Raw genomic sequence first — 56937 nt, 5'->3', positions numbered from 1 at the left:
ACGACGCAGCCGTTCGGGCGGAGCAGCCGCCGGTCGTCGGCGGTGCCGAGGCGGGCGGTGACCACGCCGTCGGAGGAGATCCGGACCAGTTCCGCCCGGGCCACGTCGCACCCGACGAGACCGTCTCCGGCGCGGGCGAGCCCGAGTATCCGTCCGCCCGTGTCGGTGAACCACTGCGCGGAGCCGTCGTCGGGGTCGATCCGGACGATCGGGCCGCGCCCCTGCGGGCTGCCCAGGGCGAGTCCGGCGTAGAGGTGCCCGTCCGCGCCGACGCAGACCGTCTCCGGGTGCGGCAGCATCCGGGCCAGCGTGGCGATCCGCATCAGTCGTCCCCGGCGTCGAGGGTGGCGGCGACGCCGGGTTCCTCCACCGGGCTGTACGCCTGGGCGCCCAGACCGCCGTCGACCGGCAGCACCACCCCGGTGATGTAGCCGGACTCCGGTCCGGCGAGGAAACCCACCGCGGCGGCGATCTCCGTGAGGGTGCCCGGGCGGCCGAGGGGGACGAGGCCGGTACGCCGGGCGACCTCCTCCGGTCCGGCGTCGTCCCAACCCGGGGTACGCACCATCGCCGGGGCCACCGCGTTGACCCGGATGCCGCGTCCGGCCAGGTCCAGCGCCAGGGCGCGGGTCATCGCCTCAAGGCCGCCCTTGCTGGCCACGTACGCCGCGTTGCCCCGGAAAGCCCGGGAGCCGCCGATCGAGGAGAGTTGCACGACGGCGGGCGCGTCCCCGACGGCGAGCAGCGGCAGCGTGGCCTGGACCAGGGCGAGCGGGGCGACGAGGTTCACCTCCAACACGCCGCGCAGGTGTGCGGCCGTCTCCCGGCCCACCGGTGCCCGGGGCGGACCGACGGCGGCGTTGTTGACCAGGACGTCGAGTCCACCCCAGTCGGCGCGGAGCCGGTCGACGGCGGCCTCGACGGCCGCCGCGTCGGTCACGTCGGCGGCCAGCCAGGTCAACCTGGTCGGGGACTCGGCCACCGGTGCTCCGGGCTCCGCAGCGACCGCCGGCTCCGGCTGCCGCCGGTCCAGCGCGGCGACCCGCCACCCCCGGGCCAGGAAGGCGGCGACCAGGGCGGTGCCGATCGCACCGGCCGCGCCGGTGACCAGGACCCGTCGGCTCACCGGGAGACCGCCGGAGCGGACACGACCGGACAGGCCCACCGGTGTCGCTCCCCGACCAGCGGCGGCCGGTGCTCGGCACACTCCGGGCGGGCCAACCAGCAGCGGGTACGGAACGGGCAGCCCGACGGCGGGTCCGCCGGGGAGGGCAGGTCACCGGCGAGCACGATCGGCTCCGGACCCTGCTGCCGCCACGGGAACGGGTCGGGCGCCGCGGAGAGCAGCGCCTGGGTGTACGGGTGGGTCGGCGACTCGAAGACCTCCCGGGCCGGGCCCTGCTCGACGACGGTGCCGAGGTACATCACCGCGACCTGATCGCTGACGTGGCGCACCACGTGCAGGTCGTGCGAGATGAACAGGTAGGACAGACCCATCTCGGCGCGCAGGTCGGCGAGGAGGTTGAGGATCTGCGCCTGGATCGACACGTCCAGCGCGGAGACCGGCTCGTCACAGATGATCAGGGCGGGTCGCATCGACAGCGCGCGGGCGATGCCGATGCGTTGCCGTTGGCCGCCGGAGAACTGGTGCGGGTACCGGTCGGCGTGGGCGGCGGTCAGCCCCACCTGTTCCAGCAACCGGACCACCTCGTCGGCCTGCTCGCGGCGCGGCACCAGGTCACGGTGGATCAACCAGCCCTCGCGGAGGATCTCCCGGACGGTCAGCCGTGGATTCAGCGAGGCGTACGGGTCCTGGAAGACGTACTGCACCCGGCGGGTGAGTTGGCGACGTTCGGCCGCGCTGAGGCGGGTCAGGTCCCGGCCGTCGAAGCGGATGGTGCCCCCGGTGGCGCGTTCCAGACCGATCAGGGCGCGGGCCGTGGAGGTCTTGCCGCAGCCCGACTCGCCGACCAGTGCCAGGGTCTCGCCGGCCCCGATCCGGAAGGAGACACCGTCGACGGCGCGGACGTGACCGACCGTGCGACGCAGCACGCTGGACCGGATCGGGTAGTGCACCCGCAGGTCCTCGACCTCCAACAGGGCCGGCTCGGTGGGGTCAGGCATCGTCGCGTACCTCCTCGGAGCGATGGCAGGCCGCGGCGCGTCCCGGGCCGTCGGCGGTGGGCAGCAGTTCCAGCGTGGGCCGCTGCTGCGTGCACAGGTCGACCCGCCACGCGCACCGGGGGTGGAACGGGCAGCCGGGTGGCAGGGCCTCCGGCGACGGCGGCGCACCCGGGATCGGAGTGAGCCGTTCGGTGGGCGCGGTGAGCGTCGGCACCGACTGGAGCAGGCTGCGGGTGTACGGGTGGGCCGGGTTCTCGTACACCTGGCGCAGTGGGCCGGTCTCGACGATGCGCCCGGCGTACATGACCGCGATGCGGCTGGCGTGCGCGGCCACCACGCCGAGGTCATGGCTGATCAGGATGAGCGCCATCCGGTAGTCGCGTTGCAGGTCGGCGAGCAGTTGCAGGATCTGCGCCTGGACGGTGACGTCGAGCGCGGTGGTCGGCTCGTCGGCGATGATCAGGCGCGGGCGCAGGGCGATCGCGATGGCGATCATGATGCGTTGCCGCATCCCGCCGGAGAGCTGGTGCGGGTAGTCGTCGATCCGGCGCGCCGGGTCGGGGATGCCGACCCGGCGCATCAGATCGAGCGCCTCGGCGCGGGCCTTGGCCTTGGACAGGCCCCGGTGCACCCGCAGCGTCTCGCCGATCTGCCGACCGATCGGGTGCACCGGGTTGAGCGAGGAGAGCGGATCCTGGAAGACCATGCTGATCTCGCCACCGCGGACGGCGCGCATCCGCCGTGCCGAGGCCGTGGTCAGCTCCGTACCGTCGAAGGTGATCCGGCCTGCGGCGATCCGGCCGGCGGGCCGGGGCAGCAGGCCGAGGATGGCCTGCGCGGTGACGCTCTTGCCGCTGCCGGACTCGCCCAGCAGGGCGAGGGTCTCCCCTTCGGCGACGTCCAGGCTGACCCCGTCCAGAGCCCGCACCGGTCCCACCCGGGAGTCGAACTCGACGACGACGTCGTGCAGGGACAGCAGGGACATCAGGTCCTCCTCGTCGGCCGGTGCACCCGGCCGGTGCGGTCAGTTCAGCGAGACACCACGGAAGTCGGGCACGTTGGTCGGCGGCGGACCGAAGCCGCTGACCCGGTCGCGCCAGGCGGCCGAGGCGGTCAGCTCGAACGGCCAGGCACCGGGCGCGTCGGCCCAGAGGATCTCCTGGGCCCGCTGGAGCTTGCGTTGCCGTTCCTGCGGGTCGAGTTCCTGGGAGGCGTCGGCGATGACCCGGTCGTACTCCTCGTTGCAGTAGCCGAGTCGCTTGGCGGCGCAGGTGTAGAGCCGACCGAGCACGAACTCCGCGTCCTGGGTGACCACGACGCCGTCCTGGATGTTCATGTCCCACTCCAGGGCCAGCAGGTCGTCGAGCCACTGCCCGGCTTCCTTCTCCTGCATCTCCACCGTCACCCCGACCTCCTTCCAGGCGCTGAGGATCGACTGGACCAGCGGCCGGATGTTGGCGCAGCAGTTCGCGCTCCACTGGATGCTGGTGGTGAAGCCGTTCGGGTAGCCCGCCTCCGCCAGCAGTTGCCGGGCCCGCTGCTGGTCGTAGGTGTAGCCGGGCAACTGCGCCGCGCCGAACACCGACTGCGGCACCGGCGCCTTGGCCAGTACGGCGCTCTCGCCGAACAGGTTCTCCTGGATGGAGGAGAAGTCGACCGCGTGCCACAGCGCCTGCCGGACCTTCGGGTCGTCCAACGGCTTGCGCGCGTTGTTCAACCAGATCACGTAGAACGTCGCGCTCGGCCCGCTCTCCACGGTCACCTGGTCGAACCCGCGTACCTGGTCGAGCTGGTCCGGCGGCAGGGAGTACGTCACGTCGATCTCACCGGTACGCAGCGCGGTGAGCCGGGCGGCGTCCTCGGAGATCTCCTGGAACTCCAACCGCTCGTACTTGGGCGCGCCGTCCCAGTACGACTCGTTGGCGACCATGTGGGCCCGCTCGCCGGAGCGGAAGTCCTCCAGCTTGAAGGCGCCGGTGCCGACCGGACGGCTCTCGATCTCACCCGACTCGATCTGGGCCTTGCTGCCGATGTACGCCATCGAGAGGTTGGTCAGCAGCGAGCCGGTGGCCCGGCTGGTGATGACCTCGACGGTCTGCTCGTCGGGAGCCTTGACCTCCTCGATGGTGGCGAACAGCGGGGCCAGGGCGGTGCTCGCCGCGAAGAGCCGGTCCAGCGACGCCTTGACGTCGGCGCTGGTCAGCGGCGACCCGTCGTGGAAGGTCACGCCCTGACGCAGGGTGAACCGGGTGGTGGTGTCGTCGACGTTCTCCCAGCTCTCGGCGAGCCGCCCGGTGATCTCGCCGCCCTCGGAGGCGACCAGCGGGTCGAACAGGTGCAGGGCCAGGGTCAGGGTGCTGCGGTCGGAGATGGCGGTGCCGTGCGGGTCGACCGAGAGCATCCGGATCGGCACCCCGACCCGCAGCGTCTGGTCCTGGTCGCCGTCACCGGAACCGCCGCCGCAGGCGGCGCCGACACCGACGAGGGTCATCGCGAGCAGGCCGGCCACCAGGGGCCGACGTGCTCTGCTTATCCATGTCATTGTCTCCTCCATCGTTCGCTCGTGAAGGGTCGGCCGCGACCTCACCGGTGCTTCAGGTGTGGATCGAGCCGGTCGCGGAGTTCGTCGCCGACCACCCCGCAGGCGACGACGAGCAGGGAGAGCGCGACACCGGGCAGGGTGGAGATCCACCACGCGTCGGCCACGTAGCCGCGGCCGTTGGCGATGGTCAGACCCCAGCTCGGGGTCGCGGTCGGAGTGCCGAGCCCGAGGAAGCTCAGGGCGGCCTCGGTGATGATCACCATGCCGAGTTCCACGGTGGCGACCACCAGCAGCGGCGCGGCACAGGCGGGCAGGATGCACCGCCAGATCAGGAAGAGCGGCCGGGCGCCGAGCACCCGGCTGGCGTCGACGTACTCGCGGTTGCGCACGGCCATGGTCTGCGCCCGGGCCACCCGGGCGAAGATCACCCAGATGGTCACCGCCAGCACCGCGATGACGTTGACCAGGCTGGGCCCGAGCAGGGCCGCGATCAGGATGGCCAACAGAATGGAGGGGAAGGCGAGCTGGATGTCGGCCAACCGCATGAGCAGGCCGTCCACCCATCCACCGACGAAACCGGCGACGATGCCGACCACGGTGCCGAACAGGCCGGAGATCAGCAGGGTCGCCACCCCCACCAGCAGGGACACCCGGGCGCCGATGAGGATCTGGCTGAGCATGCCGCGCCCGACGTCGTCGGTGCCGAACCAGGCACGGGAGCCGTCGGAGAGCACGGCACCGGGCGATTGCAGCCGGTCGGCGAGGTTGGTCTCGGTCACGTCGAACGGCACCAGCCAGGGGCCGATCACGCCGGCCAGCACGGCCAGGCCGATGATGCCCAGGCAGAGCCGGAACAGCAGCGCCGGTGGTCGGCGTCGGGACCGGGTCCGCAGGGCCGTGGTCGCAGTAGCGTCAGCCATCAGTTCACCACCCGCACGCGAGGATCGATGTACGCGTAGAGCAGGTCCACGACCAGGTTCACCAGGACGAACGCGGTGGTGACGAAGGCGATGGCGGCCTGGATCACGGTGTAGTCCCGGTTGCCGATCGCGTCCACGAGCAGCCGTCCCAGGCCGGGCCAGGAGAAGACCTCTTCGACCACGACCGTGCCGCCGAGCAGCGCGCCGAGTTGGAGCCCGGCGACGGTGACCACCGGGATCAACATGTTGCGCAGCGCGTGCCGGAAGAGCACCATGCTCTCCCGCAGGCCCTTGGACCGGGCGGTCTGGATGTAGCCCTCGCCGAGGACCTCCAGCAGCCCGGACCGGATCAACCGGACCAGGATGCTGGTGAAGGGAAGCGCCAGCGTGACCGCCGGCAGGATCAGGTGTTGCGGCGTGCTGTTGCCGGCGCTGGGCAGCCAACCGAGCTGCCGGGCGAAGATCAGCAGCAGGATGATGCCGACCCAGAAGCTCGGCAGCGACTGGCCGATCAGCGACAGCACCGAGATGGCCCGGTCGGCGACACCGCGCGGGCGCAGCGCCGCGGCGATACCGAGCAGGAAGCTGGCCACCAGCGCGATGCAGATCGCGGTCAGCGCCAGGGTGACGGTGGCGGGCAGCCGTTCGATGACCATCTCGAAGGCGTCCCGGTTGTGCCGGAACGACTGTCCGAAGTCGAGTTGGGTCACCCGGCCGAGGAAGGTGGCGTACTGGATCACGACGTTGCGTTCCAGGCCGAGTTCCCGGCGGGCGTCGGCGACCTCCTCGGCGGTGGCGTCGGGGCCGAGGATGACGCTGACCGGGTCACCGGGCACCAGCCGGACCACCGCGAAGACCAGGGTCAGCGCGCCCCACAGGATGACGACGGCGAGCAGGAGTCTCCGGATCGTGTAGTTGATCAAAGGTTCACCACCTTCCGGTTCTGCCGCTGGGGCGGGGTCACGGGCGGGACAGGGAGAGGGTCTGCTGCTGGCAGACCGCGCGGACGACGGCCGGGACACCCACCCGGCCGGTCCCGGAGTCCTTGCCCTCCCAGCCGCCGAAGGGCAGGTGCAGTTCCCAGTAGGTGGAGCGGTCGTTGACGACGACGCTGCCGAACTCCAGGTCGTCGAGGGCGTCCAGGGCCCGACCCAGGTCGGCGGTGAAGACGGCGGTGGACAACCCGTACCCGCTCCGGTTGGCCTCGGCGACCAGCTCCGACTCGGGCAGCGGGACGATCGGGGCGACCGGCGCGAAGGACTCCTGGCGGCTCAGTGCCGCGTCCACCGCGACGTCGCCGACCACGGTGGCCGGCAGGTACTGCCCGGTGGGGAAGCCGGACAGGTGCCGGCCGCCGGTGAGCACCCGGGCTCCGCCGCCGGCCGCCGCACCGACCTGCTCCTCGAACCGGGTGGCCAGCGCGGGCAGATGGACCGGCCCGAGCACGGTGGCGGGCTGGTAGGGGTCGCCGGTCGGGTAGTCCCCGGCGCGGGCGGCGACCGCCTCGGCCAGTGGACCGGCGATCCGCGCGTCGGCCAGCACCCGACCACCGGCACTGCAGATCTGGCCCGAGGCGGTGAAGCAGGAGACGGCGATCGCCTCGGCGGCGTGCGCCAGGTCGGCGTCGGCGAAGGCGATGATCGGGCCGTTGCCGCCGAGTTCGAGCAGGAGTCGTTTGCCGGCCGCCCGTCGGCCCACCGCCGTGCCGGTGGCGGTGCTGCCGGTCAGCCCGACGCCCACCACCTGCGGATGGCCCACCAGGTACTCGGCCACGCTCGTGTCGTCCGTGGCGACCAGGGTCACCTGCCCCTCGGGCAGGCCCGCCTCGACCATGCACCGCAGCACCAGGTCGGCGGAGGCCACCGTGGTCGGTGCCGGCTTCCAGACGGCGGCGTTGCCGGTGGCCACCAGCGGACCGAGGTACTCGACCGGGATGTTCACCGGGAAGTTCCAGGGGGTGACCACGGCCCACACGCCGGTCGGCCGCCATCGGGTCGTCACCAGCTTGTCGGTGGCGGCGACCGGTGGCGTACGCCCGGCCAGCCGGATCGCCTCCTCGCCGGCCAGCCGGAAGCCCTCGGCGGCCTTGTCCACCTCGGCCAGCGTGCCCTGGTAGGTACGCCCGGTCTCGGCGGTGACCAGGGCGGCGATCTCCTCGCGTCGGACGGTCAGCCGGTCGGCCACGGCCAGGCAGCGGTCCCGGCGCGCGTACGGGCTGCTGCGCCGGTCGGCGACGACCGCCGCCGACGCGGCCCGGACGGCTTCGTCCACCGTGTCCGGTCCGGCCCGGTGCACCTCGGCCACGACCTCGCCGTCGACCGGGCTACGCACCTGGTAGCGCCCGGCGGCCGGGTCGGTGTACCGGCCGCCCAGCCAGGATCGGACGTCGGCGGTCACCGGGTGTCTCCGGCCCCGACCGGCGCGCCGTCGGCGGCCAGCGAGGCGTGGATCATCTCGACCACCCGGACGGCGGCGAGGCCCTCCTCACCGGGCACCGGCGCGGGCGCGCCCTCCTCGGCGGCCCGGACGAACTCCTCCACCTCGGTGCGGATGTTGGACACGCCGCTGGCGCCGCGACTGGGCCAGTTGCGGGTGTCGCCGTTGACCGCCCCGTCCGCCGTGGCGTGCAGCAGGTCGACGTGCCCGAGGTCGATCTCGACTGAGCCGTGCTCACCGACCACCCGCAACCCGGCCAGCGCCCGGTTGGGTCGTCCGTCGGGCAGCGTCCAGTTGTTCTCCATCGAGCCGATGACGTCGCCCTCGTAGCGGACGGTGGCGTAGACCGCGTCGGCGTGGGCGGAGAGCACCGCCCGACCGAGGGCGGCCACCCGGACCGCGGTGAGCCCGGTGACGAAGCGGACCAGGTCGGCGTCGTGGATGCCGAGGAACCACGCGACGCTGGTGCGTTCGGAGGGTCGTACGGCCACCGTGCGGGTGGTGTCGCGCCAGACGTCGACGTGCCACAGGGGACCGAGCTCGCCGGAACGGACCAGCTCGCGGGCGCGGATCACCCGGGGGTCGAAGCGCAGGATGTGGCCGACCGAGAGGGCGTGCGGGTCGGGTCGGGCGTCGAGGATCCGCTGCGCGTCCGCGGAGCTGGTGGCCAGTGGCTTCTCGACCAGCACCCGGACGCCGGCCCGCAGGAACGGGATGGTGGTCTGCGGGTGCAGGTGGTCCGGGGTGCAGACGCTGACCACGTCCACCCGGTCGAGCAGTTCGGCGATGTCACGGTGCACCGGTACGCCGAACCGGTCGCGGAGCGGCTGTTCCGCGGCGGGATCCGGCTCGACCAGACCGACCAGGTCGACCCGTGGGTGCTGGTGGTAGATCCCGGCGTGGAGCTGACCCATCCAGCCCATCCCCACGACTGCCGCTCTCAACATCGTCTCTCCGTCTCTCGCGGTTCGGTCGGCCCGGATGCAGCCAGCGCAACCTGTTGCAGGGATTCCTACCAGCCCATTCCACAGGCTGCAAGGGATGTTCTGAGAATGGAACGTCATGTACTGTCCGTGCAACCACGTTCCAATCAATGAATGGAGTTCGATGGAAACCCCGCCGGTCGAGGAGATCTGCCGCCGTTTCGGCAAGCTCTACGTGGCGGCGATCGCCGACGCGCTGGACGATGCCGGGCTGTGGCACCAGGTGATGACCGATGTGCTGCCGCTGACCACCGACATGGCGGTGGCGGGCGTGGCCTTCACCGCGCTGGGCCGCCCCGAACGAAGCACCGACCGTTCCGTACGCCTGGGTGCCCGGATGATCGACGAGCTCTCCGCAGGCGAGGTCGCGGTCTTCGACTGCGCCGGTGACCGGACGGTCGGCCACTGGGGCGAGCTGCTGACCAACGGAGCGATGGCGCGCGGCGCCGTCGGCGCCGTCATCGACGGCGGTGTCCGCGACACCGGCGCGATCCTGCCGCTGAAGTTCCCGGTCTTCAACCGGTTCCGCAGCGCCCGCGACGCCAAGGGCCGCTGGAACGTCGTCGACATGCAGTCCCCGGTGGTCTGCGGCGGCGTCCCGGTGCACCCCGGCGACATCATCGTCGGCGACAGCGACGGAGTGGTCGTCGTGCCCCGCGCGATCGCGATGGACGTGCTCGTCGAGGCCGAGGCGACGGTCCGCACCGAGACGGAGATCCGGCAGCGGGTCCGGGCCGGCGAGTCGGTCGGTGCCCTCTACCAGCAGTACGAGCGGTTCTGACCATGGGTGGCAGTGCACCCTGGGGTCGCCCGGACCCCCGGCTGACCGACACCGTACGGGCCCTGCCCCGCGTCGGGATCCACCGCTGGCCGGTCACCTGCTGGCCGGCGCCCACCCTGCACCCGGCCGGCAACCCCGTCGTGATCGCCGAGGAGCACGGCGGATTCGCCTTCGGCGGCAACAAGGTCCGTCAGGTCGACGTCCTGCTCGGCCAGGCCCGCGAGGCCGGCGCCGACACCGTCGTCACCTCGGCCGGACCACAGTCCAACCTCTGCCGGGTGGTGGCCGCCGCCGCTCGCGCCGCCGGCCTCGGCGTCCATCTCGTGCTGCGCGGCGAACCACCGGCCGAACCCAGCCGCAACCAGGTGCTCTACGAGCTCACCGGCGCCCGCCTGCACTGGGTGCGGACCACCGACGCGTTCGATCCCGTCCAGGCACAGACCATGACCGCCATCGCCGAGCAGGGCCGGACGACCGGGGCGACGACGGCCGTCGTCGACGTCCGGACCGCACCCGGAAGCACCCTCTGCGCGCTGGCCACCACCGCCGTCGTCGACGAACTCGCCGACGCCCTCGCCGAGCGGCCACCGGAGCGGATCATGCTCGCCGGTGGCGCCGGCAACACCGCCGGTGGCGTCCTGGCGGCGTTGGCCGCCCGCCGCGCCACCGTCGGACTGGTGGTCGCCTCCGCGCTCGCCCCGGCGGCCCGGTTGCGGGCGCTGGTCCGCGACCGGGCCGCCGCCGCGCTCGACCGGGCCGGGCTGCCCGACACCCTGCTCGACGAGGTGTCCCTGGAGGTCACCGACGGCCAACTCGGGGGCGGCCACGGGGTGCCCACGGCGGCGGCCGTCGCCGCGCAACGGGCCACCGCGCGGGCCAGCGGCGCGTTCCTCGACCTGACCTACAACAGCAAGGCGATGGCCACGCTGCTCGCCGACGACCGTCCGGGCTCGTGGCTGTTCCTGCACACCGGCGGTTCACCCAACGTCTTCGCCCCGCATCCGTTCCCGGCCGACGTCCCGCACACCGACGAAGGAGCACCGTGACCAGCGACTACCGACTCCACCACATGACCTGGCCCCAGGTACGCGAGGCACTGACCACCGCCACCGTCGGAGTCATCCCGTTCGGTGCCACCGAACAGCACGGACCCGCCCTCAAGGCCGGCATCGACTACCGGATCGCGGAACGGCTGGCCGAGGAGGTGGTCGCCGCCGCCGACGGTACGGCCCTGATGACGCCACCGATCCCGGTCGGCTTCTCCCCACACCACATGGACTTCCCCGGCACCCTGACCGCCCGGGTGAGCACCCTCTGCTCGCTGCTGGAGGACTACCTGGCCAGCCTGGCCCGGCACGGCCTGGAACGGTTCGTCATCATGAACGGCCACGGCGGGAACCTGGCCTTCCTGCCCGCCTTCCTGACCGAGTACAAGCAGCGCACCGGGCACACCGTGGCGGTGGTCCACTGGTCGATGATGGGCCGCGACGTGGTGGTGGACATCGCCCAGTCCGAGATGTACGGCCACGCCTGCGAGGTGGAGACCAGCCTGGCGCTGCACCTGGTGCCGGACGTGGTGGTGACCGAGGAACTGGGCGGCCCCGCTCCCCTGCTGCCCTCGGCGCACGAGCTGCTGCGCGGTCAGGCCATCCCAGACCGGGCCGTCGGCGGGTTCACGCCCCGCTCACTGGCCGAGTTCAGCACCAACGGCGCACTCGGCGACCCAGCCAAGCACGACGTGGAGAAGGGCCGCAGACTCTTCGAGGCGGTGCGGGACCGCACGGTCACGCTGATCCGGCACCTCGCCGAGGCACCGACGGCGGGCGCGATCAGTGCCGAGCGGGCCGCCGCGATCAACGCGGACTGGGGCGTACGCGGGTGAGCGGCACCGACGGCACCTCCCCCGAGCGTCGCCTCGCCGACCTCGGCATCACGCTGCCACCGGCGCGGACCGCCTCCGGGGCGTACGACACCGTGGTGGTCAGCGGCGACCTGGCCGTGCTCTCCGGGCACGGCCCGGTCCGCCCGGGGCACCCGTTGCCCACCGGCAAGCTCGGCGCCGAGCTGAGCGTGCCCGACGGGCAGGCGGCGGTACGCCAGGCGACACTGAACCTGCTCGCCACCCTGCGCGCCGCCGCCGGCTCCCTCGACGACGTGGAGCAGTTGCTGACGCTCACCGTGGCGATCAACGCCACCCCCGGATTCACCGAACACGTCCCGGTCGCCGACACCGCCTCGGAGCTGCTGCGGGACGTCTTCGGTGACCGGGGACGACACGCCCGGTCGGCGCTGGGGCACTCCTCACTGCCCTTCGACGTCCCGGTGTCACTGTCGCTGACCGCCCGGATAAGGGTCCGAAATACCCAGGACTGAAACCGAGATCGACCCGGCCGGCCGCTACAGTGTCGATGCCGCAACCCGATATCAGAGGACGCACGTGACTTCCGACAACGGATCGAATCAGAGCATCCTGCGAGCAGTGGCGATCCTCGACGCCTTCCTGCTCGGACGCCCCGAGTTGCGGGTCACCGACGTGGCGCGGCAGGCCGGGCTCGGTGTCTCCACCGCGTCCCGGCTGCTGAGCACCCTGGAATCCCTCGGCCTGGTCGAACGCGACCCGATCTCCAACCTCTACCGGCTGGGTCCGAAGACGGTGACCCTCGGTGGCGTGGCGCTCAACCAGTCCCCCGTCTACCGCGCCGCCCGACAGACCGCCCAGAACCTCGCCGCCGAGCACGGTCTCGGGGTCAACCTCGCGATCCGCCGCGACGACCAGGGCTTCTACCTGGGCAACTTCGAGGGCCGCTCGGCACCCCGGGCGTTCTCGCTGATCGGCCAGTCGATTCCGCTGCACGCCACCGGTCTGGGCAAGGCACTGCTGCTCGGCCTCGACCCGGCACAGCGGCGGGTCCTGCTGGGCGAGAACCTGGTCGGGTTCACCCACCGCACCATCACCGACCACGACCGCCTCGACGCCGAACTGGCCACCAGCGGGGCGCGCGGCTACTCGACCGAGGAGGAGGAACTCGCCCTCGGCCGGGCCTGCCTCGCCGCGCCCATCCGCAACGCCTCGGGTGAGATCGTCGCCGCGCTGTCCATCTCCGGCCCGCTGTCGGCGATCAACCTGGCCGCCCGCGAGGCGGCCCTGGCGACCGCCGTGATCGAGGCCGCCGACGCGGTGAGCGTCGCCCTCGGCCACCACGGCCCCGCCCGGGTCATCGTCAGCCAACGCTGAACCACTGCCGGCGGATGTCCCCGGCGCACGGCCTCTACCGCACCGAGAGCTGGGTAGATCGGCCGGGCGCCTCGACGGCGTACCCGAAGAATGCATGGTTTTGTCCTGGGAAGCCGGGGAATGCCGGGCCCACCCTTCGCGGGGGTGAGCCCGACCGGAGAGGCGGACCAGGTGAGCGCAGACCACACCCTCGTACCGGCGGACCCGTGGCCACTGCCCCGGGACGCCACCGTCGCCGATCACATCGTGCAGCGGCTCGCCTGCTGGGGCGTACGGCGGTACTTCGGTTTCCCCGGTGACGGCATCAACGGCATGACCTCCGCCCTGCAACGCACGAGCGAGCAGGCGCAGTTCGTCCAGGTACGCCATGAGGAGACCGCCGGCTTCGCCGCGTCCGCCCACGTCAAGTACGGTGGCGGGTCGATCGGCTGCGTGCTGGTCACCAGCGGTCCGGGTGCCATCCACGCCCTCAACGGCCTCTACGACGCCAAGCTGGACCACCAGCCGGTGGTGGCGCTGGTCGGGCACACCGCCACCACCGCCGAGGGCGGCGGCTACTACCAGGAAGTGGACCTGCTCGCGCTCTACAAGGACGTCGCGGCGGCCTTCCTCGCCCAGCTCGACCACCCGTCCCAGGTACGGCACCTGGTCGACCGGGCCTGCCGGACCGCGCTGGCCCGGCGTACCGTCACCGCGCTGGTCCTGCCGCTCGACGTGCAGGATCTCGCCGCCGTGCCGAACCCGCCGCACGCGCACGGCTACTACCACACCAGCAGCGTGCCGAGCAGCGGCCCGACCGTGCCGCCGGAGGCCGACGTCCGGCACGCCGCCGAGGTGCTGGCCGGCGGCGAGCGGGTGGCCATGCTGGTCGGGCAGGGCGCCCTCGGCGCCGAGAACGAGGTACGCGAGATCGCCCACCGGCTCGGTGCCGGGGTGGCTACCGCGCTGCTCGGGTTCACCGCGGTGGACCACCGGGAACCCTGGGTCACCGGGGCCATCGGCCTGCTCGGCACCCGCCCGAGCTGGCAGCTCATGAAGGAGTGCGACCGACTGCTCATCGTCGGCAGCAACATGCCGTACTCGGAGTTCTATCCGGCACCCGGGCAGGCCCGGGCCGTACAGATCGACCGTGACGGCACCCAACTCGGCCTGCGCTACCCCACCGAGGTGAACCTGACCGGCGACGCCGCGCCCACCCTGCGCGCCCTGCTGCGCGAACTCGGCCCGGGGCCCGGACCGACCCGCTGGCGGCAGACCATCGCCGGCGCCACCGCCGCCTGGCGGCAGGCCCAGCGGGAACTGGCCGCCCAGCAGGCCGACCCGGTCAACCCGCAGATGCTCTTCGCCAGCCTCAGCGAACGGCTGCCCGACGACGCGATGCTCGCCGTCGACTGCGGCACCGCCACCGCCTGGTACGCCCGGCACGTCCAGGTCCGGCCCGGCATGCTGGCCAGCCTCTCCGGCACCCTGCTGTCCATGGGCGGCGCGATGCCGTACGCCCTGGCGGCGAAGTTCGCCCACCCGGACCGCCCGCTGGTCGCACTGATCGGCGACGGCGCGATGCAGATGAACGGCGTCAACGAACTGATCACCGTGGCCAAGTACTGGCGCGGCTGGGCCGATCCGCGCTTCGTGGTGCTGGTGCTCAACAACCGCGACCTGGCGTTCGTGAGCTGGGAGCAGCGCTCCACCGAGGGCACGCCGATGTTCCCGGACAGTCAGCAACTGCCCGACATCGCCTACCACCAGTGGGGCGAGGTGCTGGGGTTGCGCGGCGAACTCGTCGACCACCCCGACCAGGTGCCGCAGGCCTGGGACCGGGCGCTGCGCGCCGACCGCCCGACGGTGATCAACGCGCTGGTGGACCCGGCCGAGCTGATGATGCCGCCGCACTTCACCACCGAGCAGGCCCGCAAGACCGCGGCGGCGGTGCTGCGCGGCGACACCGACTGGGCGGGCATCATCCGTCGCGGCCTGCCCAGCGTCGTCAGCACGTACCGCCCGCGCCGCTGACGCTGCACGCGGTCGGCTGTAAGGAAGGGTCCCCTGCTATCGCCTGGTGCATAGCAGGGGACCCTTCCTTACAGCCGTCTTCCTTACAGCCGTCGTCAGCCTCGGCCCTGGAACCAGCGGCGCAGGTCGGACAGCGGGTTCTCGCTGGTTCGGCGATCCACGACCGGGTCCCGCTCGACCGGCCGTCGCGGCGTACCCACCAACTCCCGGCTGGGCGCGGTGAACGACTGCTCGGGCTCCCCCTCGACCGCGGTGGCGATGATCCGGGCCACCCCGGCGATCACCCGGGACTGCACGGTGGCACCGACCGAGTCGTTCGGGTCGTCCGGGTTCGCCGCGATGCCGGCCACCGCGACCTGCGGGGTGTACGCGACGAAGCTCTCCGTGGCGGCGCCGTCGGAGCTGCCGGTCTTGCCGGCCACCGGGCGCCCCGCCAGAATCCCGCTCACCGCCGTGGCGGTACCGCCGTTGCACTGCCCGAACGCGGACTGCTGACCCACCGGGCAGCGGGCCGCGTCGGTGGCGGCCCGGGCCACGTCGGCGTCGAGCACCTCCCGGCAGGAGGGGTCACCGACCGGAAGCCGCGCACCGTCCGGGCCGGTCGCCGACACCACCGGCAGGGGCGCGCAGTACGTTCCCTCCGCTGCCACCGTCGCGTACGCGTTGGCCACGTCGAGCGGGGTGGTGGCGGACACCCCGAGGGTGAACGCGCCCCAGTCGTCGGCACGCTGGGTGGCGAAGGTCGCGTCCGCCTCGGCCCGGAACGTGATGCCCAGGCGCTGCGCCATCTCCACCACCTTGGCCGGCCCGACCTGCTCGGCCAACCAGACGAAGTACGTGTTCACGGAGCGACCGAAGCCGTCCCACATCATCCGGTACCCGTCCATCCAGGCCGGGTTGGCGTTGGCCGGGCACCACCGGCCGTCGCAACTGCTGTCCCCCTCGGCCGGATACCGGGTGGGCAGCCGACTCGGCGCGTCGTACCCGGTGGACAGCGTCCGGCCGGACTCCAGCGCGGCGAGCATGGTGAACAGTTTGAACGTCGAGCCGGCCTGGTAACCGGTCACGCCGGGCCCACCGGAGATCAGCGGGTTCACCGTGTTCGGGTAGTTGGCCTGCCCGTCCGGGTTGTCCGCGAGGCTGTAGTGGCGGTTGACCGCCATGGCGAGCACCCGGCCGGTGCCGGGCTCGACCGCCGCGATCGGCAGAGCACGCGGGTTGCCGTACCCGTACACGCTGATGGCCTGCTCCTGCGCGGTGGCCTGGACCTCCGGGTCGAGCGAGGTGACCACCGAGTAGCCGCCCCGGCGCAACGCCTGCTCGCGCTCGGTGGGAGTGTCGCCGAACTGCGGCTGCTCCATCCACCACCGGCGCAGGTAGTCGCAGAAGAAGCCCCACCCGTCCCGCCCCCCGGCGGTGGCCGCGCAGCCGTTGGCCTGCTCGCTGGGGTCCAGGTCCAACTCCTCGGCCTTGGCCTCGGCCGCCTGGTCCGCGGTGATCGCGCCGGTCGCGACCATGGAGTCAAGCACGTACCCCCGACGGGCCAGCGCCGCGTCGGCGTCACCGTCGATCGGGCTGTACGCCTCGGGTGCCTGCACCAGACCGGCCAGCAGCGCCGCCTCGTCGAGGGTCAGATCCGCCGGCACCTTGGAGAAGTAGCGCTCACTGGCGGCGGCGATCCCGTACGCCCCGGAACCGAAGTACGCGATGTTGAGATAGCGGGTGAGGATCTCGTCCTTGCCGAGGCGCTGTTCCAGCGCGTTGGCGTACCGGATCTCCTGGAGCTTGCGCCCGACGGTCTGCTCGGTGGCCGCGGCCTGTTCCTCGCTGGTGCGGGTCGAGTCGGTCTTGAGCACGTTGCGCACGTACTGCATGGTCAGCGTCGAGCCACCCTGCTCGGTGCCGCCCTCGGTGACGTTGGTGACCAGGGCGCGTGCCATGCCGCGCAGGTCCACCCCGCTGTGCTCGTAGAAGCGCCGGTCCTCGGCGGCCACGATCGCCTGCCGCATCACCGGCGCGATCTCGTCCAGCGTCACGTCCGTCCGGTTGACGTCGTAGAACGTGGTGATCAGCGTCTTGCCGTCGTTGGCGTAGAGGTAGGAGCGCTGCGGGGTGGCCGGGGTACGCAGCACGTCCGGCAGGTCGGCGTAACTGCCCAGCGCCGCCTTCACGCCGAGTCCGGCGACCAGGTTCACCGGCAGCATGAGCCCCGCCACGACGAGGCCGACGAGCCCGCCGGCCAGCAGGACGGTGAGCAGTCGCGACAGTGGCGTAGGGGTGGCCATGGTCACCAGGATTGCCGCGAATGCCGCGATCCGACTACCGAATCGGGCCAGTTGTCAGCCAATTCACGGCCAGATGCCAGAGGTCTTTGCGCTGGCCAGCGACGGTGGCGAGGATAGACCAGGACATACAGGACGCCCGCCGCAGACGACCGGCGCAAGGAAGGGCGCCGTACTAACGCCTCGTGCATAGCAGGGGTCCCCTCCTTACATCCGGCCATACATCCGGCGGGCGTCACGCCGTACCCAGCGGGCCGGGCCCGCCGGGCCCTGTCGGCCCCAGAGCCGGCGGACCCGCCGTCGCGACGCTGGCGCTGGTGGCGTCGCGCAGGATCTCCCGGGGCAGCAGTCGACCGGACCGGTAGGCGATGCCGATGCCGGCGATCAACACGAAGATCGCCCCGAAGGTCTGCAACGAGCCGATCAGCGCCCCACCGAGGCCGAGCAGCGGACTGGCGATCATCAGCATGGTGCCGTCGCCCATGCTGAACATCCCTGACCGGGCCACCGCCCACCCGGTGAGCAGCCAACCCACGCTGTAGAAGGTCGCGCCGACCAGCACCAGCGACCGGGCGGTGGCCCCGAAGACCGGGGTGTCCTCGGCGAACCCGGCGAAGGGCAGCATCAGCACCGTGCCGGCGATGCTGACCAGCAGCCCGGCGACCGCGCTGCGGCGACTGCGGGTGGCGGCGAGCAGACCGGCCAGGCCGAGCAGGGCCAGCAGCCCGAGCCAGATCGCGGCGACCCAGCCGATCAGGTACACCGCGCGGCCGTCGGCCGGATACGGGTCGTTGCCCACCCCGCCGTCGCTGGCCATGGCCACCGCGCCGTAGAGGATCGCGTACGCGGGCAGCAGCCAGACCGCGGCGCGGGCGAGGCGGCGCAGCGACCAGGCCCAACTCGCGTTGGTCGCCACGCCGGGTGGTCCCGGATCGTCCACGAAGGGCAGGACGCCGAAGCCTCCACCGGTACGTCGGGTGCCGAGCGGCCCGGCGGGGTCGTGTGCCCCGGGCACCTCCGGCGGGGACCACAGCCGTTTCAGCGGATCCATCGGTCACCTCGCTCATCCCACGAGCGGTGCCGGGACACGCCGAGGCGCCCCGATGCCTGGTCACCACCCGCCTAGGACCGATGGTGGCAGGCACCGGGGCGCCTCATGAGCGTTTTTCGCATTTGTCCGGACGCCGGGCCGGACCGGATCACCCCGGCCCGACCCGACCTCGGATCAGCCCCGCTGGCGCTGGTCGGCCGGGTCGTTGAGCAGACTTCCCGGCGAGACCGGCTCGGGTGCGGGCAGACCCTGCGGCTCCTTGCCACCGCCGGTGGCCTGCGCCTCGGCGACGCGTACCTCGTTGTGGATCTCCTGGGCCGCCTTGGCGGCGGCCTGCGCGGCCTCGGCCGCCTCCCGCTCCACCGCGCTGGCGTCCTCGGACGCCTGGCGGGTCGGCGCGTCGCCGACCATCTGGTTCAAGCCGCCGAGCGCGCCCCCCATGCCCTCCAGGGCCTTGGTCAGCTCGGCCGGCACGATCCACACCTTGTTGGCCGTGCCGTTGGCGATCTGCGGCAGGGCCTGGAGGTACTGGTAGGCCAGCACCTTCTGGCTCGGGTTGGCCTGGTGGATGGCGTCGAACACGGTACGGACCGCCTTGGCCTGACCCTCGGCCTGCAGGATGCGGGCCTGCCGGTCACCGTCGGCGCGCAGCACCGCGGCCTGCTTCTCACCCTCGGCCGAGAGGATCTGCGACTGCTTGTGACCCTCGGCGTTCAGGATCGCGGCCCGGCGGTCCCGCTCGGCGCGCATCTGCTTCTCCATCGAGTCGCGGATGCTCGGCGGCGGCTCGATCGCCTTGATCTCCACCCGGGTCACCTTGATGCCCCACCGGCCGGTGGTCTCGTCCAGCACCCCGGAGAGGTGCCGGTTGATCTCCTCACGGCTGGTCAGCGCGCGCTCCAGGTCGAGCGAACCGATCACGTTCCGCAGCGTGGTGACGGTGAGCTGCTCGATCGCCTGGAGGAAGTTGGAGATCTCGTAGGTGGCTCGGACCGAGTCGACGACCTTGAAGTAGAGCACGGTGTCGATCGAGACGACGAGGTTGTCCGAGGTGATCACGGGCTGCGGTGGGAAGCTGACCACCTGCTCGCGCATGTCCACCTTCGTGCGCACCGCGTCGACGAAGGGCACCAGGATGTTCAGCCCGGGGTTGAGCGTCCGCTTGTACCGACCGAGCCGCTCGACCACGTCCTGACGCTGCTGCGGCACGATCCGCACCGACTTCGCCAGGGTGATCACCGAGATCAGGGCGACCGCTATCAACAGGACGGGTACGACAAGTTCCATCCGTTCACCTCTCCACTTCGGGTAGCTCACCGGGCGTCGAAACGTCCCGCCAGACCAGGGCTACCGCTCCCTTGACCTGAATGACCTGCACCCGTTCACCGGGTGCCAAAACCTGTGTGGCGTCGTACGCCCGCGCGCTCCACACCTCGCCGTCGATCTTCACCATGCCCGCGCCAGCGTCGACCTGCTCCAGAACCAGGGCCGACGACCCCTCGATCGCCTCCACCCCGAAGGCGGTCTCGCCGGTCTCCAACGCGGTCTGTCTGTGCCGCTGGATCACCGGCCTCGCCGCGAGCAAGGTCACCGCCGACACGGCGGCGAACACGACCGCCTGTATCGCCACCGGCGCCCCGAGCGCGGCGGCGCCCGCGGCGGCGAAGGCACCGACCGAAAACATGATCAAGAACAGGGTCGCCGTGAAGATCTCAGCGACCGCTAGTACCACACCCAGCACGATCCACAGCACGGCATCCACGTAACGATCGTGACATGACAATGCACGTGTCATCGAACTGTCATGATCGGAGACGCCCGACTACCGCCGTCGAAGGAGCCTTCGTGTCCCTGCGTCCGGAAACAGTACGGCACATCGACGCCCTGGTGGCCGACGCGCAGTCCGCCGGCCACGTGCCCTCACTCGTGGTCGGCGTGGTGCGCGACGGCACACTGGCACACCTGGCCGCCGCCGGTGGACATCCCCGACCGGACGCCGACCTGCAGTACCGCATCGGCTCGATCACCAAGACCATGACCGCCGTGCTGATCATGCAGGAGCGCGACGCCGGACGGCTGGCGCTCGACGATCCGCTGCGACGGCACCTGCCCGAGGCCGAGGCCGCCGGGTCGATCACCCTGCGCCAGTTGCTCGGGCACGCGGGCGGGCTGCAACGCGAACCGGACGGCCCCTGGTGGGAGCGGAGCGAGGGCGTCGACCTGCACACCCTGCTGGCCGACTTCGGCACTCCCAAGATCGCGCTGCCCGCGTACCGCACCCACCACTACTCGAACCTGGCGTTCGGTCTGCTCGGCGGCGCGCTGCAACGGATCACCGGCACCGGCTGGGCGCAGTTGGTGCGGGAACGGATCCTGGCGCCGCTGGGCATGCACCGCACCACCTACGCCGCCACCACGCCGTACGCCCCCGGGTACGTGGTGCACCCGTGGCACGACACGCTGCGCGAGGAGCCGCGTACCGACACCGGGGCGATGGCCCCCGCCGGACAGCTCTGGTCGACCGTGGCCGACCTGACGCGATGGGCCGCGTTCCTCGCCGACCCCGATCCCGCCGTCCTGGCCCGGGACACCCTCGACGAGATGTGCGCCCCGGTGTTCCTCACCGATCTCGACTCCTGGCGCGGCGGCTACGGGCTGGGCATCCAACTCACCCGCCAGGGCGACCGCGTCTACGTCGGACACGGCGGCTCGATGCCCGGCCACGTCGCCGTGCTGCTGGTGCACCGGTCCAGCCGTACCGGTCTGGTCGGCTTCGCCAACTCGTACGGCTTCCGCACCGGCGGCATCAGCCCGCTCGGCCTTCAGGTGCTCGACCGGGTGCTCGACGCCGAGCCGACACCGGTCCGGCCGTGGCGACCCGCCGACGCCCCGCCCCCGGCCGACGTGGCGGCGCTGACCGGCCGCTGGTGGTGGATGGGCACCGCACTCGACGTCACCTGGGACCACGCCACCGGCGACCTGGTGGGCACCCTGCGCGGCGACCGGGTCAGCCGCTACCGCCCGGACGGCCCGGACCGCTGGCGCGGGCACAGCGGCGCGGAGGTCGGCGAGGTCCTCCGGGTCCACCGCGACCCCGCCGGCCGCCCGGTCACCCTGGACATCGCCACGTTCCTGTTCACCCGCACCCCCGACGACGCCCCGTGACCCCCGCCCCGACCGCGATCACTCAGGCAGGCTCGGTGACGAAGTCGATCAGGCGTTCCATGGCGTTGATCAGCGGCGTCTCCACCTCGGCGAAGGTGTTCACCCGGGACAGGATGTGCCGCCACATGTCGGCCGGCTCAACCACCCCGAGAGTGGCGCAGACGCCCTCCTTCCAGGGACGTCCCGGCGGCACCACCGGCCACGCCGCGATGCCCAGCGCGGACGGCTTCACCGCCTGCCACACGTCGACGTAGGGATGCCCGGTGACCAGCACGTGCGGGGAGTTCACCCGGGCCACGATCCGGCTCTCCTTCGAGCCGGGCACCAGGTGGTCGACGAGGACACCGAGCCGACGGCCGGGTCCGGGCCCGAACTCCCGTACCCGGTCGTCGAGGGCGTCGACGCCCTCCAACGGCTCGACCACCACGCCCTCGATCCGCAGGTCGTCACCCCAGATCCGCTCCACCAGGGCGGCGTCGTGGACGCCCTCGACCCAGATCCGGCTGGCCCGGGCGACCCGGGCGCGGACCCCGTCCACCGCGACCGAACCGGACGCGGTACGCCGACGCGCGGCCGGCACCGGGGCGCGGGCCGGTCGACGCAGCGTCACCGGGCGACCGTCGAGCAGGAACGCGGCCGGCAGCAGCGGGAAGTTGCGCCGCTTGCCGTGCCGGTCCTCCAGCACGACCGCCCCGGAGTCGAAGCCGACCACCGCACCGCAGAAGCCCGAGTCGGCGTCCTCGACCACCAGATCCGGTTCGGCGTCGACCTCCGGGGTCACCTTCCGCCGCCGCCAGTCCCCCGCCAACACGTCGTCGCCATACCGCCGCCCCATCCGATCACGCTAACCGGCGGCCCCGCCCGCGCCGCCGCCGACTCGCCGCCGCCTTGCCCGGCCGAGACGGTACGCAGCGTTGCAAAAGCCGTATGAACAAACAAATCACGTGGCAGAGTCGCATGATCGACGCGCCGGGGAGGCGGGCGCGCGGCAGCCGAGACAGGGGTAGGCGTCAGCACGTACTCTTTCGGCATGTCCACCCCCGCTGCGGGTGCGGCCATCCTCGCGCCGCGCCGGTCGAGCCGGTTCGTTGCCTGGGTGCGCGCATGGCGCGCCGGGCTCGTCCCCTTCGACGAGGTCGCTGACGAAGTCGCCGGTGACGAGGAGCACCTCGTCGCCGACGCGCCCGGCACCTGGACCGACGTGCCGCTGCGGGACGCCCTGCCCACGCTCGCCAAGCTCTCCCCGGACGAGATCCGGCTGGTGCTGCCAGCCCCCGGCGACCCGCGCGGGCTGCCCGGCCCCGGCGACTTCGCCGGTGCCGCCCTGGTCGCCGGCGAAGCGATGATCGCCGGAGCGCTCGGCCTGATCCCCGAGGTACGGGTGCACACCTCCGGCTCCGGGGACACCTTCGAGACCGTGCTCTGGCGGGTCTACCCGCTCCCACCGAACGCCCCGGCGGCGTCCCTCACCCTGCCCGGTGCCGCCGAGGCGGAGGCCGAACTCGCCGCCGCACTGGCCGACACCACCGCCGCGCTCACCCGGCTCGACGTGGCCCAGTGGCGCCCCGAGTTGGCCGGCGCCCTGGAGGCACTGCGCCGTCCCGACGGCACCACCGACCTGCCGCCCGGATTCGACCCCCGTTCCCGTCGGCTGTTCGCCCGCGCCGCCGTACTCGACCGGGTGCTCGCGCTGGCCGGGCACGCGGCACCGGGCGGCGCGGTGAACAACCACGAGGCCCAGCAGCGCGACGCGGCGCTGCGGCCACTCACCACGGCCTGCCGACAGGCCCTGGTCGCCGCCTGCAACGCCCCGCTGCGGCCCTGAGACCGCCCACGCCGGCTCAGATCTCGTCGATCAGGTCGGCCACCGAGTCGACGATCCGGGACGGGCGGTACGGGTAGCGTTCCGCCTCGGTGCGGCTGCTGATCCCGGTCAGCACCAGGATCGTCTCCAGCCCGGCCTCCAGGCCGCAGAGGATGTCGGTGTCCATCCGGTCGCCGATCATGGCGGTGCTCTCCGAGTGCGCGTCGATCGTGTTCAACGCCGAGCGCATCATCATCGGGTTCGGCTTGCCGACGAAGTACGGCTCCACCCCGGTCGCCTTGGAGATCATCGCGGCCACCGATCCGGCCGCCGGCAACGCGCCCTCCACCGACGGGCCGGTGGCGTCCGGGTTGGTGCAGATGAACCGCGCCCCGGCGTCGATCAACCGGATCGCCTTGGTGATCGCCTCGAAGCTGTAGGTGCGGGTCTCCCCCAGCACCACGTAGTCGGGCGCGAAGTCGCTGAGCACGTAGCCCACCGCGTGCAGGGCGGTGGTCAGCCCGGCCTCCCCGATCACGTACGCCGTGCCGCCGGGCCGCTGGTCGGCCAGGAACTGGGCGGTGGCCAGGGCCGACGACCAGATCGCCTGCTCCGGCACGTCCAGTCCCATCCGGGCGAGCCGGGCCTGAAGATCGCGCGGGGTGTAGATCGAGTTGTTGGTCAGCACCAGGAACGGCTTGCCGGAGGCACGCAGCCGGTTGACGAACTCCGGCGCGCCCGGCACGGGCTGCCCCTCGTGCACCAGCACGCCGTCCATGTCGGTGAGCCAGCTCTGCACGGGCTTGCGGTCATGCATGATCGTGATCCCTGGGGTGTCGGGCCGTCGGTGCGGTCAGGACGGACGGCGCGGCGGGACGCAGCAGACGGTGGGACAGGTGTCCCACATCGGCAGCTCGCCGAGGCGACGACGCAGCCGTGCGCCGTCGGGGTCGGTCCGCTCCCGCACCAGTTCCCGCACCATGGCGACGTAGCGCGGGTCGGCGCCGGGGGTGGCGGCCCGGACGAAGTCCAGGCCGAGTTGCTTGGCGGTGTCCAGCGCCTCGGTGTCCAGGTCCCACACCACCTCCAGGTGGTCGGAGACGAACCCGATCGGGCTGACCACCACCCCGGTCACACCCTGCTCGGCGAGGCTGGTCAGGTGGTCGTTGACGTCCGGCTCCAGCCACGGCACGTGCGGCGGGCCGGAGCGGCTCTGCCAGACCAGGTCGTACGGCAGGTCCGGGGCTGCGGCGGCGTGCACCAGCCGCGCCGTCTCGGCGAGCTGGGCGGTGTACCGGCCGCCGTGCGGCCCGGCGCTGTCAGCCGCCGAGATCGGCACGGAGTGGGCGGTGAAGACCAGCCGGGTGCTCTCCCGCCGGGCCGGGTCGAGCCCGGCCAGCGCCTCGCGGACCGCGTCCACGTGCGGCTCGACGAAACCGGGGTGGTCCCAGAACTGGCGCAGCTTCTCGATCACCGGCGCGTCGGCACCGACCGCCGCCCGCGCGGCGGTGACGTCCTCCTGGTACTGCCGGCAGGAGGAGTACCCGCCGTAGGCGCTGGTGACGAACGCCAGCGCCCGCCGTACGCCGTCGTCGCGCATCTGCGCCACGGTGTCGGCGAGCATCGGGTGCCAGTTGCGGTTGCCCCAGTAGACCGGCAGGTCGAGATCGTGGGCGGCGAAGTCCGCGCGGATCGCGGCGAGCAGGTCCCGGCACTGCTGGTTGATCGGGGACACTCCCCCGAAGTGCTGGTAGTGCTCGGCCACCTCGGCCAGCCGCTCCGACGGCACACCCCGCCCCCGGGTCACGTTCTGCAGGAAGGGCAGCACGTCGTCCGGCCCCTCCGGGCCGCCGAAGGAGAGCAGGACCACCGCGTCGTACACCATGGACCCATTCTTGCCGGTGGCCGGCGGCGCCCCGGCAACGCCCCCGGGTCGCCGGGGTAACGCCCCCGGGTCCCGGACGTTAGGAAGGGCCCCCTGCTATACCGCAGGCGGTAGCAGGGGACCCTTCCTAACATCACTAGGCGCCGATGGCGTGATAGCCGCCGTCGACGTGCACGATCTCGCCGGTGGTCGCCGGGAACCAGTCGGACAGCAGCGCCAGGCAGGCGCGCGCGGCCGGTTCCTGGTCGGTCAGACTCCAGCCCAGCGGGGCCCGCTCGGACCAGGCGTCCTCGAACTGCTCGAAGCCGGGGATCGACTTGGCAGCCATGGTGCGCAGCGGCCCGGCGGAGACCAGGTTGCTGCGGATGCCCTGCTTGCCCAGGTGCATGGCGAGGTAGCGGGAGGCGGACTCCAACCCGGCCTTGGCCACGCCCATCCAGTCGTAGACCGGCCACGCCTGGGTGGCGTCGAAGGTCAGGCCGACCACCGCGCCGCCCGGCGACATCAGCGGCAGCGCCGCCGTCGCGAGCGACTTGTACGAGTACGTGGAGATGTGCAGCGCGGTCGCCACGTCCTCCCAGGAGGCGTCGAGGAAGCCGCCGCCGAGGCAGCTCTGCGGCGCGAACCCGATCGAGTGCACCACCCCGTCGAGCCCGTCCACGTGCTCCCGGACCTTGTCGGCCAGCCCGGCCAGGTGCTCGGAGTTGGTCACGTCCAGCTCGATGACGGGTGCCGGCTCGGGCAGCCGCTTGGCGATCCGCTCCACCAGCGAGAGCCGGCCGTACCCGGTGAGCACGACCTGCGCGCCGTTCTCCTGGGCGAGCTTCGCCACCGAGAAGGCGATGGAGGCGTCGGTGATGACGCCGGTGACGAGCAGCCGCTTACCGGCCAGCAGTCCGGACATTAAGCTCATTCCTCCGTGCTCAGGGTCAGTGGCCCATACCGAGGCCGCCGTCGACCGGGATGACCGCGCCGGAGACGTACCCGGCACCGTCACCAGCCAGCCAGGTGACCACCGCGGCGACCTCGTCCGGCGCGGCCATCCGACCGGCCGGGATCGACTTGAGGATCTCCGCCTTGCGCTCCGCGGTCAGCACCGCGGTCATGTCGGTCTCGATGAAGCCGGGCGCCACGACGTTGGCGGTGATGTTCCGGGTGCCCAACTCCCGGGTGATCGAGCGGGCCACCCCGACCAGGCCGGCCTTGCTGGCCGCGTAGTTGACCTGACCGGCCCCGCCGGAGAGACCGACCACCGAGGACACGAAGATCATGCGTCCCCACTTGGCCCGCAGCATCTTCCCCGAGGCGCGCTTGGCGCAGCGGTACGCACCGGTCAGGTTGGTGTCCAACACCCGGGTGAACTGCTCCTCGGACATCCGCAGCAGCAGCGTGTCGTCGGTGATCCCGGCGTTGGCCACCAGCACCTCCACCGGCCCCAACTCCGCCTCGACCGCACCGAACGCGGCGTCGACCGACTCGGCGTCGGTGATGTCGCACCGCACACCGAACAGCCCCTCCGGCGCTCCACTGCCCCGGTGGGTGATCGCCACCCGGTCGCCCTGCTTGGCGAACGCCTGGGCGATGGCCAGACCGATTCCGCGGTTGCCGCCGGTAACCAGCACAGTTCGAGACACGGTGGGTCCTCTCCGGAAGATCGCTGCGGGTTGGAGACTAGGCGCTACCGCACGGTAATCACTAACCCGCCCCGCCCGGCACCGCCGATGAACGGCCGCGTCGGCGGGGCCGCTCGGCCGAGTGGGCCCGCACGCCACCGCAGGTGTACGATCATCGCGTTTGCGGGCCGCCCGACGGCGCCCGCCCGCCCGGACCCCGACCGCAGGAGGTGATCGCTGTGCGAGATAGCGATCCTCCCAGTCGTGGCCGGGCCGACCGCCAGTCACGCTGAGCACCGCTCCGCCTGAGCTGGCCCCGCTCCCCAGCACCCGCCCTGAGCACCACCGCCCGGCCCCTCCGCCGGGGCGGCGGAGGGCGCGGGTGCGACCGGAAGCCGTTCGGTCACGACTTCGTGTGCGCCTCCTCGATCCACCCTCACGCGGTCCACCCCGCCCGGACCGCCGTCGCCACCCGGAGCGTTCCATGAGCCGTTACGTCGCCCCGCTGGGCTTCACCCTCGCCGCCGTCTGGGTGGCCGTGCTCTTCGTGCTGGCCAGCACCACCCACTGACGGCGCGCCCCCGACCGCAGGCCCACCGCTCGTGACGTCGGCGGGCGGTTCGACCTCCGACCCGCCCGCCGACCTCATGATCCGCCAGTACGGCGGCCCCACCGGTCAGAGCATCCGGGACGACCAGAGCAGGCTGAACGCCCCGGCGCACAGCGCCAACAGCAGGGCGATGCCCGCGTACCACTGGGTGATCTCCCGCGCTTCGGTCCGGAACCCGATCGAGCTGCCCATGTCCTGGTACACCTGCTTCAGCTCGTTGACCGTGGCCGCCTCGTAGAAGTAGCCCTCGGTCGTCTCGGCCAGCTCGGCCAGCGCCATCCGGTCCACCGGTACCCGCTGCAACTGCCCACCGATGTCCACGTGCCCGGTGTCGGTGCCGAAGGCGATGGTGGAGACCGGCACGTTCGCCGCCTGCGCCGCCGCGGCCGCCTCCTCCACCGAACGACCGGCCGTCCGGAAGCCGTCGGAGAGCAGCACGATCCGGGCCGGCGGAATGCCCGCCGCACCATCGGCCGGCACCGAGCGGATCGCCTCCAGACAGGTGAAGACCGCCTCACCGGTCGCGGTCGCCTCGGCCAGCACCAGCCCGTCGATGGCGCTGGTCACCGCCGGCCGGTCCTTCGTCGGCGGCACCAGCACGTTGGCCGACTTGGCGAACGACACCAACCCGACGTTGTACGTCTCGGGCAACTCCCCGACGAACTGCTTGGCCGCCTCCTGCGCGGCCTCCAGCCGGCTGGGCGCCACGTCGTCCGCCTGCATCGACAGCGACACGTCGATGGCCAGCATGATGGTGGCCCGTTCCAGCGGCTCCCGGGTGTCCACCGCCGGACGGGCCAGCGCACCGGCGAGCACCAGCAGGGCGAGCAGGAACGCGGTCGCCGGAACGTGCCGCCGCCAGCCCAACCCCTTCGGCGCCACGGTCCGCAGCAGGTCGACGTTGGCGAACCGCATCGCGTACTCGCGGCGGCGGAACTGCCGCCACACGTACAGCGCGGCCAGGGCCAGCACCGGCAGCACCGCCAGCAGCCACCACGGTTGGAGCAGTCGAATCATCGCGTCGTCCCCCGGGTGCGGGCGTGCCGCTGGGCGGCCACGAAACGCACCATGTCCAGCAGCCAGTCTCGGTCCGTACGAAGTCTCAGGTGCGCGGCGCCGGCCGCGCGCATCGCGGCGGAGATCTCGGCTCGCTGGGCAGCCGCCGCCGCCGCGTAGCGGTGCCGCAGGCTCGGGTCCGCGGTCTGCACCTCGTGCAGCTCCCCGGTCTCCGGATCGACCACCGGCAGCACCCCCACGTCCGGCAGTTCCAGCTCACGCGGGTCGACCACCTCGATCGCCAGCACGTCGTGGCGGACCCGCAGTTTGCGTAGCGGTCGGGCCCACTGAGCCGGCGGGGCGAGGAAGTCGGAGACCACCACCGCGACCCCACGCCGCCGGGGCGGGCGGTTGAGCATGTCGATCAGCACACCGAGGTCGCCCCGGCCCGGCTGGACCGGGGTACCGGCGATCGCGCGCAGCATGCCCTGCGCCTCCTTGCGCCCGGATCGGGCGGGCAGCCGGACCAGACGTCCCGGCCCGCTCGGCTCCGGCGCCGCCCGTCGACCCCGTGGCGCGGCGGGGCGCTCACCGCCGCTGCCCACCACCGCACCGATCCGGTTGCCGCCCCGCACGGTCAGGTGCGTGATCGCCGCCGCCGCCGCGATCGCCACGTCCCGCTTGAGCCACCGGCCGGAGCCGAAGTCCAGGCTGGCCGAGAGGTCCACCGCCAGCCACGTCTCCAGCTCCCGGTCGGCCACCGTACGCCGCACGTGCGCGGTGGTGGTCCGCGCGGTCACCGGCCAGTCCATCCGACGGACGTCGTCACCGGGCCGGTACTCGCGCGACTCCCCCGCCTCGCTGCCCGGACCGGGCAGCAGACCGGCGTAGTCGCCCTGTAACAGCCCGTCCAGCTTCCGGGTGACCACGAGCTGCAACCGGGACAGCACCGCGCCGGAACGATTGTCCGCCACGGTCGGTGGCTGCTGGGGTGAAGGGGTACCCGGGGTCACGGCCGCTGCCCGGGCCACCCCGACGTCGGGGCCACCGCACCCGGTGGCGTGGCCTGCTGCCGGGGTGCCACCGACGGCAGCGGGATGGTCGACATCACCCGGTGCACCACGTGGTCGGCCGGCACGTCGTCGGCGAGCGCGTCGTAGCTGAGCACCAGCCGGTGCCGCAGGATGTCCGGCGCGATGTCCTGCACGTCCTGCGGCAGGGCGTAGTCCCGGCCACGCAGCAGCGCCAACGCCCGGGTCGCCCGGACCAGCCCGAGCGAGGCGCGTGGGCTGGCGCCGTACTGGATCAGTTGCGCCACGTCGGGCATGCCGTGCTCGGCCGGTGTACGCGTGGCCAGCACCAGCCGGACCGCGTAGTCGACCAACGCGTTGTGTACGAAGACCTGGTCCGCCTTCTGTTGCAGGGCGATCAGGTCGGCGGTGTCGAAGACCGCGGTGGGTTCGGGCGGGGCCACCCCCATCCGGTAGACGATCTCCCGCTCCTCAGCGTCGGTGGGATAGCCCACCACGATCTTCATCAGGAACCGGTCCCGTTGCGCCTCCGGCAGCGGGTAGACGCCCTCCTGCTCGATCGGGTTCTGCGTCGCCATCACCAGGAACGGGTTGGGCACCCGGTGCGTCTCGCCGCCGATCGAGACCTGACGCTCGCTCATCACCTCCAGCAGCGCCGACTGCACCTTGGCCGGTGCCCGGTTGATCTCGTCGGCGAGCAGGAAGTTGACGAACACCGGCCCCAGCTCGACGTCGAACTTCTCGCTGGACTGCCGATAGATCCGGGTACCCATGATGTCGGCCGGCACCAGGTCCGGGGTGAACTGCACCCGGGCGAACGACCCGCCGACCACCCGGGCGAGCGTCTCCACCGCGAGCGTCTTGGCCACGCCGGGTACGCCTTCCAGCAGGCAGTGCCCCCGGGCCAGCAGCGCCACGAACATCCGTTCGACCATCCGGTCCTGCCCGACGATCACCCGCTTGATCTCGAACAGCGCCCGCTCCAGCAGCGTGGCGTCCTGCGCCGGAGTGGTCGGCGGAGGGACCGCCGAGGGCGTTGCCCCGTTCGGCGTCGGAGCGTCGGGCGTGGTCGGCTGGGCCACCGGTCCTCCACAGCGTGCTCGGTCGTAGCGTCGTGTGCGTCACCAAGCCTCGCATGCCCGACTGAGTACCGACTGTGGGAGCGACCGATTTCCGCCACGCCGTCGCGCGCCAGGCGAATCGCCGATCGCCAGTGGACAGATGCCGCCCCGGCGTGTGTACCATTCTCCCGTCGCCGGGCGGCTTCCCCCGTGGCCGCCCGGCGCTCACTCTCTCCCGTCGCCCTAGACTGGGTGCGATGGACGATTCCGACACTCCCGCCGAGGCTCTGCTCTGTTCGGCCCGAGGGTGTCGCGCCCCCGCCGGGTGGGCACTGCGCTGGAACAACCCCCGCCTGCACACGCCGGAGCGGCGCAAGACCTGGCTCGCCTGTGAGCTGCACCGCTCCTCGCTCGGCGACTTCCTCACCGCGCGCGGCTTCCTGCGCGAGGCCACCCCGCTCCCGGGATCGCCTACGCTCGAAGAGTGAACGCCAACAACGGACTCTCATGGTGAGCGCGAGGAGTGAGCTTGCGAGCCCCGCAGTCGCGAACGAGGCCAGCACCGTGAGCGCGAGGAGTGAGCTTGCGAGCCCCGCAGTCGCGAACGAGGCCAGCACCGTGAGCGCGACCAGTGAGCTTGCGAGCCCCGCAGTCGCGAACGAGGCCAGCACCGTGAGCGCGACCAGTGAGCTTGCGAGCCCCGCAGTCGCGCACGAAGGATCAGCACGGTGAGCGATGACGCCCCGGTGTCGGCCGGTCCGCTGGAGCCCTGGCCGGACACCGTTCGGTGGCAGTCGATCTCGTCCGACCTGATCTGGGTGGAGCTGCTGCGCCTGTCCGCCGTGGTGGCCGTCCTCTCGGCGGGCATCGGCATCGGCTGGGCGCTCGGCGGCACCTGGCCGTTCGGCGTGGCGCTCGGTGTCGTGCTGCTGTTCGCGACCTGGCGGGCGGTGACCATCGTCCGCGCGGTACGCGCCTGGGGCTACGCCGAACGCGAGGACGATCTCCTGGTCCGGCACGGGCTGCTGGTGCGGCGCCTGTCCATCGTCCCGTACTCCCGGATGCAGTTCGTGGACGTCAGCGCCGGACCGCTGGAACGCGCGTTCGACCTGGCGACCGTGCAGTTGCACACCGCTGCGGCGGCCAGCGACGCCCGGGTGCCGGGCCTGCGTCCGGCCGAGGCGTCCCGGCTGCGGGACCGGCTCACCGCGCTGGGCGAGGACCGGGCGGAAGGGCTGTGACGGGCCCGGTCGGGGCGGCACCGGACCGACCCGAGCCCCGCACCGGCGACACGGCGCCACCGGTCACCGCCGCCGGAACGCCGGGTACGGACACCTCGGCGGCACCTCCACCGGAGCAGACCCAGGGCGGACCACCGGCTGGGCTCGCGCCGAATGCCCCGCCAGTCGCCCCCGGCACGCCGTTCCCGCAGGCGACGCCCCACCGACCGGGCACGCCGTATCCGCCCGCGATGCCGTACCCGCCGGGAGCGCCCTACCCGCCCTATCCGGTCGGGCCGGGCCACCCGCCCGGCGGGTCGCCGGACCCGGCGCAGGCGCGGCAGCGGCTGCACCCGCTGAGCCCGGCGCTGCACGGCGCGAAGTCGCTGGTCGTGGTCATCGCCGGGCTGTCCTGGTCGACGCTGTCCCGGGTCGGGTTCGGGTGGTTCGTGGCCATGGTGATCGTGCTCGCGCTCGGTGCCACCGTGCTGGCCGTGATCAGTTGGTACTACACGGGGTACCAGGTGGTGGGTCGGGAACTACGCATCCACGAGGGGCTGCTCTGGCGGCGGACCCGCGCCATCCCGCTGGAGCGGCTCCAGGCCGTCGAGGTGGTCCGACCGCTGCTGGCACAGCTCAGCGGCCTGGCCGAACTACGGCTGGAGGTGGTCGGGGGCGGCAAGACGGAGGCGCCGCTGGCGTACCTCAGCGTCGCGGAGGCGTCCGCGTTGCGGCAGCGTCTGCTGGCGCTCGCGGGCGGACCGGCCGTCGCCCGGGCCGCCACCGGCGCGGTGTCGGCGGGCGGGCCGGCGGATCAGCAGGCGGAGACGACGGCCGGCGAGGCGGCCGTCCCGCCGCCGGGACGGCCGTTGCACGCGGTCGAGAACCGGGACCTGCTGATCAGCCAGTTGCTGACCCCGCAGGCGTTCCTGCTGCCGTTCGGCGTGGCCTTCGTCACCGTGCAGTTCCTGTCGGAGGGCTCGTGGTCGTTCATCGCGGTGGCGAGCACGCTGACCGCGATGGCGGGCATCCTGCTGCAACCCGTCCGTCGGGTGCTCGACGACTGGCGGTTCCAGCTCGCGCGGGACGCCGACCGGCTACGTATCCGCAACGGCCTGCTGGAGACGCGGGTGCAGACGGTGCCGCTGCACCGGGTGCAGACGGTCGGGATGACCTGGCCGTTGCTCTGGCGGATGAAGGGCTGGCTGCGGATGCGCCTGGAGGTGGCGGGCTACGCGGCGGGCGAGCCCGACCAACGCAACCGCCCGGACCGCCTGCTGCCGGTGGGGGACCTGGCGACCGGCGAGACCATCCTCGCCGAGGTGCTGCCCGGGGTCACCCTGGCGTCGTTGCCGCTGGTCCCGCCGCCGACTCGGGCCCGCTGGGTCAATCCGCTGAGCCGTCAGGTGCTCGGTGCCGGACTGACCGACGAGGTCTTCGCCGTCCGGTCCGGGCTGCTCACCCGCCAACTGACCATGGTGCCGTACGCCCGGTTCCAGAGCGTCCGGGTGGTGCAGGGCCCGATCCAGCGGCTGCTCGGCCTGGCGACCGTGCACGTGGACACCGCCGGTGGGGCCGGCGCGGCGGCGGTCGACCGTGACCTCGCCGACGCCTGGGCGCTGGCGGCCGAGCTGACCGCCCGGGGTCAGGCCGCCCGTCGCGGCTGACGGCCGCCGGTCAACGGGTGGCCGGGACCACCGGTGGTTCCGCCGGTGCATCCCGGTCGTCCGGAGGTGGGTCGGTCGCGGCCCGGCGGGCCTTGCGGCGGGCCCACCACCGCTCCGCCGCGCCGACCGCCAGGAAGGTCATTCCGACGTACGCCCAGCCGACCAGGACGTCGATCACGTAGTGCTCGCCGCTGTAGACCAGGGTGAAGGTCATCGCCAGCGGGTACGCCAGCAGCAGCGGCCACCACCGACGGCGCACGCTGTTCAGGAAGAACAGCACCACGAACAGCGCGAAGGCGGTGTGCAGCGACGGCATCGCGGCCACCGGGTTCGAGGCGAGCTGACCGGCGTTGAGCAGGTTGCCGGCGCCGTGCATGCCGAACGCCCGCCAGCCCCGGGTGGAGATCCGGGCGACCTCCTCGATCAGCCCGTTCTGCGCCGCCCACCACGGCGGCGCGGCCGGGTAGAGGAAGTAGGTGACCAGGCCGGTGGCGCAGAGGAAGAACCAGCGCCGCATGAAGGCCGCCCAGCGGCTGCGCTCCCGCATCCAGAGCACGGTGGCGGCGGCCAGCGCGGCCACGAAGTGCGAGAAGTACACCCAGCTCACCAGTACGTCCCACCACCGCACCTCGGGGTGGTAGAGGTGCTGCTGCAACCAGACGGTGGGCACCTGACCGTCCATCGCCCAGCCGAACATCAACCGGTCCGCCAGGATCAGCTCGTACGCGTGCGGGATCGTCCCGTCGTGGTAGGCGAAGCCCCGGGACAGGTTGTAGGCGACCAGCAGCAGCACCACCGGCACCCAGTCCCGGGCGAAGCGCAGGTGACTGCGCCACGGGCGGGCGGAGTTCCACGCGATGGTCCCCGCCCAGATCCAGAAGAACGCGTACAGCGGGTCGGTGGGCAGGCCGATGACGAGCCAGCCCGCCACGAAGGCGACGCTCCACACCGACATCGCGATCACGCGGCGGCGACCGCCGTCGGGCGAGGCGGACGGCTCGGTCGGGGCCGGGGGCTGGGGGTCGGTCACGGCAGACATCGCGGACAAGGTTAACGGCGCACCCTGGGGCGTCCCACGCAGGACCACCTGCGTGCCGCGCCGCCGTGCCGGGACCACTGGCAGCGTGACGGACCGGGCCATCCGGCGGCACGCGTCGCCGAGGACGCGGCGAGCCCATACGCTGTGCCCATGCAGGTGCAGTCGGATCTCGCCCTGACTCCGGGTCTGTCCGCCCGGGTCGAGTTGACCGTCACCGACGCCGACACCGCCGAGGCGGTCGGCTCCGGTGACGTACCGGTGCTCGGCACTCCCCGGGTGCTGGCGCTGGCCGAGGCGGCGACGGTGGCGGCGAGCGCGTCGCACCTGCCCGCCGGCGCGACCAGCGTGGGCACCCGGGTCGAGTTGACACACCTGGCCGCCACGCCGGTGGGCCGCACCGTGGCGGCGCAGGCCACCCTGACCACGGTCGACCGGCGGCGGCTGGTCTTCGACGTCGAGGTGACCGAGGGCGGACAGCGGGTGGCAGAGGGCCGGGTGGAACGGGTCGTGGTCGACCGGCAACGGTTCGTCGAACGCGCCGGCCGACCGTCATGACGGCCCGATTCGTCGAGATCGCCGACCGGGTGCACGTGCTACGTGAGCCCCTGCTCGCGGTCAACGTCACGCTGGTCTGCGGCGACGGCGAGGCGCTGCTGGTCGACACGCTCTCCAGCGCGCGGCAGGCCGCCGAGCTGGCCGCCGCCGTCCGAGCGGTCACCGGTGCCCCGCTGACGATCGTGAACACCCACCACCACTACGACCACTGGTTCGGCAACGCCACCTTCGCCGCCGCCCCGCCCCGCCCGGTCTGGGCGCACCATCTCGCCGCCGAGGCGATGCGCGGCGATCCGGACGGGCTGCGCCGCCAGGCGTACGCGGAGCTGCGCGACGAGCATCCGGAGCTGGCCGCCGAGGTGGCGGACACGCCGTTGTCGGCCCCCACCGACACGGTCCGGACCGAGGCCGTCGTCGACGTCGGCGGTCGACGGGTGGTGCTACGGCATCCCGGGCGCGGCCACACCGACGCCGACCTGGTGGTGCAGGTGCCCGAGGCCGACGTGCTGGTCGTCGGTGACCTGGTGGAGCAGTCCGGGCCACCGGCGTTCGAGGACTCGTTCCCGTTGCAGTGGCCGGACGCGGTGGCCGAGCTGCTGCGGTGGACCAGCCCGGCGACCGTGGTGGTGCCCGGACACGGTGATCCGGTCGACCCCGAGTTCGTCCGGGCGCAGCACGCCCGACTGGCCGAGTTGGCCTGGCTGATCCGGGCCGGGCACACCGGCGGCGCGCCGCCGGAGCGGGTCGCCGCCGAGGCGCCCTTCCCGGCCCGCCCGGCACTGATCGCGGCCCGCCGCGGCTACGCCGAGCTGGACGGCACCGCCTGATCCGGCGCCCTCAGTCGGCGAAGCGCTCGCGCACCTCTGCCCGGGTCGGCATGGCCACGGCCCCGCCCGGCCGCTCGCAGACGAGCCCGGCGACCCGCAGCGCGAACGCCACCCGCTCGGTCCAGCCGTCCGGCTCGGTGGGCTCGCCGTCGACGAGCAGGTCGGCGACGAGCGCGGCCATCACCGAGTCCCCCGCGCCGGTGGCGTCGACCGCGTCGACCCTCGGCGCGGGCACGCGTACCGGATCGGCACCGGCGGCGGCGACCACCGCGCCCTCGGGCCCCAGGGTGACCACGACGGTGCCCGCGCCCACCTCGCGCAGGTACGTCGCCACCGACTCCACCGGCTCGCCCGGGTAGAGCAGCTCCGCGTCGGCGGTGCTCAGCTTGACCAGGTGCGCCCCGGCTGCGAACTCGGCGACCACCCCGCGCAACTCGGTCAGCGCCTGTGGTCCGTGCAGCAACCGGGGACGGACGTTGGGGTCGAAGACCCGCAGCCCGGACGCCAGCGACCAGGCCCGGCGGGCGGCGGCCAGGGTGGTCGGCTCCAGCAGCACGATCGACCCGCAGTAGAGCACGTCGGCGCCCTCGACCAGGGCCGCGTCGACGTCGTCGGCGGTGAGCAGCGCGTAGGAGGGCGGGTCGCCGTAGAAGCGGAAGTCCGGCTCGGGGCCGGCGAAGGTGGTGACGGCCAACGTGGTCGGCCCCGGCACGGTGCGCGCCCCGGCCGTCCCGACCCGTTCGGCGGTCAGCAGGTCCCGGATCCGTCCGGCCAGTACGTCGTCGCCGAGCGAGCCGACGAACTGCGCCGCGCCGCCGAGCCGGGCGATGCCGACGGACACGTTCAACGGGCCGCCGCCGACGGCCTGCCGGAAGACCGGCCCGCCCTCGCTCTCGGTGTCGAGCAGGTCGACGAGCGCCTCGCCGAGCACCACCGCGTATCCCATCCCGGTCCCTTCCGTCGGCCGTCCGCTGCCGCCCAGGCTGGCACAGCGGTCCGCCGCCGGGCGTACACGCCACGGTATTGGCGTGCACCGGCGGACGCGAACCGGCGTCGTGCACATCGAGGAACAGCTATTGCGTCGACGGCGGTGACGTGCTGGGATGGTGGTGCCGGATGGCGCGGGGGCTGCGCGTCATCGGCGCCGGGTCATGGACACGCGAGGGCATACACAACGCGTCGACATATCACCGGCGGCATCGTGCCGGGAGGGCATAGACCCCGTGCACGCGTCGCCGCATCGTCGCATTCGCCCCTAGCTGCGGGAGCGGACTTCACCCTCCCGCGCGCTTCGGCGGGGCCACCCCGCACGGTGTGCCCCGCGAGTCAGGAGAACCTGTGCACCGACCTCGTCTGGCCGCGATGTTCTTCGCGGCCGTCACCCTCGCCGCGAGCGCGGTCGTCGCCGTGACGGCCAGCCCCGATCCGGCCGCCGCGCACGGCGCGGCGATGACGCCGGGCGCCCGTACGTTCCTGTGCTGGCGCGACGGCCTCTCCCCCACCGGTGAGATCCGGCCGCAGAACCCGGCCTGTTCCGCCGCGGTCGCCCAGTCCGGTGCCAACTCGCTGTACAACTGGTTCAGCGTGCTGCGCTCGGACGCCAACGGGCGGACCACCGGCTTCATCCCCGACGGCCAACTGTGCAGCGGCGGCGCCACCGGCTTCCGCGGCTTCGACCTGGCCCGCAACGACTGGCCGATCACCCACCTGACCGCCGGTCGGTCCATCGAGTTCCGGTACAGCAACTGGGCGCACCACCCGGGCACGTTCTACTTCTACGTGACCAAGAACAGCTGGAGCCCGACCCGGGCGCTGGCCTGGAGCGACCTGGAGGAGCAGCCGTTCCTGACGGTGACCAACCCGCCGCAGCGCGGCGCGGTCGGCACCAACGACGGCCACTACTACTTCACCGGGACGCTGCCGGCCAACAAGACCGGCCGGCACATCATCTACTCGCGGTGGGTCCGCTCGGACAGCCAGGAGAACTTCTTCGGCTGCTCCGACGTGGCCTTCGACGGCGGCAACGGTGAGGTGACCGGGATCGGTGGCGGCACCACGCCGCCGCCCACCACCCCGCCGCCCACCACGCCTCCGCCGACCACCCCGCCGCCCACCACGCCTCCGCCCACCACCCCGCCGGCCGGCACCGGCGGCTGCGCTGCCACCCTGCGGGTGACCAGCACCTGGTCCGGCGGTTTCCAGGGCGAGGTCGAGGTCAGGAACAACGGCACCGCGGCGCTCAACGGCTGGACCGCGAGCTGGACCTGGCCGAGCGGCCAGCAGATCAGCCAGGTCTGGAACGCGACCCAGACCTCGTCCGGGTCGACGGTGTCCGCGACGAACGTGTCGTACAACGGAAGTCTCGGCGTCAACGGCAGCACGACGTTCGGCTTCCTGGCCAGTGGTAGCAGTTCCTCGCTACCGACGGTCACCTGCGCCGCCCGCTGACGCGGTCGCACGCGAAACGGCCCCCCTGCGGATAGGCGCAGGGGGGCTCGTTCGTGCCTCGGGTCAGCGGACCATGGAGCCGACGACGGGCTTGGTGAGCAGCGCGGACTGGTTGCGCTGGATGCCCGGGTCCAGCGTCTTGGCCACGAAGATGGCGTGCCAGATGCAGAAGATCAGCACCGTCCACACCTTGCGGGAGTGGTCGGCCTCCTCGCGCTTGTGCTCGTCCAGCAGGCGCAGTGCGTACGACAGGTCGAGCAGGTCACCGGCGCCGGAGGTGCTCAGCACGTGCCGGGCCCACTCGTACATCTCGCCGCGCAGCCAGACCCGGGTCGGGGTCGGGAAGCCCAGCTTCTTGCGGTTGACGATGGCCGGCGGCACCACACCCTGCAACGCCTGGCGCATGGCGTACTTGGTGGCGTCGGAGCGCGGCGGCAGCTTCAGGTCGACCGGGATCTTCGCCGCCACCTCGAAGACGTCGCGATCGAGGAACGGCACCCGGACCTCCAGCGAGTGCGCCATGGAGATCCGGTCGGCCTTGACCAGGATGTCCCCGCGCAGCCAGGTGTAGAGGTCGACGTACTGCATCTTGGTGACGTCGTCCAGCTCGGTGCACTCGGCGTAGATCGGCGCGGTGACGTCGGTGTAGCGCACCGAGGGGTCGTAGCGGCGCAGCAGATGCTGCTTCTCCTCCTCGGTGAACATCCGCGCGTTGCCGTAGTAGCGCTCCTCGAGCGGCGTGGTGCCGCGCTCCAGGAAGCTCTTGCCCTTGACCCCCTGCGGGATGGCCTTGGAGACCGCCCGCAGACCCTTCTGGACCCCGCCGGGCAGCCCGTTGACGCTGCTCAGCGACAGCGGCTCACGATAGATCGTGTACCCGCCGAAGAACTCGTCCGCCCCCTCGCCGGAGAGCACCACGGTGACGTGCTCGGCGGCCTTCTGGGCGACGAAGTAGAGCGGCACCAGCGCCGGGTCGGCCACCGGGTCGTCCAGGTGCCAGACGATCTTCGGCAGCGCGTCGATCATGTCCTGCGGCCCGATCTTGGTCGGGATCGTGGTCACGTCGAGGTGGCGGGCCGACTCCTGGGCGACGTCGATCTCCGAGTACCCGGGCACGTCGTAGCCGACGGTGAAGGTGAGGATGTTCGGGTTGAACTCGCGGGCCAGCGCCACCACCGCGGTGGAGTCGATGCCGCTGGACAGGAACGACCCGACCGGCACGTCGGAGCGCATGTGCATGCGGACGCTCTCGCGCAGCGTCTCGCGGATCTCGTGGTAGAGCTTCTGCTCGTCGGCGACCGGGCCGGGCCGGAACACCGGCCGGTACCAGCGCCGCACGTCGATCCGTCCGCCCGGGGTCCAGGTGAGGTACTCGCCCGAACCGATCCGGCTGATCCCCTTGTGCAGGGTGCCCGGCTCGGGGACGTACTGCAGGGTCAGGTAGTGGCTCAGGTTCGCGGTGTCCACCCCGGCGTCCCCGGCGTACGCGGACTGCGCGAACGGCAGCAACGCCTTCTTCTCCGAGGCGAGGTAGAGCCCGTCGGCGGTCTCCAGGTAGTGCAGCGGCTTGATGCCGTAGTAGTCGCGGGCACCGAACGCCCGCCGTTCCTGCCGGTCCCAGATGACGAAGGCGAACATGCCGCGCAGCCGGGTGAGCACCTGCTCGCCCCAGTAGTGGTAGCCGGCGACGATCACCTCACCGTCACCGTTGGTGGCGAACCGGGCCCCGTAGTCGCGGATCAGCTCCTCGCGCAGCTCGATGTAGTTGTAGATCTCGCCGTTGAAGGTGAGCAGGTAGCGGCCGTCGGCGTAGGGCAGCGGCTCGTGGCTGAGCGCCACGTCGATGATCGCGAGCCGCTTGTGGGCGAACACCCCGTCCGCGTACCGGCCGGAGGCGTCCCCGACCACTTCGACGCCGGTCTCGTCCGGGCCGCGGTGGTGCAGGCATTCCAGCGCTGCGGCGATGTTGTCGCGGTGGGCGGCGGCGTCGCCGCGGGCACTGAAAAAGGCCAGGAGTCCGCACATGGCCGTCATCTTTCCACGCGTCCGGATCGGGCGTCGCGGCACTGCCGGGCTCTGGACCGGAAGGGGTTTCGGGGTACCGTCGGCAGCAGCGATGCGGCGAAGGGAGCGGGGAATGACCGAGGAACGCACCGACGGCAAGCCGGCCGACGGCACGGAGTCGCACGACCCGGACTTCCCACCGGCGTTCCTGTCGTTCATGCGGCAGGGCTGGCGGGACACCGGGCTGCCGGTCGGTCCCCGACCGGAGGTACCCAACTACGCCAAGCGCCGCGCGGAACTCTCCGCGGCCTTCCCGGGCGAGACCCTGGTGATCCCGACCGGCGGGGAGAAGGTCCGCGCCAACGACACCGAGTACCGCTTCCGTCCGGGCAGCGACTTCGCGTACCTGACCGGGGACTACGACCCGGACGGCGTCCTGGTGCTGCGGCCCGACGGCTCCGGGCACGACGCCACCCTGTACATGCGGCCCCGCTCCTCACGGGAGACCGACGAGTTCTTCCGCAGTCGTCACGGTGAGCTGTGGGTGGGCCGTCGGCACACCCTGGCGGAGAAGTCGACCGAGCTGGGGCTGCCCACCGCCGACCTGGCCGAGCTGGAGGCGGCGCTGGGCGACCTGGCCCCGGCGCGTACCCGGGTGCTGCGCGGGTTCGACGCCGCGGTGGACGCCGCCGTGCGCCCGTACGACGGACCCCGGGCCGACGGCCAGCCGTCCCGCGACCGGGAACTGGCGATCGCCGTGTCGGAGTTGAAGCTCGTCAAGGACGAGTGGGAGATCGCCCAGCTCCAGGACGCGATCGACGCGACGGTACGCGGCTTCGAGGACGTGGCCCGGGTGCTGCCGGCCGACCGGGGCGTCTCGGAGCGGCTGCTGGAGGGCGTCTTCGCGCTGCGGGCACGGCACGACGGCAACGACGTCGGGTACGGCTCGATCGTCGGAGCCGGTGAGCACGCCACGATCCTGCACTGGGTGCACAACCACGGCGTCACCCGTCCGGGTGAGCTGCTGCTGATGGACATGGGCGTGGAGGGACAGCACCTCTACACCGCCGACGTGACCCGGGTGCTGCCGGTCGACGGCCGGTTCACTCCGTTGCAGCGCCAGGTCTACGACATCGTCTACGCCTCACAGCAGGCCGGCATCGAGTTCATCAAGCCCGGTGTGAAGTTCAAGGACGTCCACCTGACCTGCATGCGGGTGCTCGCCGAGGGGCTGGCCGAGCTGGGGCTGCTGCCGGTGAGCGTGGACGAGGCGATGGACGAGTCGTCGACCGTGTACCGGCGCTGGACGCTGCACGGCTTCGGGCACATGCTCGGCATCGACGTGCACGACTGCGCCCACGCGCGCAAGGAGAAGTACCGCGACGGCGAGCTGGGTGAGGGCTACGTGCTCACCGTCGAGCCGGGGCTGTACTTCCAGCCGGAGGACGAGCTGGTGCCGGAGGAGCTGCGGGGCGTCGGCATCCGGATCGAGGACGACATCCTGGTCACCGCCGCCGGTGCGGTGAACCTGTCGGCCGGCCTGCCGCGTCGTGCCGACGAGGTGGAGACCTGGCTGGCCGAGCAGCGCGAGGCGGGCCCCCGCCTGCCGGGCTGACCCGTACGACCCGCCGAAGGGCGGGCCTTTCCCCGGGGTGGACGTCCACCGCTGCGGAAAGGCCCGCCCTTCGTCGTGTCCGGGAGAGGGCGCCCGGCGCTTTCGGTGCCGCTCTCCCCGATTGGCAGCCGCACGCCCGAACTGGGGCAGTTATGGGGTTTTTTCGTATTAGTCATCCTCGCGAAGATGCTTCTCATACGGTGGTAATCAGAGGCTACAGGCTGTTTGTAGCTACTCGCACTGCTTCGTACGGGTGCGGGTCAGTCTGGTAGGAGGAAAGGGCGGAAGGCTCTGATGTCCAATGACGAGTTGACTTCGTACGGTGGGCCGCCTCCGGTCCCGCCAGGTCGACGCCGACGCAAGATATGGGTGGCCGCCGGAGTCGCCGGGCTCACCGGGGTGGTCGGTCTGGCCGCTCTGGGCGGCGTGGCCGCTCGGGACCAGAAGTCCGGCGACCGGAACAACACCTCGGACGCCCAGCCGGCGGCCGCACCGAGACCGGAGGCTCCCGGTCCGACCGCCGAGGCGGGCGGCCGGACCGACGACAAGGCCACCCGGAGTGGCGAGGAGCAGGGCGCGGACCGCACGGGCCACGAGGCGTACTCCGGCGAGCAGCGCCGCGACGACAAGGAGCGGGGACGCGAGGTGCCCTGCGACAGCGACAAGCTGATCCAGGCCATCGAGTACGCCAACGACAACCGTGGCGGCACGCTGGAACTGGCCAAGGGGTGCACCTACGAGCTGACCCGCTCCGACGTCGGAGACGGCACCGGCTCCAACGGTCTGCCGGTGATCACCCAGGCGGTCACGCTCGCCGGCCACGACACCACGATCGTCCGGGCGGCCAACGCCGAGGCGTTCCGGATTCTGAACGTGGGTCGCAGCGGTCACCTGACCCTGAAGAACGTCGTCGTCAAGGGTGGGCTGACCGAGGCCGACGCGATCGCGGCGGCGAGGGCGAAGGTCGACCTCTCCGCGAAGGTCGTGGCGAAGCCGACGAAGGCGGGGGCGGGCGCGAACGGCGCGAAGGCCGCCAAGGCCGCCACGAAGGCCCCCGCCGCCACGAGCACCACCGCACCCGGGGCCGGCGGCGACACCACGTTGGTGGACGTCGAGCCGGGCGACGGCGCCGGTCTGCTCGTGCAGCGGGGTGGCCGGGCCGACGTCGAGTACAGCGAGTTCCTGCTGCACCACGCCGGCGGCAACGGTGGCGCGATCGCCAACTTCGGCACCGCCCGGTTGGCGCACAGCCGGGTGGCGACCAGCAGTGCCGGTGGCGTCGGCGGCGGCGTGTTCAACGCGGGGGTGTTCCGGGTCGAGGAGGCCACGATCACCGACAACAGCGCGGTCGACGGCGGTGGCATCGGCAACGGTGTCCCCGGTCTCGGGTTCCCCGGCGGCGGTGGCACGCTCTGGGTCTGGAAGAGCACGATCGAGCGCAACCGGGCCACCGACAACGCAGGTGGCGTGCTCACCTACCGGGGCACCGCGACGTTGACCGAGACCAGGATCGTCGGTAACCACAGCGGCGAGGACGGCGGCGGTCTGCTCGCCCTCGGCGACGGACAGCTCGCGTTGGAGAAGGCCCTGGTGGCCCGGAACTCCGCCGACGACACCTCGGGCGGGCTGGGCGTCGGCCCGGAGAGCACTGCGGTGATCGACCGCAGCGAGATCACCGAGAACGTCGCCGAGCGCAACGGTGGCGGGCTGACCACCTACGGCGGCACCGCCGTCGTGCGGGACACCGCGATCGTGGCCAACCGGGTGGTCGGCCAGAACTCGGTGGCCGGCGGCATCTACAACGACGGCGGCCAGGTCCGGTTGGAACGTTCCACGGTCAGGGCCAACTTCTCGGTGCTGCCGCCCGGTGGCATCTGGACCAACAACGACGACGTGGAGATCGACCGCAGCTCGGCAGTGACGGCCAACCGGCCGACCAACTGCGTCGGCAGCCCGGTCGTCCCGGACCGCTGCTTCGGCTGATCGTTCCTTCTGCGCACGGATGAATCCAGAGCACGACCACATAGACGGGCTCCTCCGCCGCGCGGCGGAGGAGCCCGGGTCGCGTACCGCCCGCTCGGGCCGTAGCGGCTGATCGCACCGAGCTTGCCCGTATTGCACCCTTCCATCACTCCCGCGCAACCCGTACCGAATGTGGGGTTGTCTCGGATATGGGCGCGAAGCGAGGAACACTCTCATACGGTTCATGTGGGAGCTACAACCGATTTGTAGCAGGGGAAGCTCACCCGCGTGTGACGACCCTGTCTGGTACGACGAGAGGGCAGAGAGCTCCGATGTCCAACTACCAAGCTAAGAACAACGCCGCGGAGCCGGAGGTGGCGCCGAAGCGGCGTCGCGCTTTCTGGCTCGCCAGCGGCGTCGCCGGTCTCACCGGTGTGGTCAGCATCGCCGCCGTCGGGATCGGCGCCGGCGCGGTCAGCGCCGACGGTCTGCGCTGGTCCACCGCGCAGCAGGTCAGCTCGGACAGCGACCGGGGCCCGGGTGCCGCCGAGGGGCACGAGGGCAAGAAGCGGGACCGCGGTGGCGACCAGCGCGACGACCAGCGCAAGGACCGTGGCGGCGAGTACAAGGACCGTGGCGGCGACGAGCGCAAGGACCACGAGAAGGAGGTGCCCTGCGACTCCGACAAGCTGATCCAGGCGCTGGTCTTCGCCAACGACAACCACGGCGGCGTGCTCAACCTCGCCAAGGGGTGCACCTACACGCTGACCCGTTCCGACCTGGGTGACGGCACCGGCCCCAACGGCCTGCCGGTCATCACCGAGAACGTCGTCCTCAAGGGGCACGACACCAAGATCGTCCGGGACGCCACGGCCGAGGAGTTCCGCATCCTCAACGTGGGTCGCGGCGGCAACCTGACCGTCAAGGGCCTGACCATCAAGAACGGCCAGACCCGGGCACTGCCGGTCAACGGTGACACTCCCGAGGCCGTGTGGTCGCGGTTCTCCAACTCGGTGGAGGCGACCAAGGCCGCCGAGGCCAAGAAGGAGTACCTGCCGCTGCTGCAGGCCGCACCGAAGGGTGCCGCGCTCAAGGCCGCCCAGGCCAAGGCCGCTCCCTCGGTGCTGCTGGAGCCGGAGTCCAACGACGGTGGTGGCGTGCTCGTGCAGCCCGGCGGCACCGTGTCGTTCTCCGACACGCACATCGTCGCCAACCAGGCCGGTGGCGTCGGTGGCGGCGTGGCCAACTTCGGCAAGGCCGACCTGCACCGCACCACGGTCGCCGACAACACCGCCTTCCTGTACGGCGGCGGCGTCTTCAACGCCAGCGTGCTGCGGGTGGCCGAGTCGAGGATCATCAACAACGACGCGATCATCGGTGGCGGCGGTGTCGCCAACGGCGCCGCCTTCATCTTCCGTGAGGACGTCGACGGCGGAACCGCGCTGATCGAGAAGAGCGAGATCACCGGCAACGAGGTGCTCGGCTTCGGCGGTGGCCTGCTCGACATCGAGGGCAACACCACCGTGCAGCACTCGAAGATCCTGCACAACACGGCGGTCCTGGCCGGCGGCGGGGTGACCGCGGCGGGCGACGACAGCACCCTGGAGCTGGCGCACGTCGAGCTCGCCCAGAACACCACCGTCGGTGTCGGTGGCGGCCTGGCGCTCGGCTTCCGGGCGATCGCCAACGTCTCGGACAGCAAGATCGTCGAGAACAAGGCCGGCTTCTTCGGTGGCGGTGTCTTCAACGGCACCGGCGAGGCGACCTTCCGCAACAGCGAGATCAGCGGCAACCGGGCCGTCGGCCCGCTGGGTGTCGGCGGTGGCATCTTCACCGTCTCCGGCGAGATCGACCTGGAGCGGACGAAGGTGTCGCACAACTTCGCGACCCTCACCGCCGGCGGTGTGTTCAGCTTCGTCGGTCAGGTGAACGTGGACGACAAGTCCGCGATCACCGCCAACAAGCCGACCAACTGCGCCGGAAGCATCACCGCGATTCCGAACTGCTTCGGCTGAGCACCACGCCGAGGTGACGACCCGGCCCCGTCGGACCGATCCACGGATCGGACCGGCGGGGCCGGACCACGTGTCACCGCTGCACGAACACCGCCACACTGCGCGCCGGCACCCGGAACGTGCCGCTGGCCCGTTCGAACGCGGCGGTCCGCAGCACCGGGTCGGCCGAGGACCGCAGCACCGGGTGCAACGACACGTCCGCCCCGCGCAGCGCGTCGACCCGCTGCGTCGCCGCCTGCGGGGTGCCGTTGAAGACCACCGTCACCGACCGCCACTGTCCGCCGAGGCCACGCGCGTCCAGAGTCATGGTGAGCACCCCGGGCGTCTCCTCGGGGCCGGAGAGCGGGAAGGCGACCCGCCGTTGCACCTCCTGCGCCGTGGGCAACCCGAAGACCGGCGTGGACGCCCGGATCCGCAGCAGTTCGGCGTACCGGGCGTCGGTCAGCGCGATCGCCGCGCAGTCCGGGACCAACGCCGGATCCGCCAGCAACGGTCGGGCGTACGGCCACTTGTCCCGGTTGTCCTCGGCCGGCGGGAGCCCGATGCCGAACCCGTTGCCCTGGGTGCAGTCCCAGCGGATCTGGTTGAACCAGTCCCCCGAGTTGTACGAGTTGCGGTCCAGCGACTTCGACCGCAGCCGCTCGGTGCCGGTGGTCACGAACCCGGCGCCCTGCCCCATCACCACCGTGCTCAGCGCCAGCACCTGCATCCGGGCCCGGTCGGTGGCCGAGGTGCCCTGCGGCAGCTTGTAGGCCAACGCGTCGTACAGGATCTCGTTGTCGTGCGCGTCCACGTAGGTGATCGCCTCGCCCGGGGCCTCGGTGTACCCGGCCGGCGAACCGTTGTAGTCCACCTGGGCTCCGGTCACCTCCCGGCCGCCGGAGTCGGTGAACCGGTAGCCGCGCAGGTTGCCGGTCAGGCCGACCTTGACCAGGTCGTGCTGGTGCAACAGCCGGGTCCGCTGCTCGGCCGCCGAGCCGTTGACCGGGTCGCCGTTGGGGTCGGTGAACAGCCCGGAGGCGAAGCCCTGGTGGCGCGGGTTCTCGTCGAACGGGCCGCCACCGCGCACCGCGTCGCGCAGCCGGTCGTTGAACGTGCCGATCCCGGTGCCGGCCATGTTGGCCTGCGTCGCCTGCACGAACCGCGCGTCGTCGGCCACCTCGCCGAAGTTCCAGCCCTCGCCGTAGAGCAGGATCTTCCTGCCGTCCACGCCGTCACGGGCCACGGTCAGCCGGTCCAGCGCGGCACGGGCGTCCAGGATGTTGGCCTTCGGGTGGTGGCCCATCAGGTCGAAGCGGAACCCGTCCACCTTGTACGCCTTGGCCCAGGTGACCAGGGAGTCGACCACCAGCTTGCCCATCATGGCGTGCTCGGGCGCGGTGTTGGCGCAGCAGGTGGAGGTGGCCACCGCGCCGTCGTCGAGCAACCGGTGGTAGTAGCCCGGGACGATCTGGTCGAGCACCGAGCGAGGGTCGGTGCCGGCGGCCGAGGTGTGGTTGTAGACCACGTCCAGCACCACCCGCAGGCCGGCGCCGTTGACCCCGGCCACCATCTGCCGGAACTCCACGGTCCGGCGCGTGCCGTCCGGGTCGACGGCGTACCCGCCCTCGGGGACGGTGTAGTGCAGCGGGTCGTACCCCCAGTTGTAGCCGTCGGTGTCCTTCACCGCCGCGACGCACTCCTGCTGGCGTTCGGAGTCCGGGGGCGCGGCGGTCAGGTCACAGTCGGGCTGACGCTGGTCGGCACGCCGTTCCGGAATGGTGGCGAAGTCGAAAACGGGCAGCAGGTGCAGGTGGGTCACCCCCGCGTCGGCGATCGACCTCAGGTGCCGCATCCCGGCGGTGCCCGGGTCGGTCAAGGCGAGGAACGTGCCGCGACGGTCGGCCGGCACGGTGCCGTCGGCGATCGAGAAGTCCCGCACCGACAGCTCGGAGATCTGCACCCTGGCCGGCGGCACCGCGCCCGGCTTGCGCAGCGCCGACCAGCCCGCCGGTGCCCACCTCGGGTCGGTCAGGTCGGCGATGAGGCTGTGCGTGGAGTCCGCCGCCAACGCCACCGAGTACGGGTCGGTGACCGAGGCGGTCACCACCTGCTGGGCCGCCGGCTGCCACGCCTGTACCCGGTACCGGTAGTACCGGCCGGTCCAGTCCCGCGCCCCGCGCACCGACCATACGCCGGTGCGGTCGTCGCGGCGCATCGCCACCACGCGCGGCGTGGCGGTCGGCGAGTCGAACAGCTCCACCGACACCGTCCGCGCGGTCGGCGCCCACACCGCCAGGGACGGCACGCCACCGGTGAAGGTGGCACCCAGGCGGGCGGTGGTGGCCGGAGCGTAGACGTCGTCGAGGACCCCGGGTATCTGCACGCCGGTGGCACCGAGCAGGGTGCCGTCGGCGGCCCGCTCGGTCACCAGTACCTGCCCGCGCAGCGCCGCCGGCACCTTCGCCAGGTCCCGCTGGTCCAGGGTGAAGGCGCGCCGATCCCACAGGTGCGGGAACCGGTCGCGTTGCGCCTCGGTGAGCCCGTTGCGGCGCGCGGTCAACGGCACCGAGGTGTACGTGCCGACCAGCTCGCCGTCGACCACGCGTACCCCACCGGCGGGAGCGGTCACCAGCGCGTACGCCCGGCCGTCGGTGGGACCGGCACGCCAGGCGACGGTGCCCCGGTCGATCCAGTGCGCCGCCTGCCGGGTGATGTCGGTGTCACCGCCGCCGTCGCCGCCGGCCATGGGCGGCAGCAGCCGTCCCGGTGTCGCCGCGAGCAGCCAGACCTCCCGCCCCGCCTCGGCGAAGTCGAGCCGCTGGTCCTGCGGCAGGTCCTTGGCGTCCCCGGAGTGGATGATGTAGCTCAGCCCGGTCGCACCCTCGGCCAGCGGCACCCGGAACTCGGCACCGTACGGGCCGACCCGGGTCGGTGGCATCGGCCGGGCCCAGTCCGTGGGCGTGGCCGCGCCGTCCCACAGGTGCAGTCCCCAGCCGTCGGAGTCGCCGTCCGGCCGGTGGTAGTGGATCACCGCCACGCCCTCCTCGACCGGCGGTGCCGGTGCTCCGGTTGCCTCCTCCCGGCTCGGGTAGGTGGCCGGGTCACCCTGTTTGACCCAGACCTCGCCGGTGCGCGTCACGTCCACCGTCCGGTCGTTCTCGACGTCCTTGTTACCGTCCGCGTCGACCACCAGGAAGCCGACCGACTTCGCCCCCGGCTTGAGCTTCACCCAGGCGAACCGCCCGTACGAGTCGGTGCCGGTGAACGGGCGGCCCTGCGGCCACTCGGTCGCGTACGCCGGATCGATGTCGCCCCAGGCGTACAGGCCCCAGTCGTCGTAGTCGCCGTCCGGGCGGTGGTGGTGCACCACCAGCCAGTCGCGGGACGCGCCGGTCGGCGGGGTACCCACGGTGGCGGTGGAGCGGGCGGTGGCGGTCCGGCCCCGGTCGTCCCGCACCGCCGCCTTGTACTCGATCTTCGTGCCGGCGGCCAGCCCGGTCAGGTCGTGGTGCACCGTGTACGGCGCCCGGTGCGCCGAGCCGAGCAGCGTCCACCGGCCGCCCGCCACCCGGGCCGCCACCGTGACGGTGGCCAGCGGATCCCCGCTGACCCGGGCGGTCACCTCGGCCCGGGTCGCCACCGGCGTACCCGTCGGGTTGGTGATGGTCAGACCCGGCTTGGCCGCGGGCAGGGCGACCGGCCGACCGGCCCGGTGCACCACCGCCGACAGCGGGGGCACGGTCACGGTCAGCGTGCCGTCGGCGGCGGCGGCCCGCCGACCACCGGCGCCGTAGAGGGCGGTGAAGGTGGTGCCGGCCGACCAGGTGTCCACGGTGACAGTCTGCGCGGTCGGCGCATTGTTCACCGCCACCACGTACTCGGTGCGGTCGCGCGGGTCGAACCGGGAGAAGGCGAAGACGCCCGTGCCGTCGGCGGCGTGCCGCGTCACCTGCACACCGTCACGCAGCGCCGGATGCGCCTTACGAAGGTGTCCCAGCCCGGCGATGGTCCGGTACAGCGGGTGCGCCCGGTCGAACTGGTCCCGGGCGTGGGTGCGGTCGGTGCCCAGCAGGTCGTCGTCGAGGTAGTCGGCGATGCGGGTGGCGAACATCGGCTGCCGGGCGTCCTTGTCCCCGCCCGCGCCGGTGAAGCCCTGCTCGTCGCCGGAGTAGACGACCGGCTGGCCGCGGGTGAGGAACATCAGTTCGTGGGCGAGTTGGTCGCGACGCAGGTGGGTGGCCGGATCGGTGTCGCCGTTGACGATGAACGAGCCGATCCGGCCCATGTCGTGGTTGCCGAGGAAGGTGGGCAGCCGGCTGGCGTCGGTGTCCCGGGCGGCGTACAGGTCGTCGCGGGCGTACAGGTCGGCGAGCGCGGAGGCGGAGCCGTCGGCGGCGGTGAAGCCGCGCGCCGCCTCCTGGAAGCCGAAGTCCAGGGTGGCCGGCAGTCCGCCCTGCCGGACGTAGCGGGAGGCGATCTCCGGGTCGGCGCTGTACACCTCGCCGAACATGAAGAAGTCCGGCTTGCCGGCGCGCGCCGCGGCCTGGTTGACGCCCTGGCTGAACTGCGGCCAGAAGTCCATGTTGACGTGCTTGACGGTGTCCAGTCGGAAGCCGTCCACACCGGTGGAGCGCACCCAGTCGGCGTAGATCTTCGTCATGCCGCGGACCACCTCGGGCCGCTCGGTCCACAGGTCGTCGAGCCCGACGAAGTCACCGTACTCGCTGTTCTCGCCGACGAAGGTCGAGTCGCCCCGGTTGTGGTACATGGTCGGGTCGTTGAGCCAGGAGGGCACCTTCACCGTCGCGTCCGCCGGGGTGCGCAACGTCGGGGTGTAGGGGAAGGATTCGGTGTTCACCTCGGGGAACGGCCGGGTACCGTCGGCGAAGTTGCGGTCCTCGAAGGGCCGGCCCTGCGCGTCCCGGTACGGCGTGGTGGCCTTGTCCACGTAGGTCTGTCGGTTCTCCGTGTAGCTGATGACGTCCGCGGTGTGGTTGACGATCACGTCGAGGTAGACCTTGATACCGCGCCGGTGCGCCGACTGGACCAGACGTTTGAGATCGGCGGCGGTGCCGAAGTGCGGGTCGACCTGGGTGAAGTCGGTGATCCAGTAACCGTGGTAGCCGGCCGACGCGTCAGCGCCCTCGCCCTGCACGGGCCGGTTGGCGAAGACCGGGGCGAGCCAGATGGCGGTGGTGCCCAACCCCTCGATGTAGTCGAGCCGATCGATCAGGCCCTTGAGGTCACCGCCCTGATAGAAGCCCTTGTTCGTCGGGTCGTACCCGGTGCTGAGGCGGTCGCCGGTCAGGCCGCCCCGGTCGTTGCGGGGATCGCCGTTGGCGAACCGGTCCGGCAGTACGAAGTAGAACTGCTCCGCCGTCGCCCGCTCGTCGGTGCCCGCCGCCAGCAGGGCGGCGGCGGACGGCTCGGTGGTCCAGGTGACGGCGCCGGTGACGCTGGGCGCCCCGCCGGTCGGCCGACCGGCGGCGGTGGCGCTCCCGGGTACCGCGACCGGCGCGCCGGCCAGCGTGAGGGTGAGCAGGAAGACGAACGCGAGCAGGGCCTTACGCGATAACGGCGGGGGTTTCATCGACGGCCTTCCGCTGGCTGCTGATTGGCCCGCACGCTAGCCCTTGCCGAAATACTTTGCAATACCTTGCAAACATGGCGGCAACAGAGCAGTCTCTTGCGTAAGGAAGAGGTCGACGGCGGCCCGCGATCGGCGGCCCGGGAGTCACCGACGGCTACAGGCACGCCCCGAGACGGAGCAGTTCCTCGGCGACGGATCGGCGAACTCGATGTGGAAGCGCAGCGCCACCGAGGCTCCCGCCGACAGGTCGGGACCGCTGCGATACGTCAACGTGCCCCGGCGACCGTCGAACGTGCCCTGCGGAACCCCCTCCAGCCACGCGGTCACCACCCGGCCGCCCGCGTACTCGACCCGCGCCACCCACCCCAGATCGCCGCGCGAGGTGTTACGGATCAGCACCTCGGCGATGAAGCCACCCTGGAAGGTGTCCATCACCCGGTACCGCGCCTCGATCGGGGCGGGCTTCGCCGCCGGAGCGGCGCTGCTGCGCGGCGGCGACGGCGCGGACGGCGACGGCGCGGACGGCGACGGCTCCGGGGTCGACACAGCCGGTGGCGACTGTTCCGGCGAGGCGGTGTCGGCCTCGCCCGGCGGGTCGGTCCTGCGTGGCGAGAGGCCGGGCACCGCCGGTGCGGGCGGGCTCGCGGCCTCCCGCCCGGCCGAGGACGCGCGCTCGGGGATGGGCGGCGCGACGGCCGGTCCCGGCGGGGCCGAATCGAACTCCGGACCCGGCCCCCGGTACGCACCGATCGCGATGACGAACAGCATCACCATGGCGAGCAGGCCGATCGACATCAGAACCCAGGGAGATGACGCGACGGCGGGACCAGGGGATGAGAGATGACGCGGAGCGCGACGCATACCGGACATGAATCTCCTCAGCGGGCAGCCGGGCAAGCGTAACGATCTTCAGCGAAAGGGAAAAGTCCCCAGGGAATCACCGAACCGTCCTAACAGTACGGTCATCACACGCCGCAGGTGGAACCGTTGACCACACAGTGGGCGGGGTACTCCCCGCCACCGGTGCGAGTGAACCGCAGGTCGACCGTCTGCTGTGCGCCGGCGGCGAGCGGCACCGTCCCGCTGAGCAGGTACCATCCACCGCCCTTGATGCTCACCGAGACCCCCGGACCGCTGGACGCGCGGACCCCGGTGACGTCACCGGTGAAACGCAACTCGACCTGCCAGTCGCGCGCCTCGGCGGTGCCGTTGCGCACCACCACCTGGGCCCGGAAGGAATCCGCCTCGACCGCGCCGCTCACCCGGTAACTGGCGGTGAGCACGCCGGATGCGGCGGGTGGAGACGGTGGGACGGACGTCGGTCGACTCGGCGACCGACTGACCTCCGACCGCCCGGCCGGGGAGGCGGTCCGCGACGGCGGGGTCGGCAGCGCCGACGACCCGGGCGACGCGGACGTGACGGAGCCGCCCGGCGCCGGGCTGAGCCGCTCCGGCGCGGACGGGACCGACGTGCCCGAGTCCGAGGTGGACGGTGTCGGCAGCGCCACCGCCGGCCCCGGCTGCCACGCCGACGGCTGCTCCGGCCCCCGGAAGGCCAGCGCCGCGGCCACCAGCAGCACCGCCAGCACACCGACGCCGACCGAGACCACCACCCAGGGCGCCGAAGCGATCATCCGAGCCAGCGCCCGTCGACGGGCCGGCTCCGTGGTCTCGGCACCCGACGGCCGCACTGCCATTGAGGTCCCCCCTCGTCGCACCGACGCGACAGCCTAGTCACGGCGCAAGCGGAGACGGAACGGGTGGGGCCGGGTCGTCCGACCCGCCGGGCCGACTCCCCGCCCCGGCCGGGCAATGGGGACCGTGCCGCGCCGCGACTCAGCCGGTACGGATGACCGTGCAGATGACCGGGCCCTCCGTGGCGGCCCGCAGCAGATAGCGGTACCGCTCGCCGGGCACCTGTCGGCCCTGGCTGTCCAGGAACTCCCACCGCACCGCCACCTCGGTCAGCAGCGCGGAGATCTGCTGCACCTCCTCGATGTCGGCGTGCGCGGCGACCAGCTCACGCTCGGCGTAGTCGGGGGCCGCGCCCACGAAGGACAGCGCCACCGCTGCCGGGGAGGTGAACGAGAAGCTGTAGGTGTCTGCGACCACCAACCCCGGCAGGGCGTAGCAACCGGCGATCGCGGGCAGGTCGCCGACGGTCAGGGCCACGCCGTACCGGTCGAAGAACTCGGTGAGCGTGTCGAGATCGGTGGAAGCATTCACGTGGCATGCAATTGCCACCACGCCGGTCGGCGAAACCTCAGCGCTCCGGGATCCGTACCTCGATCTCGCTGCCCAACCGGGCACCGTCCCGCAGGCCGAGGTCGTCACCGCTCCAGAACCGGCCCGGGTCGTACCAGTTCGGCCGCTTGCCCGGAGGCAGCAGGCCCATCGCCTCGTAGGTGACCGCGACGACCTCCGCGCAGTAGGCCGTCTCCAGGGTCCGCTCCCGCTCCGTACTCCGCTCGCGGTCGCTGGCCGCCCGCTGCCGCCGCACCGCCGGCAACCGCACCGCCGGCACCCGCCCCCGCATCCACCGCCAGGCGAGCTGCGCGGTCGACGGGAACGGCGTCCCGTCCAGCCGGGCGATGGTCCGCAGCACCGACCGCTCCATCTCGGCGTCCGCCGACGGGTCGAGCTGACGTAGCCAGGCCCGCTGGCCGTACCGGTTGGCCCAGACACAGACCGCGTCACGCAGGTCGTGCAGTTGCACCCCGCGCTGGTGGGTACCGGTCCACATGTCCGGCAGCGACCGACCCAGCTCGGCGTGCCACATCAACGGCGGCATGTCGTCCAGCACGACCGCCATGCCCACGTGGTTGACCGGGCTGTTGGTGATCGACTGGATGGCACGGTCGGGCACGCTGCGGCCGCGGAAGACCCACACGTCACCGGTACGCGTCAGCTCCACCGCCTCGTCCAGGCTGATGCTCATGACGGACTACCCTATGCGGATGCGGCAACGGATGCGGTGGTGGAAGGTCCTCGGGTTGGCCGGTCTGGCCGGGGTCGCGGCCTCCGGCGTGGTCATCGCCCGGGCGGAGCGGCGGCGGCGCGCGTACACCCCGGAGGAGATCCGGGCCCGGCTGCGCGACCGCCACGCCGAGGCCGCCCGGCCCGACGACGCGGGCTGAGAACCGCTCAGTCGATCTCGACGTGGTTGCGGTCCCAGCGACCGCCCACCGGCGGGCTGTCCAACCGCAGCGCGCTCTCGGCGTTGCCGGCGAGGTCGTTGTCCTCCACCCGGCAGGACACGCAGGAGCCCCGCTCGGTGATCCACAGCCCGTGCGTCTGGGTCGGCTCCTCACGGTTGTCCCAGATGCGGTTGCCGCGCACCGACGCGGAGTCGAAGTGCGCGTTGACCACGATGCCGGCGCGCACCGGTGCCGCCGCGGGCAGGTGGTACGTCGTACCCGGGGACGGGACGTCCTGGTTCCACGCGGTCGCCGCGTCCGGTCGCAGCTCGGCCAGGTCCAGGTCCGTGTCGCTGTTGCCGACCACCACCGCGATCCGGGAGCCCACCCGCAGCACCTTGCCCCGGTGCCCGTTGGTCGGCCAGTCCGCCGACCGGTCGGTCACCGCCCGGCGGCCGTAGCGCACCGACTCGCCGGAGCCGGTCGACTCCGGGGCGCACTGCCGCCCGTTGTTGCGGATCCGGTTGTCCACGATCGCCGCGTCGACCATCGGCCGGTCGATCCGGATCGCGTCCAGACCGTTGTCCCAGAACTCGTTGCCGCTGATCACCACGTCCGACGACGGGCCCTGGTACCCGGCGCCCAGGTCGTGCTGGTGATAGCCGTACCAGCCGTTGCCGCTGATCCGGTTGCCCCGGATCGCGTACGGCCCGGGGGTGTTGCCCATGCTGATGCCGTCGCGGACGTTGCGGTCGATCACGCAGTCGCTGAGGATGCCGCCCCGACCGGCGATGCCCGCCGTGCCGTTGGCGGAGACGTCGAAGCCGGCCTCCAGGTTCCCGGTGATGGTGCAGGCCGAGACGATCAGCCCGTCGGCACCCCAGTCGGAGATGCCGAACCGGTTGGCCTGGCTGTGACAGCCGAGGATGCGGTACCCGCGCGGGGGTGTCCAGTACGACTTCTGCAGCTCCAGGAAGATCCCGTTGGTGCCGTTGCCGAGGGTGGTGCAGTTGGCGATCGTGCAGCGTTCCACCTCGCCCCAACCGCCGATGCCGATGCCGATACCCGCGCCGCCCATCTCCTCGCCGTTGTCCAGCCGTCCGCAGCCGACCACCACCACGCCGTCGATCAGGCTGTCCTGGAGGAAGTCACACCCCAGCCCGGTCGCACCGGTGTGGTGGATGTAGAGGTTGCGGAACACGCCGCGCACCACGTACTGGAGACCGAGCCCCTTGGCCAGATAACTGTACTCGGCCATGGCCACGCCCGAGCCGTCGATCTCGAAGTCGGCGAAGGTGCAGTCGGCGATGTGCCGGTCTCGATCGGCGCCGTGCTGCACCGTGGTCCAGAAGGCCAGCGGCGTCGGGTCCGCGCGGTTGCCCTCGTTGCTCAGCAGGAAACGGGTGGCGCCCGGTCCCGCGCCGATCAGCGAGACACCGCTGCGCCAGACGGTGCCCGCGTCCCGGATCGAGTAGATCCCCGGCGGGCAGTAGATGACCCGGGCCCGGCCGTCGGCGGCGTACCCCTCGCCGAGCCGGTCGACCAGGGCGGACAACGCCGGTTGGTCGTTGGTGACACCGTCACCCCGGAGGCCGAATTCGTGCGCGTCGCACCAGAGCGGCGCCCCGGCCACCGGGGACAGCCGCTCCCGGGTGGCGATGTACCGGCTCTCCTGCCACACGACGCGCTCCCCTGAAGTCGACGGCCTCCTCGCGAGCCGGGCGCTTTCCCGCTGCGTTGTGCCGGAAACGCGCACCCCCGGGGCGTCGGCGGTCGACGTGCACTCACCGCCGCCGTGGTCGTCGCCGACGGCCAGGTCGACGACTCGGAGGTTCGTGCCCGTCTGCCCGGTTCCGTGGGCGCTCGTCGGATGGCCGTGGCCCCCTGCGATCGCGGAATCATCGGCCGGGGCCGGGGGTTGTACATGACATGACCGCGACGCCTCCCCCGGCGCCGCACCCCGGGGACCGGGTCGGAATGACCCCGCACCCCCCGGCGTTACACCTGGCCCGGACGTCGTAGGCAGTCCCCACCGCGCGGACCCCGACGGCCCGGCACATCCCCCGCGGCACACCCGTCCCCCACGGGAGATCGCCGCACACCCCCGACGAAAGGTACAGATCATCATGCGTACCACCATGCTGCGCAAGACCGCTCTGACCATCGCCGCTGCCGCCGCCACCGCCGGAGGCATCGCCGCACCCGCGATCGCCGCCCAGGCCACCCCGGGCGTCCAGGCCGCCGCCGTCGTGCAGGCCGACCGTAAGGGCCACGGCGAGCGTCAACTCGACGTCCGCTACGAAGCCCAGCCCAACTTCTACTACTGCGGCCCCGCCGCCGCCCG

49 protein-coding genes and 1 pseudogene (1 of these 50 only partly in view) are annotated in these 56937 nt (G+C 72.1%); 20 read left to right on the top strand and 30 right to left on the bottom strand.

The features are described 5' to 3' along the window. The 9 genes in view from ACIBMZ_RS27375 to ACIBMZ_RS27335 are tightly spaced (at most 41 nt apart) and all read right to left on the bottom strand, a layout consistent with a single transcriptional unit that may run on beyond the window. On the bottom strand, positions 1 to 323 hold the 5' portion of the coding sequence (locus tag ACIBMZ_RS27375; RefSeq protein ID WP_396698647.1) for an SMP-30/gluconolactonase/LRE family protein. The gene continues 511 nt to the left of window position 1, outside the view; the window shows 323 of its 834 coding nt (coding positions 1-323); it begins with the start codon at positions 321 to 323; the stop codon falls past the left edge of the window. Further along, on the bottom strand, positions 323 to 1126 hold the full coding sequence (locus tag ACIBMZ_RS27370) for an SDR family NAD(P)-dependent oxidoreductase (RefSeq protein WP_396698645.1): 804 nt from the start codon (positions 1124 to 1126) through the stop codon (positions 323 to 325). The genes ACIBMZ_RS27375 and ACIBMZ_RS27370 overlap by 1 nt, the downstream gene beginning before the upstream one ends. Then, positions 1123 to 2124, bottom strand: a complete 1002-nt coding sequence (locus tag ACIBMZ_RS27365; protein ID WP_396698643.1) for an ABC transporter ATP-binding protein — start codon at positions 2122 to 2124, stop codon at positions 1123 to 1125. Before ACIBMZ_RS27365 ends, ACIBMZ_RS27370 begins: the two co-directional genes overlap by 4 nt. Next, positions 2117 to 3109: an ABC transporter ATP-binding protein gene (locus ACIBMZ_RS27360; RefSeq protein WP_396698641.1), complete on the bottom strand. Its 993-nt coding sequence runs from the start codon at positions 3107 to 3109 to the stop codon at positions 2117 to 2119. Before ACIBMZ_RS27360 ends, ACIBMZ_RS27365 begins: the two co-directional genes overlap by 8 nt. A 39-nt stretch (positions 3110 to 3148) precedes the next feature. After that, entirely contained in the window at positions 3149 to 4666 is a 1518-nt protein-coding gene (locus tag ACIBMZ_RS27355; protein ID WP_396698639.1) for an ABC transporter substrate-binding protein, read from the bottom strand. Positions 4667 to 4707: 41 nt separating this feature from the next. Further along, a complete protein-coding gene (locus tag ACIBMZ_RS27350; protein WP_396698637.1) occupies positions 4708 to 5586 on the bottom strand; it encodes an ABC transporter permease in 879 nt (292 codons plus the stop codon). Continuing rightward, positions 5586 to 6509, bottom strand: coding sequence for a nickel ABC transporter permease (gene nikB, locus ACIBMZ_RS27345; RefSeq protein ID WP_396698635.1), 924 nt, complete (start codon positions 6507 to 6509; stop codon positions 5586 to 5588). The genes ACIBMZ_RS27350 and nikB overlap by 1 nt, the downstream gene beginning before the upstream one ends. A gap of 37 nt (positions 6510 to 6546) precedes the next feature. Beyond that, positions 6547 to 7983 (bottom strand): aldehyde dehydrogenase family protein, encoded by a 1437-nt coding sequence (locus ACIBMZ_RS27340; protein ID WP_396698633.1) that lies wholly within the window; start codon positions 7981 to 7983, stop codon positions 6547 to 6549. After that, complete coding sequence (locus tag ACIBMZ_RS27335; RefSeq protein WP_396698631.1) at positions 7980 to 8969, bottom strand: Gfo/Idh/MocA family protein; 990 nt, start codon at positions 8967 to 8969, stop codon at positions 7980 to 7982. The genes ACIBMZ_RS27340 and ACIBMZ_RS27335 overlap by 4 nt, the downstream gene beginning before the upstream one ends. Before the next feature lie 160 nt (positions 8970 to 9129). On the opposite strand from ACIBMZ_RS27335, the gene ACIBMZ_RS27330 reads away from it, so the two are divergent. The 6 genes from ACIBMZ_RS27330 (at position 9130) to ACIBMZ_RS27305 (ending at position 15034) form a co-directional block, all read left to right on the top strand. After that, positions 9130 to 9786 carry an RraA family protein gene (locus ACIBMZ_RS27330; protein WP_161595072.1) on the top strand — a complete coding sequence of 219 codons (657 nt, stop codon included), beginning with the start codon at positions 9130 to 9132 and terminating at the stop codon, positions 9784 to 9786. A 2-nt stretch (positions 9787 to 9788) separates the two neighbouring features. After that, complete coding sequence (locus tag ACIBMZ_RS27325; RefSeq protein WP_396698628.1) at positions 9789 to 10832, top strand: pyridoxal-phosphate dependent enzyme; 1044 nt, start codon at positions 9789 to 9791, stop codon at positions 10830 to 10832. After that, positions 10829 to 11668 (top strand): creatininase family protein, encoded by an 840-nt coding sequence (locus ACIBMZ_RS27320; protein ID WP_396698626.1) that lies wholly within the window; start codon positions 10829 to 10831, stop codon positions 11666 to 11668. The genes ACIBMZ_RS27325 and ACIBMZ_RS27320 overlap by 4 nt, the downstream gene beginning before the upstream one ends. Then, positions 11665 to 12159: a RidA family protein gene (locus tag ACIBMZ_RS27315; RefSeq protein ID WP_396698624.1), complete on the top strand. Its 495-nt coding sequence runs from the start codon at positions 11665 to 11667 to the stop codon at positions 12157 to 12159. The genes ACIBMZ_RS27320 and ACIBMZ_RS27315 overlap by 4 nt, the downstream gene beginning before the upstream one ends. Positions 12160 to 12223: 64 nt before the next feature. Further along, positions 12224 to 13021, top strand: coding sequence for an IclR family transcriptional regulator (locus ACIBMZ_RS27310; RefSeq protein WP_396698622.1), 798 nt, complete (start codon positions 12224 to 12226; stop codon positions 13019 to 13021). A 171-nt stretch (positions 13022 to 13192) separates the two neighbouring features. Continuing rightward, positions 13193 to 15034 carry a thiamine pyrophosphate-requiring protein gene (locus tag ACIBMZ_RS27305; RefSeq protein WP_396698620.1) on the top strand — a complete coding sequence of 614 codons (1842 nt, stop codon included), beginning with the start codon at positions 13193 to 13195 and terminating at the stop codon, positions 15032 to 15034. Between the two features lie 95 nt (positions 15035 to 15129). Here ACIBMZ_RS27305 and ACIBMZ_RS27300 read toward each other — a convergent pair whose 3' ends face one another. The 4 genes from ACIBMZ_RS27300 to ACIBMZ_RS27285 form a co-directional block, all read right to left on the bottom strand. After that, positions 15130 to 17319: a transglycosylase domain-containing protein gene (locus ACIBMZ_RS27300; RefSeq protein WP_396698618.1), complete on the bottom strand. Its 2190-nt coding sequence runs from the start codon at positions 17317 to 17319 to the stop codon at positions 15130 to 15132. A gap of 232 nt (positions 17320 to 17551) precedes the next feature. Beyond that, positions 17552 to 18367, bottom strand: a complete 816-nt coding sequence (locus ACIBMZ_RS27295; protein ID WP_396698616.1) for a hypothetical protein — start codon at positions 18365 to 18367, stop codon at positions 17552 to 17554. Between the two features lie 174 nt (positions 18368 to 18541). Continuing rightward, positions 18542 to 19654: an SPFH domain-containing protein gene (locus ACIBMZ_RS27290; protein WP_396698614.1), complete on the bottom strand. Its 1113-nt coding sequence runs from the start codon at positions 19652 to 19654 to the stop codon at positions 18542 to 18544. A 4-nt stretch (positions 19655 to 19658) separates the two neighbouring features. Beyond that, a complete protein-coding gene (locus tag ACIBMZ_RS27285) occupies positions 19659 to 20129 on the bottom strand; it encodes an NfeD family protein (protein ID WP_396698612.1) in 471 nt (156 codons plus the stop codon). An 83-nt stretch (positions 20130 to 20212) separates the two neighbouring features. On the opposite strand from ACIBMZ_RS27285, the gene ACIBMZ_RS27280 reads away from it, so the two are divergent. After that, a complete protein-coding gene (locus tag ACIBMZ_RS27280) occupies positions 20213 to 21532 on the top strand; it encodes a serine hydrolase domain-containing protein (RefSeq protein ID WP_396698610.1) in 1320 nt (439 codons plus the stop codon). A gap of 22 nt (positions 21533 to 21554) precedes the next feature. Here the strand turns inward: ACIBMZ_RS27280 and ACIBMZ_RS27275 are convergent, their stop codons facing one another. Continuing rightward, on the bottom strand, positions 21555 to 22367 hold the full coding sequence (locus tag ACIBMZ_RS27275) for a DUF3097 domain-containing protein (RefSeq protein WP_396698608.1): 813 nt from the start codon (positions 22365 to 22367) through the stop codon (positions 21555 to 21557). 195 nt (positions 22368 to 22562) lie between these two features. Here ACIBMZ_RS27275 and ACIBMZ_RS27270 point away from each other — a divergent pair, with 195 nt between their 5' ends. After that, the gene (locus tag ACIBMZ_RS27270; RefSeq protein ID WP_396698606.1) at positions 22563 to 23357 is read left to right on the top strand and encodes a hypothetical protein; all 795 of its coding nucleotides are present in this window, start codon (positions 22563 to 22565) and stop codon (positions 23355 to 23357) included. A 16-nt stretch (positions 23358 to 23373) separates the two neighbouring features. Here ACIBMZ_RS27270 and ACIBMZ_RS27265 read toward each other — a convergent pair whose 3' ends face one another. The 4 genes from ACIBMZ_RS27265 to fabG form a co-directional block, all read right to left on the bottom strand. Further along, complete coding sequence (locus ACIBMZ_RS27265) at positions 23374 to 24153, bottom strand: HAD-IIA family hydrolase (RefSeq protein ID WP_396698604.1); 780 nt, start codon at positions 24151 to 24153, stop codon at positions 23374 to 23376. Positions 24154 to 24189: 36 nt separating this feature from the next. Beyond that, positions 24190 to 25221, bottom strand: coding sequence for a ferrochelatase (locus ACIBMZ_RS27260; protein WP_396698602.1), 1032 nt, complete (start codon positions 25219 to 25221; stop codon positions 24190 to 24192). Between the two features lie 136 nt (positions 25222 to 25357). Then, a complete protein-coding gene (gene fabI, locus ACIBMZ_RS27255) occupies positions 25358 to 26125 on the bottom strand; it encodes an enoyl-ACP reductase FabI (protein WP_396698600.1) in 768 nt (255 codons plus the stop codon). Between the two features lie 25 nt (positions 26126 to 26150). Continuing rightward, the gene (gene fabG / locus ACIBMZ_RS27250; protein WP_396698598.1) at positions 26151 to 26855 is read right to left on the bottom strand and encodes a 3-oxoacyl-ACP reductase FabG; all 705 of its coding nucleotides are present in this window, start codon (positions 26853 to 26855) and stop codon (positions 26151 to 26153) included. Between the two features lie 394 nt (positions 26856 to 27249). Here fabG and ACIBMZ_RS27245 point away from each other — a divergent pair, with 394 nt between their 5' ends. Then, entirely contained in the window at positions 27250 to 27405 is a 156-nt protein-coding gene (locus ACIBMZ_RS27245; protein WP_396698596.1) for a hypothetical protein, read from the top strand. 105 nt (positions 27406 to 27510) lie between these two features. Here ACIBMZ_RS27245 and ACIBMZ_RS27240 read toward each other — a convergent pair whose 3' ends face one another. Genes ACIBMZ_RS27240 through ACIBMZ_RS27230 form a run of 3 tightly spaced genes read right to left on the bottom strand, consistent with a single transcriptional unit; the run spans position 27511 to position 30553 of the window. Next, on the bottom strand, positions 27511 to 28461 hold the full coding sequence (locus ACIBMZ_RS27240; RefSeq protein ID WP_396698593.1) for a VWA domain-containing protein: 951 nt from the start codon (positions 28459 to 28461) through the stop codon (positions 27511 to 27513). Further along, the gene (locus ACIBMZ_RS27235) at positions 28458 to 29471 is read right to left on the bottom strand and encodes a DUF58 domain-containing protein (RefSeq protein ID WP_396698591.1); all 1014 of its coding nucleotides are present in this window, start codon (positions 29469 to 29471) and stop codon (positions 28458 to 28460) included. The genes ACIBMZ_RS27240 and ACIBMZ_RS27235 overlap by 4 nt, the downstream gene beginning before the upstream one ends. Then, complete coding sequence (locus tag ACIBMZ_RS27230) at positions 29450 to 30553, bottom strand: AAA family ATPase (RefSeq protein ID WP_396698589.1); 1104 nt, start codon at positions 30551 to 30553, stop codon at positions 29450 to 29452. Before ACIBMZ_RS27230 ends, ACIBMZ_RS27235 begins: the two co-directional genes overlap by 22 nt. Before the next feature lie 236 nt (positions 30554 to 30789). Here ACIBMZ_RS27230 and ACIBMZ_RS27225 point away from each other — a divergent pair, with 236 nt between their 5' ends. The 3 genes from ACIBMZ_RS27225 (at position 30790) to ACIBMZ_RS27215 (ending at position 33419) form a co-directional block, all read left to right on the top strand. Beyond that, on the top strand, positions 30790 to 31020 hold the full coding sequence (locus ACIBMZ_RS27225; protein WP_396698587.1) for a hypothetical protein: 231 nt from the start codon (positions 30790 to 30792) through the stop codon (positions 31018 to 31020). A 240-nt stretch (positions 31021 to 31260) separates the two neighbouring features. Beyond that, a complete protein-coding gene (locus tag ACIBMZ_RS27220; RefSeq protein WP_396698585.1) occupies positions 31261 to 31773 on the top strand; it encodes a PH domain-containing protein in 513 nt (170 codons plus the stop codon). A 230-nt stretch (positions 31774 to 32003) separates the two neighbouring features. Then, positions 32004 to 33419 (top strand): PH domain-containing protein, encoded by a 1416-nt coding sequence (locus ACIBMZ_RS27215; RefSeq protein ID WP_396698696.1) that lies wholly within the window; start codon positions 32004 to 32006, stop codon positions 33417 to 33419. Between the two features lie 10 nt (positions 33420 to 33429). Here the strand turns inward: ACIBMZ_RS27215 and ACIBMZ_RS27210 are convergent, their stop codons facing one another. Beyond that, complete coding sequence (locus tag ACIBMZ_RS27210; RefSeq protein ID WP_396698583.1) at positions 33430 to 34458, bottom strand: phosphatase PAP2 family protein; 1029 nt, start codon at positions 34456 to 34458, stop codon at positions 33430 to 33432. A 150-nt stretch (positions 34459 to 34608) separates the two neighbouring features. On the opposite strand from ACIBMZ_RS27210, the gene ACIBMZ_RS27205 reads away from it, so the two are divergent. After that, entirely contained in the window at positions 34609 to 35013 is a 405-nt protein-coding gene (locus ACIBMZ_RS27205) for a thioesterase family protein (RefSeq protein WP_396698581.1), read from the top strand. Beyond that, positions 35010 to 35840 (top strand): MBL fold metallo-hydrolase, encoded by an 831-nt coding sequence (locus ACIBMZ_RS27200; protein ID WP_396698580.1) that lies wholly within the window; start codon positions 35010 to 35012, stop codon positions 35838 to 35840. The genes ACIBMZ_RS27205 and ACIBMZ_RS27200 overlap by 4 nt, the downstream gene beginning before the upstream one ends. Before the next feature lie 10 nt (positions 35841 to 35850). Here the strand turns inward: ACIBMZ_RS27200 and ACIBMZ_RS27195 are convergent, their stop codons facing one another. Next, the gene (locus ACIBMZ_RS27195; RefSeq protein ID WP_396698578.1) at positions 35851 to 36786 is read right to left on the bottom strand and encodes a carbohydrate kinase; all 936 of its coding nucleotides are present in this window, start codon (positions 36784 to 36786) and stop codon (positions 35851 to 35853) included. A gap of 416 nt (positions 36787 to 37202) precedes the next feature. Here ACIBMZ_RS27195 and ACIBMZ_RS27190 point away from each other — a divergent pair, with 416 nt between their 5' ends. Continuing rightward, the gene (locus tag ACIBMZ_RS27190; protein ID WP_396698694.1) at positions 37203 to 38288 is read left to right on the top strand and encodes a lytic polysaccharide monooxygenase; all 1086 of its coding nucleotides are present in this window, start codon (positions 37203 to 37205) and stop codon (positions 38286 to 38288) included. 63 nt (positions 38289 to 38351) lie between these two features. On the opposite strand, the gene asnB is transcribed toward ACIBMZ_RS27190, so the two are convergent. Next, complete coding sequence (asnB, locus tag ACIBMZ_RS27185; RefSeq protein WP_396698576.1) at positions 38352 to 40313, bottom strand: asparagine synthase (glutamine-hydrolyzing); 1962 nt, start codon at positions 40311 to 40313, stop codon at positions 38352 to 38354. Positions 40314 to 40425: 112 nt separating this feature from the next. Between asnB and ACIBMZ_RS27180 the strand changes: the two genes are divergently transcribed. The 3 genes from ACIBMZ_RS27180 (at position 40426) to ACIBMZ_RS27170 (ending at position 45884) form a co-directional block, all read left to right on the top strand. Then, positions 40426 to 41907, top strand: a complete 1482-nt coding sequence (locus ACIBMZ_RS27180; RefSeq protein WP_396698574.1) for an aminopeptidase P family protein — start codon at positions 40426 to 40428, stop codon at positions 41905 to 41907. 294 nt (positions 41908 to 42201) lie between these two features. Continuing rightward, entirely contained in the window at positions 42202 to 43890 is a 1689-nt protein-coding gene (locus tag ACIBMZ_RS27175; RefSeq protein ID WP_396698572.1) for a right-handed parallel beta-helix repeat-containing protein, read from the top strand. A 311-nt stretch (positions 43891 to 44201) separates the two neighbouring features. After that, on the top strand, positions 44202 to 45884 hold the full coding sequence (locus tag ACIBMZ_RS27170; RefSeq protein WP_396698570.1) for a hypothetical protein: 1683 nt from the start codon (positions 44202 to 44204) through the stop codon (positions 45882 to 45884). A gap of 73 nt (positions 45885 to 45957) precedes the next feature. Here ACIBMZ_RS27170 and pulA read toward each other — a convergent pair whose 3' ends face one another. The 5 genes from pulA to ACIBMZ_RS27145 form a co-directional block, all read right to left on the bottom strand. Further along, entirely contained in the window at positions 45958 to 51456 is a 5499-nt protein-coding gene (gene pulA / locus ACIBMZ_RS27165) for a pullulanase-type alpha-1,6-glucosidase (RefSeq protein ID WP_396698569.1), read from the bottom strand. A 144-nt stretch (positions 51457 to 51600) separates the two neighbouring features. Beyond that, positions 51601 to 52251, bottom strand: coding sequence for a cellulose binding domain-containing protein (locus tag ACIBMZ_RS27160; RefSeq protein WP_396698567.1), 651 nt, complete (start codon positions 52249 to 52251; stop codon positions 51601 to 51603). 170 nt (positions 52252 to 52421) lie between these two features. Beyond that, entirely contained in the window at positions 52422 to 53090 is a 669-nt protein-coding gene (locus ACIBMZ_RS27155; RefSeq protein WP_396698565.1) for a hypothetical protein, read from the bottom strand. A 202-nt stretch (positions 53091 to 53292) separates the two neighbouring features. After that, positions 53293 to 53682 carry a hypothetical protein gene (locus ACIBMZ_RS27150; protein ID WP_396698563.1) on the bottom strand — a complete coding sequence of 130 codons (390 nt, stop codon included), beginning with the start codon at positions 53680 to 53682 and terminating at the stop codon, positions 53293 to 53295. A 37-nt stretch (positions 53683 to 53719) separates the two neighbouring features. Then, positions 53720 to 54394: a hypothetical protein gene (locus ACIBMZ_RS27145; RefSeq protein ID WP_396698561.1), complete on the bottom strand. Its 675-nt coding sequence runs from the start codon at positions 54392 to 54394 to the stop codon at positions 53720 to 53722. Between ACIBMZ_RS27145 and ACIBMZ_RS27140 the strand changes: the two genes are divergently transcribed. Then, entirely contained in the window at positions 54393 to 54593 is a 201-nt protein-coding gene (locus ACIBMZ_RS27140; protein ID WP_396698702.1) for a hypothetical protein, read from the top strand. The two genes, ACIBMZ_RS27145 and ACIBMZ_RS27140, sit on opposite strands and share 2 nt — an antisense overlap. A 7-nt stretch (positions 54594 to 54600) precedes the next feature. Here ACIBMZ_RS27140 and ACIBMZ_RS27135 read toward each other — a convergent pair whose 3' ends face one another. Then, a complete protein-coding gene (locus ACIBMZ_RS27135; RefSeq protein ID WP_396698559.1) occupies positions 54601 to 56274 on the bottom strand; it encodes a right-handed parallel beta-helix repeat-containing protein in 1674 nt (557 codons plus the stop codon). A gap of 445 nt (positions 56275 to 56719) precedes the next feature. On the opposite strand from ACIBMZ_RS27135, the pseudogene ACIBMZ_RS27130 reads away from it, so the two are divergent. After that, positions 56720 to 56937, top strand: a pseudogene (locus ACIBMZ_RS27130) (phytochelatin synthase); the annotation flags it as partial.

Source organism: Micromonospora sp. NPDC049900, from assembly GCF_044461025.1.
Lineage (GTDB): Bacteria > Actinomycetota > Actinomycetes > Mycobacteriales > Micromonosporaceae > Micromonospora.
The sequence above is the reverse complement of the archived record's forward strand: the minus strand, read 5'-3'. Positions and strand labels throughout refer to the sequence as shown.

Coding starts and splice junctions, on each gene's coding strand:
- ACIBMZ_RS27335 (WP_396698631.1), bottom strand. CDS start 8,969: ATGTTGAGAGCGGCAGTCGTGGGGATGGGCTGGATGGGTCAGCTCCAC.
- ACIBMZ_RS27200 (WP_396698580.1), top strand. CDS start 35,010: ATGACGGCCCGATTCGTCGAGATCGCCGACCGGGTGCACGTGCTACGT.
- ACIBMZ_RS27225 (WP_396698587.1), top strand. CDS start 30,790: ATGGACGATTCCGACACTCCCGCCGAGGCTCTGCTCTGTTCGGCCCGA.
- ACIBMZ_RS27205 (WP_396698581.1), top strand. CDS start 34,609: ATGCAGGTGCAGTCGGATCTCGCCCTGACTCCGGGTCTGTCCGCCCGG.
- ACIBMZ_RS27325 (WP_396698628.1), top strand. CDS start 9,789: ATGGGTGGCAGTGCACCCTGGGGTCGCCCGGACCCCCGGCTGACCGAC.
- ACIBMZ_RS27355 (WP_396698639.1), bottom strand. CDS start 4,666: ATGACATGGATAAGCAGAGCACGTCGGCCCCTGGTGGCCGGCCTGCTC.
- asnB (WP_396698576.1), bottom strand. CDS start 40,313: ATGTGCGGACTCCTGGCCTTTTTCAGTGCCCGCGGCGACGCCGCCGCC.
- ACIBMZ_RS27360 (WP_396698641.1), bottom strand. CDS start 3,109: ATGTCCCTGCTGTCCCTGCACGACGTCGTCGTCGAGTTCGACTCCCGG.
- ACIBMZ_RS27350 (WP_396698637.1), bottom strand. CDS start 5,586: ATGGCTGACGCTACTGCGACCACGGCCCTGCGGACCCGGTCCCGACGC.
- fabI (WP_396698600.1), bottom strand. CDS start 26,125: ATGTCCGGACTGCTGGCCGGTAAGCGGCTGCTCGTCACCGGCGTCATC.
- ACIBMZ_RS27330 (WP_161595072.1), top strand. CDS start 9,130: ATGGAAACCCCGCCGGTCGAGGAGATCTGCCGCCGTTTCGGCAAGCTC.
- ACIBMZ_RS27190 (WP_396698694.1), top strand. CDS start 37,203: ATGTTCTTCGCGGCCGTCACCCTCGCCGCGAGCGCGGTCGTCGCCGTG.
- ACIBMZ_RS27175 (WP_396698572.1), top strand. CDS start 42,202: ATGTCCAATGACGAGTTGACTTCGTACGGTGGGCCGCCTCCGGTCCCG.
- ACIBMZ_RS27195 (WP_396698578.1), bottom strand. CDS start 36,786: ATGGGATACGCGGTGGTGCTCGGCGAGGCGCTCGTCGACCTGCTCGAC.
- pulA (WP_396698569.1), bottom strand. CDS start 51,456: ATGAAACCCCCGCCGTTATCGCGTAAGGCCCTGCTCGCGTTCGTCTTC.
- ACIBMZ_RS27215 (WP_396698696.1), top strand. CDS start 32,004: ATGCCGTACCCGCCGGGAGCGCCCTACCCGCCCTATCCGGTCGGGCCG.
- ACIBMZ_RS27365 (WP_396698643.1), bottom strand. CDS start 2,124: ATGCCTGACCCCACCGAGCCGGCCCTGTTGGAGGTCGAGGACCTGCGG.
- ACIBMZ_RS27180 (WP_396698574.1), top strand. CDS start 40,426: ATGACCGAGGAACGCACCGACGGCAAGCCGGCCGACGGCACGGAGTCG.
- ACIBMZ_RS27265 (WP_396698604.1), bottom strand. CDS start 24,153: ATGCATGACCGCAAGCCCGTGCAGAGCTGGCTCACCGACATGGACGGC.
- ACIBMZ_RS27270 (WP_396698606.1), top strand. CDS start 22,563: ATGTCCACCCCCGCTGCGGGTGCGGCCATCCTCGCGCCGCGCCGGTCG.
- ACIBMZ_RS27210 (WP_396698583.1), bottom strand. CDS start 34,458: ATGTCTGCCGTGACCGACCCCCAGCCCCCGGCCCCGACCGAGCCGTCC.
- ACIBMZ_RS27290 (WP_396698614.1), bottom strand. CDS start 19,654: ATGGAACTTGTCGTACCCGTCCTGTTGATAGCGGTCGCCCTGATCTCG.
- ACIBMZ_RS27300 (WP_396698618.1), bottom strand. CDS start 17,319: ATGGCCACCCCTACGCCACTGTCGCGACTGCTCACCGTCCTGCTGGCC.
- ACIBMZ_RS27170 (WP_396698570.1), top strand. CDS start 44,202: ATGTCCAACTACCAAGCTAAGAACAACGCCGCGGAGCCGGAGGTGGCG.
- ACIBMZ_RS27240 (WP_396698593.1), bottom strand. CDS start 28,461: ATGATTCGACTGCTCCAACCGTGGTGGCTGCTGGCGGTGCTGCCGGTG.
- ACIBMZ_RS27155 (WP_396698565.1), bottom strand. CDS start 53,090: ATGATCGCTTCGGCGCCCTGGGTGGTGGTCTCGGTCGGCGTCGGTGTG.
- ACIBMZ_RS27145 (WP_396698561.1), bottom strand. CDS start 54,394: ATGAGCATCAGCCTGGACGAGGCGGTGGAGCTGACGCGTACCGGTGAC.
- ACIBMZ_RS27295 (WP_396698616.1), bottom strand. CDS start 18,367: ATGGATCCGCTGAAACGGCTGTGGTCCCCGCCGGAGGTGCCCGGGGCA.
- ACIBMZ_RS27275 (WP_396698608.1), bottom strand. CDS start 22,367: ATGGGGCGGCGGTATGGCGACGACGTGTTGGCGGGGGACTGGCGGCGG.
- ACIBMZ_RS27160 (WP_396698567.1), bottom strand. CDS start 52,251: ATGTCGATCGGCCTGCTCGCCATGGTGATGCTGTTCGTCATCGCGATC.
- ACIBMZ_RS27140 (WP_396698702.1), top strand. CDS start 54,393: ATGACGGACTACCCTATGCGGATGCGGCAACGGATGCGGTGGTGGAAG.
- ACIBMZ_RS27260 (WP_396698602.1), bottom strand. CDS start 25,221: ATGGTGTACGACGCGGTGGTCCTGCTCTCCTTCGGCGGCCCGGAGGGG.